Raw genomic sequence first — 55,272 nt, forward strand, 5'->3', positions numbered from 1 at the left:
GTCGGCGAATTCGGGTTGCGCCAGCTTGAGCGCGTTGCTCACGCCAAGGTACTGGTTGTGGCTGCGCTCGACCAGGTCGAGGTCGCGTTCGTAGCGCGCCAGGTCCGGCTCGCGCGGGGCCTGCAGCGAGAAACCGTATTCGGCGTTCAGCTGCCGGAAGGTGCCGGTCAGCATGGTCTGGATCTCGCCGCTGACCTTCTCGGCGCGGCGCAGGCCTTCGCGCAGGCGGTCGAAGGTCTGGCCGTAGGCCTTGCGCACGCCCAGCTTCAGGCCCGGCGTGCGCAGCGCGCCGGTGAGCTCCGCCATCTCGGTCTTGAGCGTGGAGGTGCCCAGCAGGTTGAACACGTCGCGCAGCAGCTTCAGGTGCACCGAGCGCACCGCGTGGATCTTGGCGCCGCTGGCGTCGAACTCCGCCTGCTCCTGCTCGATGCGCGCGCGCATGTGCTTGATGACGGAGGTGTTCTTGCCGCGCAGGCCCTTGAGCTCCACCATCTGCTCGGCCAGGTCGCGCCGGCGGATGCCCAGCGAACGCGTCGCTTCCGAGCGCAGTTCGGTGATGTTGGTGGTGACCGAGGCGCGCAGGATCTTCTGCCGCTGCCCCATCACGCCTTCGGCCAGCGCATGTTCCAGCGCGGGCAGGTTGCTCACCTTGAGCAGGTCGGCATTGTTGTTGACCTTGGCGACCAGGCCCTTCTGCCCGGACACGGGAATGACCTGCTGTTCCTCGATGCCCAGCACTTCGGCCGTGGTCTTGCGCTGGCGGTCGATCTGCGCCTGCACCTGGTAGGGCGTGCTGAGCGCGTCCCACATGGTGTCGATCTTGTTCAGGACGACCAGGCGCGAAGCGGAGTCGGTGTCTTCGGCGATCAGGTGTTCGCGCCAGATGGCGAGGTCCGACTTGGTCACGCCGGTGTCGGCGGCCAGGATGAAGACCACTGCGTGCGCCTGCGGGATCAGGTTGACGGTCAGCTCGGGCTCGGCGCCGATGGCGTTCAGGCCCGGGGTGTCCAGGATCACCAGGCCCTGCTTGAGCAGCGGGTGCGCGATGTTGATCAGGGCATGGCGCCAGCGCGGCACTTCGACCAGGCCGTCGGCGTGCACCATCGGGTTGTCTTCCGGCGCATCCTCGTGCCAGAAGCCCAGGGCCTTGGCCTCTTCGACCGTCACGCGGCGGATCTCGGAGACCTTCTCGAAGGCCTGCGCGAGCTGCGCGGGATCGTTCACGTCCAGGTCGAGGCGGGTCCACTTCTCGGGGACCATGCGCCATTCCATCAGCGGCTGCGTCTGCAGGCGCGTTTCGATCGGCAGCAGGCGCAGGCAGGGCGGGACCTCGGGGTCGTAGCCCAGCTCGGTCGGGCACATCGTGGTGCGGCCCGCGCTGGCCGGCATGATGCGGCGCTTGTAGCCGGCGAAGAAGATCGCGTTGATCAGTTCCGACTTGCCGCGCGAGAACTCGGCGACGAAGGCGACCATCACCTTGTCGGAGCGCATCTGCGACTCCAGGCGGCGCAGGCGTTCCTCGACGGCGCTATCCAGCAGGTCGTGGTCCTTCAGCCATTCGGACAGCAGCTTCAGGCGCAAGGCGAACTCGCGCCGCCATGCGCCGTGCTGGTCGAACTGCTCGTTGAAGGATGTAGCCACTGGGTCCCCGTACTCTCGATTGAATATAGCAGCGAAGCCCTTTTTCGCTCAGGACTTCTGGCACACCGTGCAGAAATACGTTGCGCGCGCGCCCTGCCGGATCATCCGGATGGGAGAGCCGCACACCCGGCAAGGCTCGCCCTGCCGGTCGTACACCATCGCCTCCAGCTGGAAGTAGCCCGACTCCCCCTGCGCATTGGAGAAATCCCGCAGGGTGCTGCCTCCTTTTTCCACCGCCTTCGCCAACACTTCACGGATCGCCGCCTGCAGGCGCCGCGCGCGCCGGCCGGCTGATGCGGCTGGCCGCCAGCGTGGGGCGGATGCCCGCGAGGAACAGCGCCTCCGATGCATAGATGTTGCCGACGCCTACGACGATGTCGCCGGAAAGCAGCACCTGCTTGATCGCCGCCTTGCGCTTCTTCAGCGCCGCGTGGAAGGCATCGGGCGCGAAGCCCTCGCCCAGCGGCTCCACGCCCAGCCCACCGAGCAGCTTCGCCGCCTGCGGCGCGGCCTCGCTCTCGCTGTACACCACCGCGCCGAAGCGGCGCGGATCGTTCAGGCGCAGCACGCCCTGGCTGGTGACGAGGTCGAAGTGGTCGTGCAGCGCGGCCTCCGGCATGCTGGCGTCGAAGCGCAGGCTTCCCGACATGCCAAGGTGCATCAAGAGCAGCCCGCGGTCCAGATCCAGCAGCAGGTATTTGCCGCGCCGCCGGACAGACGTCACCTTCCGGCCGACGAGCGATGCAGGGTCTATGCCCAGCGGCCAACGCAAGGCCTTGCCCACGCGCACCTTTTCGATGCGCGCGCCGGCGATCCGGCCGGCGAAGCTCTGGCGGGTGACCTCGACTTCGGGGAGTTCAGGCATGGGGGAAAAAGGCTTCGGATTATGATGGTTCGATGATGCGATTTCCCCTGGTGGCAGTGGCCGCCCTCCTCGCGGCGTGCGCCGCGGGCATCCCTGTGAAGGCGCAGGGACCGCGGCCCACCGTGGTCGCCGCCGCGCCGCCGAACAGCGGCCTCGATGCGGAACTTTTCTACCAGCTGCTGCTCGGCGAACTCAACGTGCGCAGCGAGGAGCCGGCCGCCGGCTTCGCCCTGATCCTGGACGCCGCCCGCAAGACCGGCGACGCCACCCTGTACCAGCGCGCGGTCGAACTCGCCTTCCAGGCGCGCAACGGCGAAGCCGCGCTGCAGGCCGCGCGCGCCTGGAAGCAGGCCTTCCCGCAGTCACGCGAAGCCAACCGCTACGTGCTGCAGATCCTGGTGGCGCTCAATCGCGTTCCCGAGAGCCTCGACCCGCTGAAGACGGAGATCGCGCTGACCGATCCCAAGGACCGCGCCGCCGTGATCGCCTCGCTGTCGCGCAACTACGCGCGCGCGACCGACAAGAAGCAGGCCGCCGCCACCGTCGAACAGGCGCTGGCCGACTACCTGAACAAGCCGGACACCGGCGCCTCGGCCTGGAGCGCGGTGGGCCGCCTGCGCCTGGCCGCCGGCGACACGGCGGGCGCGCTGGATGCGGCGCGCCGCGGCCAGGCGATCAGCCCCAAGGCCGAAGGCCCGGTGCTGCTGGCGCTGGAACTGATGGACCCCAAGCAGCCCCAGGCCGAAGCCCTGGTGCGCGGCTACATGCAGTCGCAGCCGCTGCCGGAACTGCGCATGGCCTACGCGCGGGCGCTGCTGGATGCGCAACGCCATTCCGAGGCGCTGGCGCAGCTCAAGGCGGTGACCACCGAACGGCCCGAACTGGCGGAAGCCTGGCTGGCGCAGGGCACGCTGCTGGTGGCGGACAACCACCTGCCCGACGCGGAGGTGGCGCTGCGCAAGTACCTGGAACTGATGCAGGCGCAGCCGGCCGGCGAGGACAAGAGCCGCGGCACCGCGCAGGCCTTCCTGTCGATGGCGCAGATCGCCGAGCGCCGCCGCGACTTTCCCGCCGCCAACGCCTGGCTGGACCGCATCGAGAACTCGCAGGACCTGGTGCAGGCGCAGAACCGGCGCGCCTCCATCCTGGCGCGCCAGGGCAAGATGGAAGAGGCCCGCAAGCTGCTGCGCGCGCTGCCGGAGCGCACCCCGCCGACGCGCGCATGAAGACCATGGCGGAAGTGCAGCTGCTGCGGGACAACAAGCTTTACAAGCCGGCCTACGACCTGCTCGCGCAGGCCACCGCCAAGGACCCGGCCGATCCCGACCTGCTCTACGACCAGGCCATGATGGCCGAGAAGATGGGCAACTTCGACACCATGGAAAAGCTGCTGCGCCAGCTCATGGCGAAGAAGCCCGACTACCACCACGCGTACAACGCGCTGGGCTTCTCGCTGGCCGAGCGCAACGTGCGCCTGCCCGAGGCCAAGCAGCTGATCCAGAAGGCGCTGGAATTCGCGCCCGGCGACCCCTTCATCAGCGACAGCCTGGCCTGGGTGGAATACCGCATGGGCAACAAGGCCGAGGCGCTGCGCATCCTGCAGGCCGCCTACAAGGACCGGCCCGACCCCGAGATCGCCGCCCACCTCGGCGAAGTGCTGTGGAGCCTGGGCCAGCGCGACCAGGCGCAGGCGATCTGGCGCGAGGGCATCCTGCTCAACGCCGAGAACGAGACGCTGGTGGAAACCTTGAAGCGGCTGAAGGTGAAGCCGTGAGCCTGCGCCTGCCGCGCGCCTGGCTCGGCGCCGCGCTGTGCGCCCTGCTGCTGGCCGGCTGCGCGGTGCCGCCGCGCACGCCCACGGCACCCGGCGTCCAGGTGTGGACCGGGCGGCTGGCGCTGACGGTGGAAGGCCAGGCCAACCAGTCCTTTTCCGCCGGCTTCGAGCTCAAGGGGGCACCGGAAGCCGGCGAGCTGCGGCTGTCGAATCCCCTGGGCGGCACGGTCGCCGAACTGGCGTGGTCGCCCGGCACGGCCACCCTGCGCAGCAACGGCAGCACGAAGGCCTTCCCCTCGCTGGAAAGCCTGGTGCAGGAAGCCACCGGCGCGCCGCTGCCGGTGGCTGCCCTGTTCGACTGGCTGGCCGGCCGGGCCACCCCGGTGGCGGGCTGGGAAGCCGACGTGAGCCAGGTGAACGAAGGGCGCCTGCGCGCCCGCCGCAGCGACCCGCCGCCGCCGGCCGACCTGCGGGTGCTGTTCGAGCGCTAAAGGCGATGCGTTCGCTGCACGAGGTCGCGGCCCCCGCGAAGCTGAACCTGTTCCTGCACGTCACGGGACGGCGCGCCGACGGCTACCACCTGCTGCAGTCGGTCTTCATGCTGCTGGACTGGCATGACACCCTGCACTTCGAACGGCGCCCCGGCGGCAAGCTCAGCCGCGAGGACCTGGGGGCGCCGCTTCCTGGCGAGGACCTGACGCTGCGGGCCGCCCGCGCCCTGCAGCAGGCCAGCGGCTGCACCGAGGGCGCGCACATCGCGATCGACAAGCGCCTGCCGGCCGAAGCCGGAATGGGCGGCGGCTCCTCGGACGCGGCCAGCTGCCTGCTGGCGCTCAACCGCCTGTGGCAGCTGGACCTGCCGCTGGCGGCACTGGAGAAGATCGGCCTGGCGCTCGGCGCCGACGTCCCCTTCTTCCTGCGCGGACGCAATGCCTGGGTGGAGGGGTGGGCGAGCGCATCACCCCGGTCACGCTGCCGCCGGCCGGCTTCGTGGTGGTGAAGCCGGCGCGCGGCCTGGCCACCAAGGACATCTTCGGCCACCCCGCGCTGAAACGGGACAGCGACGGTGCTACAATCTCGGGCTTTGCTGCAGATCCCTGGGGTTTCGGTCACAACGACCTGGAGCCCGTGGCCCGGCAGCTTTGTCCCGAGGTGGGCGAAGCGATCGAATGGCTGGGTTTGCAGGGCTTGCGGGCCCGCATGACGGGTTCGGGCAGCGCGGTCTTCGCGCTGTTGCCGCCGGGTGCGAACCTGGCGCAGGCCCCGAAGCACTGGGCCCGGGCTGGGTGGGTGGTGCGGGAATGCGGCAATATGGAGGTTCATCCCCTGGTGGGATGGGCACCCAGCGACGATTCGGTCGGCGGCTGATTTTCAGCGGTCGACCCGTGTAGGGGAGTCGCCAAGTTGGTTAAGGCACCGGATTTTGATTCCGGCATGCGAGGGTTCGAGTCCTTCCTCCCCTGCCAAACCGTTCGTTGAGTTGGGTTAAATCACTTTCATGCAGGTTGCTCCTCCCACCCCCGATTTCATGGTGTTCACCGGCAATGCGAATCCCGCATTGGCCGAGGAAATCGCCGGCCACCTGGGCATCTCGCTCGGCGCGGCCACGGTCGGACGCTTCTCCGACGGCGAAGTCACCGTGGAAGTCAACACCAACGTGCGGGCACGGGACGTGTTCGTGGTGCAGTCCACCTGCGCCCCGACCAACGAGAACCTGATGGAACTGCTGATCATGGTCGACGCGCTCAAGCGCGCCTCGGCCGAGCGGATCAGCGCGGTGATCCCCTACTTCGGCTACGCCCGCCAGGACCGCCGCCCGCGCTCCAGCCGGGTGCCGATCTCGGCCAAGGTGGTGGCCAACCTGCTGGAAACCGTGGGCGTGGCGCGCGTGCTGACCATGGACCTGCACGCCGACCAGATCCAGGGCTTCTTCGACATCCCCGTCGACAATATCTACGCCTCGCCGGTGCTGCTGCGCGACCTGCGCCAGAAGAACTACGAGGACCTGATCGTGGTGTCGCCCGACGTCGGCGGCGTGGTCCGCGCCCGCGCGCTGGCCAAGCAGCTGGGCACCGACCTGGCGATCATCGACAAGCGCCGCCCGAAGGCGAACGTGTCGGAAGTGATGCACGTCATCGGCGACATCGAGGGCCGCAACTGCGTGATCATGGACGACATGATCGACACCGCCGGCACCCTGGTGAAGGCGGCCGAAGTCCTGAAGGAACGCGGCGCCAAGCACGTGTACGCGTACTGCACGCACCCGATCTTCTCGGGTCCGGCCATCGAGCGGCTCGCCAAGGGCGCGGCGCTCGACGAGGTGGTGGTGACCAACACCATCCCGCTGTCGGAAGCCGCCCGCGGCTGCACCAAGATCCGCCAGCTCACGGTGGCGCCGCTGATCGCCGAAACGGTCCAGCGCATCGCCACCGGCGAGTCGGTGATGAGCCTGTTCTCGGACCAGGTCAACCTGTTCTGAGGCATCTGAGGTCCCCTTGACGGGGGCCATTTTTGAAACCGGCAGCACACTGGTCGCGGTGGCTGTCCGAATTGGAGAGAGTCATGAAATTCGTCGCTTTCGAGCGCGCCAAGCAGGGTACGGGTGCGAGCCGCCGTCTCCGCAATACCGGCAAGACCCCGGGCATCGTGTACGGTGGCGAAGGCCAGCCGCAGCTGATCGAGCTCGATCACAACGCGCTGTTCCACGCCCTGAAGAAGGAAGCCTTCCACTCCTCGATCCTCGAGATGGAACTGGCCGGCAAGGCCGCCAAGGTGCTGCTGCGCGACGTGCAGTACCACCCCTACCGCCAGCAGGTCCAGCACGTGGACTTCCAGCGCGTGGACGCCAACACCCGCCTGCACATGAAGGTGCCGGTGCACTACAAGGGCGCCGAGGAATCGCAGGCCGTCAAGCTGGAGCACTGCATGGTGAACCCGGTCATCAACGACCTGGACATCTCCTGCCTGCCCGCCGACCTGCCCGAGTTCATCGAGGTGGACCTGTCCGGCCTGAAGAAGGGCATGACCCTGCACCTGAACGACATCACGCTGCCCAAGGGCGTGAAGGCCGTCACGCACGGCAAGCCGAACCCGGTGCTGGTGTCGGTGGTGACCTCCGCGGCCGAAGAGTCCGCCGAAACCGCCGCCGAAGGCGCCGCGCCCGCGGCTGCCGCTCCGGCTGCCGACGCGAAGGCCGCTCCCGCGGCCAAGGGTGGCAAGGAAGCCGCGGCCAAGCCGGCTGCCAAGGCTCCCGCCGCCAAGGCGCCCGCGAAGAAGTAAGCCTTTCCCGGCCGAACCGAAAAGCCCGCGCAAGCGGGCTTTTTCTTTCCATGTGGCGACAATAGTTGCCTTGGCGCCGAGCGCGCCGCGCACTACCTTCCGACAAGATCATGATCAAGCTGTTCGTGGGCCTGGGCAATCCCGGGCCGGAATACGAGGCCACCCGCCACAACGCCGGGTTCTGGTGGGTGGACGCGCTCGCGCGCGAACTCAAGGCCAACCTGGTGGCCGACCGCGGCTACCACGGCCTGGTCGCCCGCACCAACGTGCACGGCCAGGTGGTCTGGCTGCTGGAGCCGCAGACCTTCATGAACCTTTCGGGCAAGTCGGTGGCGGCGCTGGCGCGCTTCTACAAGATCGCGCCGGAGGAAATCCTGGTGGCGCACGACGAACTCGACGTCGTCCCCGGCCAGGCCAAGCTGAAGTTCGGCGGCAGCCACGCCGGCCACAACGGCCTGCGCGACATCCACGCGCAGCTGGGCACCGACGACTACTGGCGCCTGCGCATCGGCATCGGCCACCCCGGCGTCAAGTCGGAAGTGACCAACTGGGTGCTGAAGAGGCCTGCGCCCGAGCAGCGCACCGCGATCGAGGAGTGCGTGGCGCGCACCCTCAAGGCCGTACCGGCCCTGCTGGCCGGCGAGATGGACAAGGCCACGCTGATCGTGCACACGCACAAGCCGCCGCGGCCCAAGCCCCCGCGCCCCGAAGAACCCTGACCCGCTCCGAGGAGGAGACCGTGCGCCTGCATCCCACCCTGGTCCTCGCCACCGTCGCCCTGGCCGCCTCGGCACAGGCGCAGACGGTCTACCGCTGCGGCAGCAGCTACAGCCAGCAGCCCTGCCCCGGCGGCCAGCCGGTGGCCGCGTCGGATGCGCGCGCGCCCGCCGACGCCGCGCGGGCCACCGGCCATGCGGCCGCGGACATGAAGCGGGCCGAGGCGATGGAGAAGGCACGGCTGGCGCAGGAGAAGAACGCGCCCAGGGCCATCATCATCGGGCCGCAGACGCCGGCGGTGGCGGATGCCAAGCCGGCGAAGGACGGCAAGAAGGCGAAGGCGGGCAAGCTGGAGCAGTTCACGGCGGTGGCGCCGGGGGCGAAGAAGCCCGCCAGGAAGAAATCGAAGAAGACGACGTAGGCTGGGGTGACCCACGGGAACCCCAGCGATGCGCGCAAGCGCTGGGGTTCGCTGCGCTCACCACCAGCCTACGAGGGAGCGCCGGGGATCCCGGGAGCCGCATCCTTCTTCGCCTGCGCGATCAGCCTCTGGTACTTCTGCCAGAGCGTCTCCCGGCTCTCCACCCTCTGCGGGTCCAGGGGGATGCAGGCCACGGGGCAGACCTGCACGCACTGCGGCTCGTCGAAGTGGCCCACGCACTCGGTGCACTTGTCCGGGTCGATCTGGTAGATCTCGGGGCCCAGGAAGATCGCCTCGTTCGGGCACTCGGGCTCGCAGACATCGCAGTTGATGCACTCGTCGGTAATCATCAATGCCATGGCGGCGCGGGCTCCGGAAACGACTTCTCTGGCATTATCGCCCGCTGCATGAGCCTGTTCCTGTTCAAGCGGCTGATCACCCTCATCGCGACGCTGGTAGGCACCTCCCTGGTGGTGTTCCTGGTGCTCGAGATCCTGCCCGGAAACGCGGCGCAGATCATCATGGGCCCGGACGCCTCGCCCGAGGCCGTGACCGCGCTGTCCCAGAAGCTGGGGCTGGACCGTCCCGCCCCCACGCGCTACTGGGAGTGGGTCACGGGCATGCTGCGCGGCGACCTGGGGCTCAGCTACGCCTACAGCACGCCGGTGGGCGAGCTGGTGCTGGAGCGGCTGACGCTGACGGTGCCGCTGGCCCTGATGGCGATGGCGCTGACCACCGTGCTGGCGCTGGCCGCCGGCATCTACGCCGCCTCGCGCCACAACAAGCTGGGCGACGTCGGCATCATGGGCCTGACGCAGGTGGGCATCGCCATCCCCAACTTCTGGTTCGCCATCCTGCTGATCCTGCTGTTCTCGGTGCAGCTCAAGTGGTTCGCCGCCGGCGGCTTCCCGGGCTGGGAGGAAGGCCTGCTGCCCGGGCTGCGCGCGCTGATGCTGCCGGCGCTGTCGCTGGCGGTGGTGCAGTCGGCGATCCTGGCGCGCATCACACGCTCCTCGGTGCTGGAAGTGCTGCGCGAGGACTTCGTGCGCACCGCGCGTGCCAAGGGGGTGTCGCAACGGGCGACGCTCTGGGGCCACGTGCTGCGCAACGCGCTGATCCCCGTCATCACCATCATGGGCCTGCAGTTCGCCGAGCTGCTGGCCGGCACCATCGTGGTGGAGAGCGTGTTCTACCTGCCGGGCCTGGGCCGCCTGATCTTCCAGTCGATCGCCAACCGCGACCTGATCGTGGTGCGCAACTGCGTGATGCTGCTGGCGGCCATGGTGGTGATCGTGAACTTCGTGGTCGACGTGCTCTATGCCGTGATCGACCCGCGCGTGAAGGCGAGCGACATATGAGCGCCGTCCTCGAAACGGCGCCGGTGCCGGTGCCCGCGGGCCCGGGCTTCTGGCGGCGCGCGCGCAGGCACCCCAGCTTCATGATCGGCCTGGTGCTGACGGTGCTGCTGGTGCTGGCAGCCGGCCTGTCCTTCGTGTGGACGCCGCACAACCCCTACGAGATCGACATGGGGCTGCGGCTGCGCTCGCCGGGCGGCCCCTACTTCCTGGGCACCGACCCCTTCGGGCGCGACATCGCCTCGCTGCTGCTGGTGGGGGCGCGCGCCTCCATCATCGTCGGCGTGGTGGCGGTGGGCATCGGCCTGGTGATCGGCACCGCGCTGGGGCTGCTGGCCTCGGCGAAACGCGGCTGGGTCGAGGAGGGGATCATGCGGCTGGCCGACTTCGGCTTCGCCTTCCCCGCGATCCTGTCGGCGATCATGCTCACCGCGGTGTTCGGCCCCGGCATGGTGATCGCCATCATCGCCATCGGCATCTACAACATCCCCACCTTCGCGCGCATCATCGCGCGCGTCGGCCAACGCGGTGTGGGGCCGCGAGTTCGTGCTGGCCGCGCGCGCCTGCGGCAAGGGCAACTTCGCGATCACCATGGAGCACGTGCTGCCGAACATCCTGTCGGTGCTGATCGTGCAGGCCACCATCCGCTTCGCGATTGCGATCCTGGCCGAAGCGGCGCTGTCCTATCTGGGCCTGGGCACGCAGCCGCCGCAGCCTTCCTGGGGACGCATGCTGAGCGAAGCGCAGACCCTGCTGTTCCAGGCCCCGCGGCTGGCGGTGTTCCCGGGCATCGCGATCGCGTTCGCGGTACTCGGCTTGAACCTGCTGGGCGACGGGCTGCGCGACCTGTTCGACCCGCGGCTGGCGAGGAAACGCTGATGCCGCTGCTCGAAGTCCGCGACCTCTCGGTCGAACTGCAGACGCACCGCGGCCCGGCCTATGCCGTGCGCGACGCCAGCTTCTCGCTGGAGCCCGGCGAGACGCTGGGCCTGATCGGTGAATCCGGCAGCGGCAAGTCGATCACCGCCATGGCGCTGCTGGGCCTGCTGCCGGAAAACGCGCGGGTCACCGGCAGCATCGTGTTCGAGGGCCGCGAGCTGGTGGGGCTGCGCGAGCGCGATCTGTGCGAGCTGCGCGGCGACCGCATCGGCATGATCTTCCAGGAGCCGATGACGGCACTGAACCCGGTGCACACCGTCGGCGACCAGGTGGCGGAACCGCTGCGGCTGCACCGCGGCCTGTCGGCGTCGGCGGCGCGCAAGGAAGCGGTGGCATTGCTCGATCGCGTCGGCATCCCCGATGCCGCGCGCCGGATCGACGCCTATCCGCACCAGTTCTCCGGCGGCCAGCGCCAGCGCGTGACGATCGCGATGGCCCTGGCCTGCGGGCCCGACCTGCTGATCGCCGACGAGCCGACGACGGCGCTCGACGTGACCATCCAGCGGCAGATCCTGGACCTGATCCGCGAGCTGGTGGCCGAACGCAGGATGGCGCTGATCCTGATCTCGCACGACCTGGGCGTGATCGCGCAGAATGTACAGCGCATGCTGGTGATGTACGGCGGCAGCGTGGTGGAAAGCGGGCCCACCACCGAGGTGTTCGCCCACCGCATGCATCCCTACTCGCTGGGGCTGTTCGGTGCGCGGCCGGGCCTGCGCCGGGTGAAGGGGCAGCGGCTGGCCACCATTCCGGGGACGGTGCCGGAGCTGGTGGACATGCCGAAAGGGTGTCCGTTTGCGGGGCGCTGTCGGTTGACGGTTCCGGAGTGCAACGTGGCGCTGCCGGCGCCGGTCGAGGTGGGTCCGGAGCATAGTGCGCGGTGCATTCGGCTGGAGGTGGTGAGGGCGGAGAAGGCGGCGCTGGGGAGCGCCCCCACCCCACCCCCCCCCCCGGGGGGGAGGGAGGAACAGCCATGACGGCGCTGCTTGAAGTGCGCGACCTGCGCAAGGACTACGCGCTGCCGCGCGAGAAGCTGTTCGAGGCGCCCGGCAAGGTGCACGCGCTGCAGGGCGTGAGCTTCACCATCGAGGCCGGCCGCAGCCTGGGCATCGTCGGCGAGTCGGGCTCGGGCAAGTCCACGCTGGCGCGCCTGGTGATGGCGCTGGACCAGCCGACCGCGGGCAGCGTGCGCCTGCTCGGGCGCGACCTGCACGCGCTGCCGCGCGAGGAACTGCGCGTGGCCCGGCGCGACTTCCAGATGGTGTTCCAGGACCCCTATGGCTCGCTCGATCCGCGCCAGACCGTGGAACGCATCGTCACCGAGCCGCTGGACGCGCAAGGCGGCGTGACGCGCGAGGAGCAGCACGGGCGGGCCAGCGAGGTGCTGCAGGCCGTAGGGCTGCGCGCCAACGACCTGCGCAAGTACCCGCACGAGTTCTCCGGCGGCCAGCGCCAGCGCATCGCGATCGCCCGCGCGCTCATCACGCGCCCGCGCCTGATCGTCGCCGACGAACCGGTGAGCGCGCTGGACGTCTCGGTGCAGGCGCAGGTGCTCAACCTGATGCAGGACCTGCAGGCCGAATTCGGCATCACCTACATGCTGATCAGTCACGACCTGGCGGTGGTGCACCACCTGTGCGAGGACGTCGCCGTGCTCTGGCAGGGCCGCATCGTCGAACAGGGCCCGCCCGAGCGCCTGTTCGCCGCCCCGGAGCACCCCTACACCCGCACGCTGCTGGCCGCCGTGCCCGAACCCGAGCCCCTGGCCTCTCCTCTTGCCTTGCCCGCCGAATCTCGGGGATGATGCCCGGCAAGGCCCGAGCGCGGCCGCAACTTCCGTTTGTCCAAGCTCCCTGGAGTTCCTCACCATGATCCAACGCCGCAGCGTCCTCACGCACACCGCTTCCCTGGCCGCCCTGGCCACCCTGCCGGCCGGCGTGCTGGCGCAGAACCGCAAGAATTCGATCGTCATGGCGATGACGCTGGAGCCGACGCCGGGGCTGGACCCCACCGGCGGCGCCGCTTCCTCCATCGCCGAGGTCACGCTGTACAACATCTACGAGACGCTCACCAAGATCAACGCTGACGGCTCGGTCACGCCGCTGCTGGCCGAGAGCTGGGAAGTCTCGCCGGACCTCACCACCTACACCTTCAAGCTGCGCAAGGGCGTCAAGTTCCACAACGGCGAGCCCTTCAACGCGCAGGCCGTGAAGTTCTCCTTCGACCGCGCCGGCGCGGAGAAGAGCGTCAACAAGGACAAGCGCACCTTCGCCAACCTCTCGACGCAGGCGATCGACGAACACACGGTGGTGGTCCTGACCAAGGAGATCGACCCCGACTTCCCCTTCCTCATGGGGCAGGCCACGGCGGTGATCGTGGAGCCCAAGAGCGCCGACTCCAACATGACCAAGCCGGTGGGCACCGGCCCCTACGTTCTGGACAACTGGGTGAAGGGCTCGTCGATCTCGCTGAAGAAGTGGGATGGCTACCGCAACGCGGCGGCCATCAAGATCCCGCGCGCCACCTTCCGCTTCATCCAGGACCCGGCGGCGCAGGTGGCCGCCATGCTGGCCGGCGACGTGGACCTGTTCCCGCGCATCACGCCGCGCAGCGTGGAACAGTTCAAGGGCAACCCGCGCTTCCAGGTGCTGGTCTCCGGCTCGCGCGCCAAGACCATCCTGGCGATCAACAACAAGAAGAAGCCCTTCGACGACGTGCGCGTGCGCCGCGCGGTGGCGATGGCGGTGGACCGCAAGGCCGTGATCCAGGGTGCCGGCGACGGCTACGGCGCGCCGATCGGCAGCCACTACCCGCCCAGCGCGCCCGGCTACGTGGACACCACCGGCGTGAACCCCTACAACCCCGAGCGCGCCAAGGCGCTGCTGAAGGAAGCGGGCGTCACCGGGCCGCTGGAAGTCACCATCACGCTGCCGCCGCCGCCCTACGCGCGCCAGGGCGGCGAGGTGATCGCCTCGCAGCTGGCCAAGGTGGGCATCACCGCCAAGCTGCAGAACGTGGAATGGGCGCAGTGGCTGTCCAACGTCTACGGCAACAAGAACTACGACATGACGATCATCTCCCACGTCGAGCCCTTCGACCTGGGCAACTTCGCCAAGCCGGACTACTACTGGAACTACCAGTCGGCCAAGTTCAACGACCTGTACGCCAAGTACAAGACCACGGCCAGCGCCAAGGACCGCATGAAGCTGCAGGCCGACCTGCAGAAACTGCTGGCCGAGGATTCGGTGCACGCCTTCCTGTACCAGCCGCAATGGGTGACGGTGGCCAACAAGAACATCCGCGGCCTCTGGAAGGACATGCCGATCTTCGTCAACGACCTGTCCGCCCTGTCCTGGGCCTGAGGCGATGCCGGAGGCATTGCACGAACTGACGGCCCCGGCTCTCGTCGATCTCTACCGCCGGCGCGAGGTGTCGCCGGTGGAGGTCGCACGCAGCGTGCTGGGCCACGTCGAGCGCTGGGAGTACTACATCCAGGCGCTCTACCTGCTGCGGCCCGACCAGGTGATGGAGCAGGCGCGCGCCAGCGAGGCGCGCTGGCTCAAGGGCCAGCCGCTCGGGCTGATCGACGGCGTGCCGGTCACCATCAAGGACAACATCGCGACCCGCGGCGACCCGATGCCGCTGGGCACGGCCGCCACGGAGCTGGTGCCCGCGAGCGCCGATGCGCCGCCGGCGGCGCGCGTGCGCGAACAGGGCGGCGTGATCCTCGCCAAGACCACCATGCCCGACTACGGCATGCTGTCCTCGGGGCTCTCCAGCTTCCACAAGCTCGCGCGCAATCCCTGGGACATGACGAAGACGCCGGGCGGCTCGAGCGCCGGCGCGGCCGCCGCGGCGGCGGCCGGCTATGGCCCGCTGCACATCGGCACCGACATCGGCGGCTCCGTGCGCCTGCCGGCGGGCTGGTGCGGCATCTTCACGCTCAAGCCCAGCCTGGGCCGCATTCCCATCGACCCGCCCTACATCGGCCGCGCGGCCGGGCCGATGACGCGCAGCGTCGCCGACGCGGCGGTGCTGATGGACGTGCTGTCGCGCCCCGACGACCGCGACAGCATGAGCCTGCCGCACCAGGACATCGCCTGGTCGCGCTTCGACACCGGCACCGACCGCCTGCGCGGCCTGCGCATCGGCCTGCTGCTGGAAGCGGGCTGCGGCCTGGCGGTGGAGCCCGAGGTACGCGCGGCGGTGGAACGCGCGGCGCAAGCGTTCGAGCGCGCCGGCGCCGTGGTGGCGCCGATGCGGCCCTTCATGACGCAGGGCATGCTGGACGGCATGGACTGGTTCTGGCGCATGCGCTCGCACGTGGACATGCGCTCGCTGCCCGCGGACGTGAAGGCGCGCGTGCTGCCCTACATCCAGCACTGGGCCGACAGCGCCGCCGGCCTCACCGGCGAAGCGGTGTTCCGCGCCTTCCACCAGTTCCACCTGACCCGCGTGGCCGCGGTGAATGCCTGCCGGCCCTTCGACTACGTGCTGTCGCCGGTGTCGCCGGTGCCGGCCTTCGCGGCGGAACTGCCCTCGCCCACCAACGACCCGATGCGGCCGCTGGAGCACATCGGCTTCACCGTGCCCTTCAACATGTCGGAGCAGCCGGCCGCGTCGATCAACTGCGGCTACACCAGCACCGGCCTGCCGATCGGCCTGCAGATCGCGGGCAAGCGCTTCGACGACCTGGGTGTGCTGCAGGTGGCGCGCGCCTGGGAGATGATCCGGGAGGCGCAGCGGCCGTGGCCGCAGCCGCCCTCGGAAGCCATCCACCATGTGGACTGATGCCCTCGGCAATCCGCTGACCCTGCGCAGCGAGGCCAGCCTCGCCGCCGTCGACGATTTCGTCGAGGGCTTCATCGCCAGCGAAGCGCGCGCGGTGAACATCCTGCAGGCGCAGGAGGACGGCAGCGGCATCGTGCAGGCGTACTGCGCGGCGCTGCACATGTTCGCGGAGAGCGCGCAGGCGCCCGCCAACGCGCGGCCCTTCAGCGCGCGGGCACAGGCCGCGGCCAGGGACGCGACGCCGCGCGAGCAGCGCTTCATCGCCGCGGTCGCAGCCTGGGTGGCGGGAGACGTGCCGCGCGCGATCGCGCTGCACGAGGAGCAGGCGCGCGCCTTCCCGCGCGACCTCGCCTCGCTGAAGCTGGGCCAGTACCACCTGTTCAACCGCGGCGACGCGCCCGGCATGCTGCGGCTGGCGCTGCATGCGCTGCCCGCGGCAGCCGACGTGCCCTATCTGCACGGGATGCTCGCCTTCGCCTGGGAACAGTGCCATTTCCTCGAGCAGGCCGAGGCCAGCGCGCGGCAGGCAATCGCGATGCGCCGCAAGGAGCCCTGGGCGCACCATGCGCTGGCACACGTGATGCTCACGCAAGGCCGCCTGGCCGAAGGCCATGCCTTCCTGCAGGACGTCAGCAGCACCTGGACCGGGCTGAACTCCTTCATGGTCACGCACAACTGGTGGCACCAGGCACTGTTCGCGCTCGACCTGGACCGCGAGGAAGAAGTGCTGGCGCTCTACGACCGCCATGTCTGGGGCGAGGTCAAGGAGTACAGCCAGGACCAGGTCAATGCCGTCTCGCTGCTGGCGCGCATGGAGCTCGCCGGCCTGGACGTCGGCGGCCGCTGGCAGGACGTGGCGCACTACCTGCAGCAGCGGGCGCACGACCACGTGCTGCCCTTCCTCGACCTGCAATACCTGTACGGGCTCGCGCGCGCGGGCGACATCGAAGCGGCGCGCGGCTGGCTCGCGAGCATCGAGCGGCACGCGCTGCAGCGTGCCGGCGCCGAGGCCGTGCTGTGGCAGCGCGTCTGCGTGCCGGCCGCGCGCGGCCTGCTGGCCCACGCCACCGGCGACTGGAAGACGACGGTGGAGGCGCTGGGCCACGCCCTGCCCCGCATGCTGGAAATCGGCGGCAGCCATGCGCAACGCGACCTGTTCGCGCAGGTTCACCTGGATGCATTGGTGAAGAGCGGCCACCTGGCCGGTGCGCAGAACTTGCTGCAGCAGCAGGTGCGCGCGCAACCCGAATCGAAGCGCCTGCAGCGCCAGGCCGGGAAGCTCTATGCGGCCTTGGGCTTGCCGACCTTGAGGGATGAGGCCCCCAAGGGCTTCGCCCGGCCCCCGAGGGGGCGCGGCCGGCTTGAGGCGGCTCGGCGGCGGCCAACTTCTGCTGATCGTAGACGGGCTGCGGCGGCAGGTCCGTCAGGTGGCGCGTGTCGGCCCAGGTCAGGATGTCGAAGGCGCCGTCGCGCACGCGGATGCGGTTCAGCCCCGCGTTCGGAATGTCGCTCTGGCGCGGGCCGCTCAGGCCCAGCGAACGCGCGGTGCGGTAGATCATGTCGAGCACGCCGCCGTGCGTGACGACCACCACCGTCTCGTCCGGATGCGCCGCCACCAGGCGCTGCACCGCTTCCATCACCCGCGCATGGAAGGCGCGGGTCGATTCGCCTTCGGGCATCGCGAAGTCCTCGTCGAAGCGCAGCCAGCCGGCCCAGGCTTCCGGGTGTTCGCGCTGGATGTCGTCGACCTTCATGCCGTCGACGCGCCCGAAGTGCTGTTCGCGCAAGCCGCTTTCCGGCACCGGCGGCAGCGCCAGTTCACCGGCGATGGGATGCGCGGTCTGCTGCGCGCGCAGCAGGTCGCTCGCGTACACGGCGTCGGCCTTCTCGCCGGCCATGCGCGCGGCCAGGCGCCGGGCCTGTTCGAGCCCGATCGCGTTCAGGCCGACGTTCACATGGCCCTGGAAGCGCAGTTCCCGGTTCATGTCCGTCTCGCCGTGGCGGATCAACACCAGTTCCGTCATGCGTGCAGTGTCCTCATCCACGGATTATCCCGGCCGCCCGGCGATGCAGAATGGGCGAAAACCCAGCAGGGACTTCTTTTTCGGGCCATGGGCACACTAATCCTCATCCCCGGCCTGGCCGGCGACGCCGCGATGTGGCGCGAACAGCTACAGGCGCTGGCGCCCTGGCAGCCGCAGGTCAGCGATGTGCACACCCGCGAGGACGGCATCCCCGCCATGGCGGCCGCCCTGCTGCGGCAGCACGCGGGGCCGCTGGTGCTGTGCGGCGCGTCCATGGGCGGCATGGTCGCCATGGAGGCCGCGCGGCAGGCGCCGGAGCGCATCGCCGGCCTGGCGCTGCTGGGAACCGATGCGCGGCCCGATGCGCCCGAGATGACGGCGCTGCGGGAGGCGGCGATCGTGCTGTTCGCGCAAGGACGCACGCGGGAGGTCATCGCACCGAACATCGCGATGGCCTTCCATCCGGACCACGCCGCGGCGCTCGGTGCGGCCTATCTCGAATTCGTCCTGGATGCTGGCGCCGAACAGTTGATCCGGCAGAACCGCGCCGTGATCGCGCGGCCCGACGCCCGGCCGCACCTGCCGCGGCTGCAGTGTCCGGTGCTGGTGATGTGCGGCGAAGCCGACCTGCTGACGCCGCCGGAGCGCTCGCGGGAGATCGCGGCGCTGGTTCCGCAGGCGCAGCTGGTGCTGGTGCCCCGGTGCGGGCACATGCTGACGATGGAGCAGCCGGAAGTGGTGAACGCGCAATTGCGCGCCTGGCTCCCTTCCGTCCTCCCCGCGTGAGCGGGCCTACTCCCGCCCGAGGCTGCGCACCTTGTCGATCAGCCGCTGCTGCACCGTCGCCGAGACGAACTGGTGCACTTCCCCGCCCAGCACCGCGATCTCGCGCACGAAGGTGCTGCTGATGAACTGGTACTTGTCGCTGGGCGTGAGGAACACGGTCTCCACGTCCGGCATCAGGTGGCGGTTCATGCCGGCCAGCTGGAATTCGTAGTCGAAGTCGGTCACGGCGCGCACGCCGCGCACCATGGCCTTGCCGCCGCGGGCCACGACGAAGTCGCGCACCAGGCCGCTGAAGCCTTCCACCGTCACCTTGGGATTGCCGTGCAGCGCCTCGCGCGCCATGTCGATGCGCTCCTGCATGGTGAACAGGGACTTCTTGTGGTGCCCCGCCGCCACCGCCACGATCAGGCGGCCGAACAGCTGGGAGGCGCGCCGGACGACGTCCTCGTGCCCCAGGGTCATGGGGTCGAAGGTGCCGGGATAGACGGCGATGACGTCAGTGGCCATGGTGGTCTCCTCATCGCCAGGCAGGCGGGCCGGTTGCTGCGCCGCATTATGCAGCCGGGCGCAACAGGTGCCCGTGGACGGCGCCGGCGCGCATGTGGCGCACCCGCTCCAGCCGGTGGCGCGCCAGGGCCTCGTCCTGCCATTCGGTCGGCGCCTCCAGGTACAGGAAACCCTGCTCGCGCAGCGCGGGCCGCGCGGCGGCCAGGGCCTTGTCGAACAGGCCGGCGTCGAAGGGCGGGTCCAGGAACACAAGGTCCAGGCTGGCGGCCGGCTGGGCGGCCAGCACGCTGAGCGCATTGCCACGCTGCACCCGCACGTTGCCGGCAGCCAGCTTCTTCACGATCCCCCGCAGCTGGTCGACCAGGGCGCCTTCGGTCTCCACCAGCAGCACGTCGCCGGCGCCGCGCGACGCGGCTTCCAGCCCGAGGGCGCCGGTGCCGGCGAAGGCATCGACGCAGTGCCAGCCGCTCAGGTCCTGCCCCAGCCAGTTGAACAGGGTCTCGCGGACGCGGTCGGGGGTGGGCCGCAGTCCGGGGCGATCGGCCACCGGCAGCGGGGTGCGCTTCCACAGGCCGCCGATGATGCGGACCTGGTTGGGGAGGCCGCGGCGGGCGGGCGGGGCGGTGCGGGGCATGCGGCGAGCTTACCTGCGCAGGCCGCAAAAAAGAGGCACGGCCCTCAGGCCGTGCCTCACTCTCTCCCTGTGAAACTCTCCCTTGCGTGTTACCAGAAGCGTGACAGCGCAAGGCCATTGTTCAGCCAGGGCCGCCGGCTTGCACGCCGACCCCTGTCAGGATTGACAGGGGTGGGGCATCGGGGAAAGGCTTACTGTCGGGGGCGGCCGCCACGTCGGCGCCCACCACCACCGTGACCATGCGGTCCGGTTGCAGCTTGCGGGCGAAGGCGGCCCGGATGTCGGCGGCCGTGACCTTCTCCACCTGCCGGGTCCAGGTGTCCAGGTAATCGAGCGGCAAGTCGTACCAGGCGATGTTGGCCAGGTTGTCCAGCAGCTTGCGGTTGCTGTCGATGCGCAGGGCGAAGCCGCCGATCATGAAGTCCTTGGCCGCCTTGAGCTCCGCCTCCGTCGGCCCTTCGGCCACGAAGCGCCGCACCACGTCGCGCGACACCTGCACCGCCTGCGCCGCCTGGTCCGGGCGCGTCTGCAGCCCCAGGATGAAGGCACCGGCGTGCATCGCCGGGGCGAAGTAGCTGTACACGCTGTAGCTCAGGCCGCGCTTGTGCCGCACTTCCTCCACCAGGCGCGACACGAAGCCGCCGCCACCCAGGATGTAGTTGCCCACCAGCAGCGGGAAGTAGTCCGGGTCGCTGCGCTTGTAGCCCGGCTGGCCGATCAGCACGTGCGCCTGCGCCGAAGCGAAGGGCACGTTGCGTTCGGCCGAGGCCGACAGGGGCGCGACCTCCGGCACCGGCGGCAGCGGCTGGCAGGCCGCAGCGGGCAGGCGCGAGAGCAGCGAGGTCACGATCTGGTCGGCCTGCGCCCGGTTCACGGCACCGACCACGCTCACCTTGGCGCGGCAGGGCTGGACGGTCCGGTAGAAGTTGCGCATGTCCTGCACGGAGATGCGCCCCAGCGACTCCTCGGTGGTGTCGTAGCCGTAGGGATGCGTGCCGTACACCGCCTGGTTGAAGGTGCGCGCGGCGATGGTGCCGGGCTTGGTGTTGGCTTCGCGGATGGAGGCGATCATGCGCTGGCGATCGCGCTGCCACACGTTGTCCGGGAAGGCCGGCTCACCGAGCTGGCGCGCACCCAGCGCCACCGCCTTCTGCAGCAGCTCGGGGTAGGTCAGCGAGCGCAGCGTGAAGCTCATGCGGTCCTGGCCGGCACTGGCGCCGAAGCCGGCACCGAGGTCGGCCCAGGCCTCGCCCAGCTGGTTCTCGTCCAGAGGGGGCTGGCCGTTGCGGGCTTCCAGGCCCTTGGCGGTCATGCTGGCGGTGACGTCCGCCAGGCCCGACTTGTCGGAAGGATCGCGCCGCTCGCCGGCGTCGAAATCGATCTGCACGTCCACGATCGGCAGGCCGGGGACTTCCACGAACCAGACCTGCGCGCCACTGGGCTGCTGCCACTTCTGGATCGGCAGGGCTGCCCACGCGGGCAGGGTGAAGGTGGCGGCCACCAGGGCGGCCGCGGCGCAACGCGCGAAGACTTGCTGCAACGACATGCGGTGTCCTTGGTTCAATGGCGCGCGCCGGCGGCGGGCTGGCGGGGCTTGCGATTGGGGTCGACGGGGAGCGGGCGCAGGATGCCCACCGAGAGCTGGTCGTCGCCGAAGTAGCGCGCGGCCACCGACTTGACCTGGTCGGCGGTGACTTCGCGCAGGCGCGCCATCAGGCGCGTGTCGGAGTCCAGCGGCATGCCCATCACCCACGCGCTTCCGAGTTCGCGCGCCTGGCCCATCACCGAGTCGAGCTTGTAGATCTCGCCGGCGATCCAGCGCGTCTTCACGCGCTGCAGCTCCGCTTCGGTCACGCCTTCGCGGGCGACGCGCGCCACCTGCTCGCGCAGCGCCGCTTCCACCTGCTCCGGCGTCTTGCCGGCGGCGGGCACGCCGCTGAGCGTGAACAGTTGCGGGCCGCGGCCCCAGAGCCCGTAGCCGGCATCGACCGAGTCGGCGACGCGGTCGGGACCGCGCGTCAGCGCCCGGTCCAGCCGCGCGCCGTCGTAGCCATCGAGCACCGCGGACAGCACGGTCAGCGCCAGCGCGTCGTCGTTCTCCGGCGTCTTGTCGAAGGTGCGCAGCTGCGGCACCTTGAAGGCCAGCGCGACGTAGGACTGGTCGGCCGGCGCCTTGAACTCCAGGCGGCGCACGCCGTTCTGCTGCGGCTCCTCGCGCGGCTTGCGCGGGGGCACGGCCCGCGCGGGGATGCTGCCGTAGTGCTTTTCCACCAGCCGGCGCACCTGCGCGGGATCCACGTCGCCGGCGACGACCACGGCGGCATTGCCCGGCACGTACCAGCGGCGGTAGAACTCGCGCGCGTCCTGCGGCGTCATGGCCTCGAGGTCGTTCATCCAGCCGACCACCGGGCGGCGGTAGGGCGAGGCCTGGTACACCACGGCACTGAGCTGCTCGAACAGCAGCGAGCGCGGGTTGTCCTCGGTGCGGCTGCGGCGCTCCTCCTTCACCACTTCCAGTTCGCGCTTGAACTCGTCGTCGGGCCACTGGTTGTTGGCGAAGCGGTCGGCCTCCAGCCGGATCACGTCCTCCAGCTTGTTCGCCGGGATCTGCTGGAAGTAGCCGGTGACGTCGCGCGTGGTGAAGGCGTTCTCGCGGCCGCCGAGCGCGGCGACCAGGCGCGAGAACTCGCCCGGCTTGGTCGTCTTCGTGCCCTTGAACAGCATGTGTTCCAGCACGTGGGCGACGCCGGTGGTGCCGTCCACTTCGTCCATCGCGCCCACGCGCACGTAGAGCATGTGCACCGCGGTGGGCGCGCGCCGGTCCGGCTTCACGATCAGCGTGAGGCCGTTGGGCAGCGTGAATTGCTGGGGCTTTTCCTGGGCGGGTGCCGGCGCCGTGATCTGCGCGCCGGCGGGCGGCAGCAGGGACAGCGACAAGGAGGAGAAGAAAAGGAGGAGGAAGGTGCGCAGGTGGCGTTTCATAGAATCCTCTGATTCTAGAAACCTCCCTGATGTTCAGCTTCTTCCGGAAAAAGCCGCCGGCCACCCCCGCTCCCGCCCCCGTCGCCACGCCGGCGCCCGCCAGCCCCACGGTGGTCGTGCCGCCGGCCCTGGCCCCGGTGCCGCCCCCGCCCCCTGCCGCGGCCCCCGCGCCCCCGCCGGCCGTGGGTGGCGGGCTGATCGGCAGCGCGCTGGTCGCGCCCCTGGAGATCCCGGTGGCGCCGCCGGTGGCACCCGAGCGGCAGAGCTGGATGGACCGGCTGTCGGTCGGCCTGCGCAAGACCGGCTCGAACATTTCGCAGGTCTTTACCGGCGCGCAGATCGACGACGCGCTCTACGAAGAGCTGGAAACGGCGCTGCTGCTGGCCGACACCGGCGTGCCGGCGACCGAATTCCTGCTCAATGCCGTCAAGCAGAAGGTGGCCGCCACCGGCGCGACGCGGCCGGTGCAGGCCAAGAACATCCTGGTGGACGCGCTCACGCAGCTGCTGCGGCCGCTGGAGCGGCCGCTGACCATCGGCGAACACCAGCCCACCGTGATCATGGTGGCGGGCGTGAACGGCGCCGGCAAGACCACCTCCATCGGCAAGCTGACCAAGCACCTCGCGGATGCCGGCGAGACGGTGCTGCTGGCGGCGGCCGACACCTTCCGCGCCGCCGCCAAGGAGCAGCTGGCCGTCTGGGCCGACCGCAACAAGGTGGAGATCGTCAGCCAGGAAGGCGGCGACCCGGCGGCCGTGAGCTTCGACGCGGTGAGCGCCGGCAAGGCGCGCAAGAAGGACGTGGTGATCGTGGACACCGCCGGCCGCCTGCCGACCCAGCAGCACCTGATGGAGGAGCTGCGCAAGATCCGGCGCGTGGTGACCAAGGCGGACGCCAGCGCGCCGCACGAGGTGTTGCTGGTGATCGACGGCAACACGGGGCAGAACGCGCTGCAGCAGGTGAAGGCCTTCGACGCGGTGCTGGGGCTCACCGGGCTGATCGTCACCAAGCTCGATGGCACGGCCAAGGGCGGCATGCTGGCGGCGATCGCGCAGGAGAAGCCCGTGCCGGTGTATTTCATCGGCGTGGGGGAGCGGCTGGAGGACCTGGAGACCTTCAGTGCGCGGGAGTTTGCGCTGGCTTTGCTGGCCTAGGGAGCGGGGACGGTCACCTCGCCGGCCGCCCAGGCGGCGTACGCCGCGCTCCCCGCATCCCCACCACCAGGAACTGGGGCACTTCGTACGGGTGCTCTTCCCGGAACAAGTCCTGCAGCGCCGCCTCGCACCCCGGCAGCGTCTTGATCGTCAGCCGCACCTCCGGGTCAGCACATTCCTTCCCCTGCCAGCGGTACAGCGAGGTCAGCCCCTCCTCGATCTGCACGCAGGCCGCCAGCCGGCGCGCCAGGATCGCACGACCGAGCTGGTCGGCGTCGGCGCGGGAGCCGACGGTGGTCGTCACCGACAGAATGTCCAGATCTTTACAGTCTTGCATGGGGAGGCCTCCCAGAATGCGCGCATTGTCCGATGCCAGGAGCGCCCCATGTCCACCCTGACCGACTCCGCCGCCGCCGCGGCCCCGCGCAAGATCGACCAGCTGCTGGCCCACTACGGGGAAAGCCACCGCGATCCCCGCAACGAGAAGATCCACTTCGTGGCCATCCCGCTGATCATGGTCAGCCTGCTCGGGCTGCTCTTTGCCATCCACCCCTGGGTCGCCTACGGCTTCGTGATGGCCAGCCTGGTCTACTACGCGCGCCTGTCGCTGGTCTGGCTGCTGACCATGGCCGTCCTGTCCGCCCTGGGGCTGGCCCTGGTCCACGCGATGGGTGAGCGCGTACTTCTTATGTCGGCCGTGATCTTCGTGGGGGCCTGGATCGCCCAGTTCGTCGGCCACAAGCTGGAGGGCCGCAAGCCCTCCTTCTTCGAGGACTTGCAATACCTCTGGATCGGTCCCATCTTCGTCCTGAGCAAGCTGTTCCTGAAGCTCGGCCTCCGCTGGTAGGCGGCGCCTTCCCGGGGCAGCCCCGCACCCCTGGCAAGTACGCGCCGACTGCCGCTCGGCACCCCTGCCTACGGAACCCTTTGCTTAGCAGTCTGTCCAACAGAGTGCTAACATTTTCACAAGCAAAGGAGATTCCGGTATGTCCTCAACCTCTGGAACCATGGGTACCACGGCATTGGCGGTCGCCAATCCCTGGGCCGTCGTTCCGTCGCTGGGCAACCTGGACGCGTACATCTCGGCGGTCAACCGGCTGCCGATGCTGACGGCGGAGGAAGAACAAGAGTTCGCGCGGAAGTTCAAGGACCAGAACGACCTGGAAGCCGCCGGGAAGCTGGTGCTGTCGCACCTGCGCCTGGTGGTGTCCGTCTCGCGCAAATACCTGGGTTACGGCCTGCCCCACGGCGACCTGATCCAGGAAGGCAACATCGGCCTGATGAAGGCGGTCAAGCGCTTCGACCCGAACCAGGGCGTGCGCCTGGTCAGCTACGCCCTGCACTGGATCCGCGCCGAGATCCACGAGTACATCCTGAAGAACTGGCGCATGGTCAAGGTCGCCACGACCAAGGCGCAGCGCAAGCTGTTCTTCAACCTGCGCTCGATGAAGCAGGGCTTCAAGGACGAGGCGGACGCCGAGACCCACCGCGACACGCTGACCGACGCCCAGATCGACGTGATGGCGCGCGAGCTGAACGTCAAGCGCGAGGAAGTCATCGAGATGGAAACGCGCATGTCCGGCGGCGACGTGATGCTGGACCCCGGCCCGTCCGACGACGGCGAGGATTCCTTCGGCCCGATCGCCTACCTGGCCGACGCGACCCACGAGCCGACCGCGGAACTGGAAAGCCGCGAGCGCGACGTGCTGGCCAGCGACGGCATCTCCAAGGCGCTGGAGGCGCTCGACCCGCGCAGCCGCCGCATCGTCGAGGAGCGCTGGCTGAAGGTCAACGACGACGGCTCGGGCGGCATGACGCTGCACGAACTGGCGTCCGAATACGGCGTCTCCGCCGAGCGCATCCGCCAGATCGAAGTGGCGGCCATGAAGAAGATGAAGAAGGCGCTGTCCGAATACGCCTGAACGGCGCAGCACGCCTTTCGACGAAGCCCGGCACCCGCCGGGCTTTTTGTGTTGTATCCGCACCCTCCGGGAATGCTTTTTGGCCGCCGGAAGCACTTGCTCATCCATGCTCCTGCAACAATGCCAGCATGTGGAGGAGTGTCCTGCGCGCCCTTGGCGCCGCCCTGCTCTGGTTCGCCTCCGCTGCGGGGGCGAATGCGACCTCGGAAACCGATCCGGTGGCCGGGGTACAGCCGCCCGCCATCCGCCTCGGTGCCGCCGCCCCCTCCGTCAACCTGAACCGCCAGGCCGTGTACTGGCTGGACGCGCAGGGCAGCCGGACGATCGAACAGGTCGAGGCCGCCGCCGATTCCCTGCCCTGGCTGCTGCGCCGGCGCGACTCGCAAGGCCCGGTGCACGGCGGCGCCCTCTGGATCCTGTTCGAAGCCACGGTGCCGGCCGGCGAACACTGGTACCTCGAAGTCTCCGCCCCCTTCCACGAGAAGGTGCAGCTGTTCCACCGCGACGCCACCGGCCGCCTGGTGGCGCAGGAGGCGGGAACAGTGCACTCGGTGGCGGAATGGGCGGTGCCGGGACGGCTGCCCACCTTCCGCCTGGCCGGCAACGACCCGCGCCCGGTGCGCTACTGGCTGCGGGTGGAGGACGACCGCTCCGACTTCGTGGCGCCGCTGATGCTGATGCGCGAAGACGCGCTGCAGCAGGCACGCGAGCGCGAGCAGTTCGTCTTCGGCGCCTACTTCGGGCTGGCGGGGCTGGTCGCGATCGCGGCGCTCGCCAACGGCCTGGCCTTCCGCGACAAGGCCTTCCTCGCGTTCGCGCTCTACATCGTCCTGCTGGGCGCGGGACAGCTCGGTCGCGCCGGCATCGGCGCGCAGCACGTCTGGCCGGAGTGGCAGGTGTGGAACGACACGGTGCTGGCGCTGTGGCCCGGCGCCGCGACCGCGGCGGCCCTGTGGTTCGTGAAGGTGGTGACCGAGCCGGCGCGCCTGTCGCGCGCGCTCGACGCGTCCGCGTGGGGCCTGATCGCGGCGCTGCTGGGCGCGACGGCCGTGCACGTGGTGATCGGCAGCTGGACCAGCATGGCGCTGGTGCTGGCGCTCACCGGCCTCTCCCTGATCGCCGTCCTGAGCATGGTGACCTGGGGCTGGCTGGGCGGGCGCGACCGGCACCTCGGGCTGTTCGCGCTCGGCTTCGCGCCGGTGCTGGTGCTGGCGGCGTTCCCGCTGGCGCGCAGCTTCGGCCTGCTGCCGACCAACCTGGTCACGCGCTTCGGGCTGTTCTTCGGCGCTGCGCTGGAGCTGCCGATCCTGTACTACGCGCTCAACCTGCGCCTGATGGCGCGGCGCGAGGCCGACCTGCGCGCCAGCGCGCTCTCCCGCACCGACGCCCTCACCGGCCTGCCGCACCGCCAGGCGATCATCGAGCGGCTGGACACCAGCCTCGCGCATGCGCGCGGCCAGAAGCAGAACTGCGCGCTGCTGGGCGTGCGCATCTCCAACCTGGATGCGATCGCCGAGGAGTTCGGCCGCGAAGCCGCCGAGAAGGCGCTGGTGGTGGCGGCCTCGCACCTGCGCCGCACCATCGTCAACTTCGACATGGCCGCGCGCGTGGACCAGCGCGAGTTCGCGGTGCTGCTGGAAGCGCCGATGACGCCGCAGACCGTCACGTCCCGCGCGCAGCAGCTGGTGGCCAGCGGCCTGCGCCAGATCGAAGCGCTGCCGGCGGCGCTGACGCTCAAGTTCCACGTGACGGCGGCGATGCTGCCGGTGCCGGAACTCGATGGCGAGGCCAGCCTCGCCTGGGTGATCGACGGCCTGGACCAGATGAACCAGGAAGTGCGGAAACTGATCCGCCCGCTGAACTTCTAGTCCTCGTTCGCGATGCTGCGCTGCGCGCGCCGCACGATGTAGGCGGTGGCGGGCGGAACGCGCCCCCGGCTCCAGCGGCCGCACACCTCGCGCACCCAGGCAGGTTGCGTCTTGGCCGCATCGTTCAGCCAGTTGGCCACCGAGTTCTGCACGTAGCGGCTGTCGTCGGCGCGCAGCGGCTCCAGCAGCGGCAGGCCGCGCCAGGGCTCCTGCTTCAGCGGTTCGATCTGCGCGCACCACACGCCGCGCGGGCGCGTCGCCTCGCTGGCGAAGCGGCGGATGTTGGGATCGGGATGGGTCGCCCACCCTTGCAGCAGGCGCACCGCCTGCTCCACGTCGCCGGCGATCTCGTCGCGCACCGCCATCCAGGCCATTTCGCGCACACCGAAGTGCGGGTCGGCGGCGAAGCGCCACACGGAACACAGCTTGTCCGGCAGGGCCATGCTGCTGAACGCGATCCACTGCGCGGCCCAGGACCGGGCGACGTCGCTCGGGTGCGTCGCCAGCGCATGCGCGATGCGGTCGCGCTCAGCCCGCGGTGCCGCCAGGTCGTACAGCGCACGCGCGACGTGCAGGTGGCGCCGCACGGGCGGGAACGCCGACAGCATCGCCAGCGTGTCCTGCAGCCGCTCCGCTTCGGGATCGAGACCGATGCCGCGCGCCACCTTGCGCGCAAGCTGCGCGAGGTCCAGCGCCAGGAACTCGTTGAGGTTGACGGTGGGGATCTGCCCCGCGTTCAGCGCGTCGAGCACCTCCTGCGGGATCAGCGCGATGCGCGCGGCACCCTTGCGTCCCAGCAGGTGCTGCACCATCGCGTCAGCCCTTGAGCACCAGCTTCAGGTCGTCGGCCAGGGCCTGCGCGCCGCTGCCGTAGCGCGAATACAGCCGCAGCCGCCCTTGCGGGTCGTACACGAAACTGGCGGCCGAGTGCTCCATGAAGTAGGTGCCCGGCGCCTTGCCTTCGACGCGGCGGAAGAACACCTTGAAATCCTTGGCCACCTGCGCGGTCTGCTCGGGCGTGCCGCGCAGCGCGATGAAGTCGGGGCCGAAGTTGGCGACGTAGGCCTTCAGCAGTTCCGGCTTGTCGCGCTCGGGATCCACGGTGATCAGCACGCCCTGCACCTTGGCGCCGTCCGCGCCCAGCGCTTCTTGGCCTCGGCGATCTCGGTCAGCGTGACCGGGCAGACGTCGGGGCACTGCGTGTAGCCGAAGAACACCACGACCGCCTTGCCCTGGAAGTCCTTGATGCTGCGCATGCGGCCGTCCGCGTCGGGGGCAGCGGGAAGTCCTTGGCGTAGTCGGCGCCGGTGATGTCCACCGCCTTGAACTGCGGCTTGCTCTCGGGCGCGCAGGCGGCGAGCGCGGAGGCGGCGAGGGTCAGGAGTGCGGTGCGTCGCTGCATGGTGTTCACACGAGGTAATGGTCCACCAGCAGCGCCGCGAACAGCGCGCTCAGGTGGATCAGGGAGAAACGGAAGGTCTTGCGCGCGAGCGCATCGGAGTACTCGCGCCAGAGGCGGAAGCCGTACCAGCAGAAGCCGGCGCTGAGCACCAGCGCCGCGGCCAGGTAGAGCCAGGAACTCATGCCGTAGGCGAAGGGCATCAGCGTCGCCGCGAACAGCACGAAGGTGTACAGCAGGATCTGCAGCCGCGTGAACTCGTTGCCGTGCGTCACGGGCAGCATCGGCAGGCCGGACTTGCGGTAGTCCTCCACGCGGTAGAGCGCGAGCGCCCAGAAGTGCGGCGGCGTCCACAGGAAGATGATCAGGAACAGGATCAGCGCCTCGGGGCCGACGTCGCCGCGCAGCGCCGCCCAGCCCAGCACCGGCGGCATCGCGCCGGAAGCGCCGCCGATCACGATGTTCTGCGGCGTCAGCGGCTTGAGGATCACGGTGTAGATCACCGCATAGCCGATGAAGGTGCCCAGCGTGAGCCACATCGTCAGCGGATTCACCCACGCGTACAGCACCCACGAGCCGAGCGCGCACAGCACCGCGGAGAACAGCAGGGTCTGCCAGTCGCTCAGCTCGCCCTTGGCGGTGGGACGCCAGGCGGTACGCCGCATCTTGGCGTCGATGCCTTTCTCCACCAGGCAGTTGAAGGCCGCGGCCGCGCCGGCCACCAGCCAGATGCCGAGGCAGGCGATCGCGGCGAGGCGCACGTCCTGCAGCGAAGGCAGGCCCGGCACCGCGAGCACCATGCCGATCAGCGCGCAGAACACGATCAGCTGGATCACGCGCGGCTTCATCAGCGCGTAGAACTGGCGCACGACGCTGGCGTTCATGCCGAGACCTCGCGCGCCACGCCGGCGACGACACCGTAGCGGCTCGCCGCGCGGCTTTCGCGCAGCGCCCAGGTCAGCGCCACCACCAGCGCGGCGGCGCCGCCGGTGTGTGCCACGGCGGCCACGATCGGCCAGCCGAGGACGACATTGGACAGGCCGGTGGCGAACTGCCAGAGCGCCAGCGCCGCGATCCAGCGGCTGGCTGCGTGCAGCGGCCCCGCGCGCAAGCGCCACGCGACGATGCCCAGCACGATGAACAGCGCGTAGGCCGCGAGGCGGTGCGTGTAGTGGATGGCGGTGAGCGCCTCGAAGGCGATGTGTTCGCCCGCGCCGGTCTTGCCCAGCTCGCGCCACAGCTCGAAGCCCTGCGCGAAATCCATCGCCGGCCACCAGCTGCCCTGGCAGGCCGGGAACTCGGCGCACGCGAGCACCGCGTAGTTCGTGCTGACCCAGCCGCCCAGCGCCACCTGCAGCCACAGCAGCGCGTACGCCGCCAGCAGCCACAGGCGCACCGGCTGCGGCAGCGGCAGCGGCCCGGTGCCGCGCTGCGCCTGCCGGTAGGCCACGGCCTGCATCGCCAGCAGCGCCAGCAGCACCATGCCCCCGAGCAGGTGCAGGGTGACGATCGCCGGGAACAGCTTCATGGTGACGGTCAGCGCGCCGAAGGCGCCCTGCAGGCAGACCCACACCAGCGTCAAGGCCGGCCACAGGGGGCTGACCGGCAGTCCGCGCTTGCGCTGCAGCCAGGTCGCGAGCGCCAGCGTCGTGATCAGCACGCCCACGCCGGTGGCCAAGTAGCGGTGGATCATCTCGATCCAGGCCTTGCCGTGCGTCACCGGGCCGGTGGGCATGCGCACTTCCTCCGCGCGGATCTGCGCGAGCGCGCCGGTCGGACTGGCATTGCCGTAGCAGCCGGGCCAGTCGGGGCAGCCGAGGCCGGAATCCGTCAGGCGCGTGAAGGCGCCGAACATCACGAGGTCGAAGGTGAGAACAGCGTGAGCAGCGTCAGCGCGGCCAGCCGCTGCGCGGGGGCCGCCTGCTTGTTGCGCAGCCACACCCAGGCCAGCGGCCCGGCGGCCACGGCGATGCCCAGCAGCGCGAGGCGCAGCGCCGGGCCCAGGTCGTACAGCGGCGTGTCCGTCATGGGCGGCCCGCCTTGTCCCAGCCGGCGGAGGCGCGCATCAGCCGTTCGAGGTCCTTGCGGACCTTGGCGGCCGCGGCGGCGTCCGGCGTGGGCGGAAGCGCATCATCCAGTGGCCCATGGGGTCCACCAGGTACAGGTGGTCGGCGAGCTGCCGCCCCGGCGCGGGGGCGAGCCACTGCGCGAGCTGGGCGCCGTCCACGCGCAGCACCGTGGCGCCCTTCAGTGCCGGCTGCAGCGCGTCGGGCACCGGCGCCGCGTCGGCGACCAGCCAGACCCAGTCGAGCCGGTCCCTGTCCTTGCCCAGGCCCGTGCGCAGCTGCCGCTGCAGGAACAGGTGGCGTTCGCACTGCGCGTCGCAGGCGCCGCCGGCCACGCTCACCAGCAGCCACTGGCCCTGCAGGGAGGGCAGGCTCACGGTCCGGCCGTCCAGCGTCCGGCCCGTGATCGAGGGCAGCGGGCGCTGCGGCTCGACCAGCTCGCCGTGGTTGCGGCGGCCTTCGGGGCGCACCACGTAATAGGTGAAGTAGGAAGCGATGACGGGCGCCGCGCACACCAGGGCGACCAGCAGCATCTTGCGGCGGCCCTGGCGCGTGCGCTGTTCATCGGCCAGGGCCGCTTCCTGCGGTGCCGGCAGCGCGTGCACGGTCAGCCCGAGCGGCTGCTCAAGGAGCCCGGGCTTGGCGGCGGGGGAGGACGAATTGGAACCAGGCATAGAGGATGGCGATCAGCGCGGCAAGGGCCCACCACTGGAAGGCGTAGCCGTAGTTCTTCTCCGCGCCGCTCGCGGCCTGCGGCCACTGCCGCAGCAAGCCTTCGGAGGCGGGACCGGCCTGCTGCACCGACAGCGGCAGCAGGGGCAGGCCGGTTTCCGCGCGGAAACGGGCCAGGTCGAGATTCTGCCGGATCGCGCCCTTCTCTTCCGTGTCGAAGGCATATAGCTTGGCGGGCGGCGGGGCCAAGCGGCCGCGCACCTCCACCGGCCCGGCCGGCGTGGCCACCGCCGGCAGCTGCTCGCGCTTCGTGAAGTTGCGCGGCGCCCAGCCCCGCTGCACCAGCACGACGGCCTGGCTGCCGGCCAGGCGCAGCGGCGTGACCACGTAGAAGCCGGGCACGGCATTCATCTGGCGGTTGTCGAGGAACACCGTGTGGGCCGCGACCCATTCGCCGCGCAGCACCACGGGGCGGTGCACCAGGGCCGCGTCGCCTTCGCGGGCGGCCAGCAGTTCGGCCGGCGTCACGGCCGCGGTCCGCCCGCGGGCTTCCATGGCCGCGTGCAGCGCCGTGCGCTGCTGCCCGCGGTCCCATTGCCAGAACCCCAGGCTGGCCGTCGCGGCGATGCCAATGACGGCGGCGATGGCGACCAGCAGGCGTTTCAGCATGTCACAGCACCCGCGCGGATAATGCCCGCATGAAGTACCTCGTGATCCTGGCCTTCCTGGCGATCGTCGGCAGCCTCGGCTCGGCGCTGTTCTTCATGATGCGCGACGGGCACGACGGCCGGCCGAAGACGAACAACATGGCGCGCGCGCTGGCGTGGCGCGTGGGTTTTTCCATCCTGCTGTTCGTGTGCATCCTGCTTGCCTGGAAGTTCGGCTACATCCGGCCGACCGGAGTTCCGCTGACCTAGGTCCGGCTGCGCCGCGAACGAAAAAGGCCGCTCGCGCGGCCTTTCTTCATTGCGGCGTGCCGGTCACATCCAGTACACCAGGGTGTACAGGAACAGCCACACGACGTCCACGAAGTGCCAGTACCAGGCCGCGCCCTCGAAGCCGAAGTGCCGCTCGGCGCTGAAGTGGCCGCTCATGAGGCGCAGCGTGATGAACAGCAGCATCAGCATGCCGACGATCACGTGGAAGCCGTGGAAGCCCGTGAGCATGAAGAAGGTGGAGCCGTAGGCGCCCGAGCTGAGCTTCAGGTTCAGGTCGGTGTAGGCGTGGAAGTATTCGTAGCCCTGCACGCCGACGAAGGTCGCGCCGAGGATGACGGTGATCCACATCCACAGGATGGTCTGCGCGCGCTTGCCTTCGCGCAGCAGGTGGTGGGCGATGGTCAGCGTGACGCCGGAGGTCAGCAGCAGCGCCGTGTTGATCGTGGGCAGCCAGAACGGGCCCATGGTCTGGAAGGGCTCGATGATGCCGCCGGGCGAGGCGGTCACGCCCGGGCCGGAGGTGGGCCACGCCGCCTTGAAGTCGGGCCACAGCAGCGCGTTGTCGACGCCGCCCAGCGCCGGCACCGAGTGCGCGCGCATCCACCACAGCGCGGTGAAGAAGGCGCCGAAGAACATCACCTCCGAGAAGATGAACCAGCTCATGCTCCAGCGGAAGGACAGGTCGATCTTGCGGCCGTACACGCCGCCCTCGCTCTCGCGCGCGGCGTCGCGGAACCACTGGAACAGCACCCAGAACAGCCACAGCATCCCGAACAGGACGGAGTACTTGCCCCAGTCCACGCCGTTGATCCAGTTGGCCGCGCCGAAGATGACGAAGAACAGGCCGAAGGCCGCGAACGCCGGGTGGCGCGACGGCTGCGGCACGTAGTAGTGGGGCGTGGTCCCGTGTGCGCTAGAGCTCATGTCGATTCCTGATCCTCAAATACTCTCAATCGAAATTCTTTTCAGACGACCCAGTTCACCAGGGCGATCAGCCCGGCCACGAACAGCAGCACCAGCACGAGCGCCACCGCGATGATCGCGAACGGGCTCAGCCGGCCCAGGTCCTCCTCGTAGCCGGCGCGCTTGCGCACGCCGAGGAAGGCCCACAGGACCGCGCGCAGGGTGTGCAGCAGCTTCAACCACCGTTCTCCTGCCCGGTCGCGCGCGCCGACGGGGCGGCCGGCACCTTGCCGCCCACCTCGAAGAAGGTATAGGACAGCGTGATGGTGGTCACGTCCTTGGGCAGCCGCGGGTCGATGACGAAGGCCACCGGCCACTGCTTCTTCTCGCCCGGCTCCAGCACGTACTGGTTGAAGCAGAAGCACTCCAGCTTGTTGAAGTGCGCCGACGCCTGGCGCGGCGCATAGCTGGGGATGGCCTGGGCGGCCATCTTGCGGTCCTGCACGTTCTGGAACTCGTACATCACGGTGGCCAGTTCGCCGGGATGCACCCGGATCGAGGCCTGCGCCGGCTTGAACATCCAGGGGCCGCGCGCGTTGGCGTCGAACTCCACGGTGATCGTGCGGCTGCGGTCCACCTGCGTGTTGGCGCGCGCCGTCGAGCCGCCCGGCACCTGCTTCTCGCCCAGCGCCAGGATGTTGATGCCCAGCGCCTCGCAGATGTGCTCGTACAGCGGGACCAGCGCGTAGCCGAAGGCGAACATGCCGGCCGCGACCACGACCAGCTTGCCCACCATCTTCCGGTTCTCCGCGCGCAGGCCCACTTATTTCCCCAGCAGGATCATCTTGGCCATGAAGCCGAGGAAGAACACCAGCGCGATCGACGCCAGCACCAGCGCCAGCCGCAGGTTGCCCTTCTTGCGATCCTCGTCGGCCATCTTCGTGTCCATTGCGCTCAATGCACCGGCTTCGGGTTCTCGGGCTGCACGCGCGCATCCAGCACGCGGGTGGCCGTCGGGTCCAGGCGCGGGGGCGTCTCGAAGGTGTGGAAGGGCGCCGGCGACGGCACTTCCCATTCCAGGCCCTCGGCACCCTTGCCGTCGGGGTCGTTCCACGGACGCTGGCCCGCGGGCGCACCCTGGCCGCGCATGCAGGGCAGCACCACGAAGAAGAAGAAATACACCTGCGCGATGCCGAAGAAGAAGGCGCCGACCGAGGCCCACATGTTGAAGTCGGCGAACTGCATCGGGTAGTCGGCGTAGCGGCGCGGCATGCCGGCCAGGCCCAGGAAGTGCATCGGGAAGAAGGTGACGTTGAACGCGATCATCGTCCACCAGAAGTGGATCTTGCCGCGCGTCTCGTTGTACATCACGCCCGTCCACTTGGGCATCCAGTAGTAGACGCCGGCGAACATGGCGAACAGCGAGCCGGCCACCAGCACGTAGTGGAAGTGCGCCACCACGTAGTAGGTGTCCTGCAGCAGCAGGTCGATCGGCGCCATGGCCAGGATCAGGCCGGTGAAGCCGCCGATGGTGAACACGAAGATGAAGCCGACCGCGAACAGCATCGGCGTCTCGAAGGTCATCGAGCCCTGCCACATGGTGGCGATCCAGTTGAAGATCTTCACGGCCGTGGGCACCGCGATCAGCATGGTCGCGTACATGAAGAACAGCTGGCCGGTCACCGGCATGCCGGTGGTGAACATGTGGTGCGCCCACACGATGAAGGACAGGATCGCGATCGAGCTGGTGGCGTACACCATGGAGGCGTAGCCGAACAGGCGCTTGCGCGAGAAGGCGGGCACGACCTGGCTGACGATGCCGAAGGCCGGCAGGATCATGATGTAGACCTCGGGGTGGCCGAAGAACCAGAAGATGTGCTGGTACATCACCGGGTCGCCGCCGCCGGCGGGGTTGAAGAAGGTCGTGCCGAAGTGGCGGTCGGTCAGCGTCATGGTGATCGCGCCGGCCAGCACGGGCATCACGGCGATCAGCAGGTAGGCGGTGATCAGCCAGGTCCAGCTGAACATCGGCATCTTCATCAGCGTCATGCCCGGGGCGCGCATGTTGAGGATGGTCACGATGATGTTGATCGAGCCCATGATCGAGGAGGCGCCCAGGATGTGCATCGCGAAGATGCCGGCGTCCATGGAGGGGCCCATCTGCAGGGTCAGGGGCGCGTACAGCGTCCAGCCGGCGGCGGGGGCGCCGCCGGGCATGAAGAAGGACAGCACCAGCATGATGCCCGCCGGAACCATCAGCCAGAAGCTGAAGTTGTTCATCCGCGCGAAGGCCATGTCGGGAGCGCCGATCTGCAGGGGGATCATCCAGTTCGCGAAGCCCACGAAGGCCGGCATGATCGCGCCGAACACCATGATCAGGCCGTGCATGGTGGTGAGCTGGTTGAACAGCTCCGGGTTCACCAGCTGCAGGCCGGGCTGGAACAGCTCGGCACGGATCAGCAGCGCGAGCACGCCGCCGAACATCAGCATGAAGAACGCGAACAGCAGGTACAGCGTGCCGATGTCCTTGTGGTTGGTCGCGTAGACCCAGCGCCGCCAGCCGGCCGGCGCGTGGTCGTGGTGTGCATCGTGTCCGGCAGGACCGTGATGGTCGCCTGCGGCTCCGTGGCCGTGGGGGTCGAGAACTGCGCTCATGGTTTTCCTTTGGGTTCCTCTGCCCTCGAATTACTTGCCGCGCTGCGCCGACACTTCGGCCGGCTGCACGACCTGGCCGGTCTTGTTGGACCAGGCGTTCTTCGTGTAGCTGATCACCGCCGCGAGGTCGGTGTCGGACAGCTGCTTCCACGGCGGCATCGCGCCCTTGCCGTTCAGCACGATCTGCATTTCCTTGGTCTTGTCGGCATCCAGCACGATGGGCGACTGGTTCAGCGCCTTGATCGGGCCGGCGCCCATGCCGTTGGCCTGGTGGCAGGCCGCGCAGTTGGCGGCATAGACCTTCTCGCCGCGGGCGACGATGTCGGTCAGCGGCCATACCTTGGCCGGATCGTCCTGCTTGGCGGCCATCAGCTTCTTCTGGTCGCCCGACCACTTGACGAATTCGTCCTGGCTCACCACCTTGACGTGGATCGGCATGTAGGCGTGTTCCTTGCCGCACAGCTCGTAGCACTGGCCGTAGAAGTCGCCGGTCTTCTCGCTGCGGAACCAGGTGTCGCGCACGAAGCCGGGGATGGCGTCCTGCTTGACGCCGAAGGCCGGGATGCCCCAGGCGTGGATCACGTCGTTGGCCGTCGTGATGATGCGCACCTTCTTGTTGACCGGCACCACCAGGGGGTTGTCGACCTTGAGCAGGTAGTCGGTGGGCACGTCGGCGCCCTGGGCGCCGGCGTTGGAGATCTCGCGGTGCGTGCTGTCCAGCGTGGACAGGAAGCTCACGCCCTGGGCGTCGCCGCTGAGGTAGTCGTAGCCCCACTTCCACTGGTAGCCGGTGGCCTTGATGGTCACGTCGGCGTTGCCGGTGTCCTTGGACGCGACCAGCACCTTGGTGGCCGGCAGCGCCATCACGATCACGATGATGAAGGGGATGATGGTCCAGATCACTTCCACCGTCACCGACTCGTGGAAGTTGGCCGGCTTGTGGCCCACGGACTTGCGGTGCTTCCAGATGGAATAGAACATCACCGAGAACACCAGGATGAAGATCACGAGGCAGGTGATCAGCATGAACCAGTGCAGCCAGGAGATCTCGACCGCGATGCGGGTCGCGGCGGCGTGCAGGTTGAGCTGGCGCACCGCCGGCCCTCCCGGGAGGTCCTGCACCTGCGCCGCTGCGCCGGACAGCCCGCCCGCCAACGAGAGCAGTGCCGCGATCTTCGAAAGACTCTTCATCGTTTTCAGCCTCAAGCCCAAAAAAACCAACCCGTCCCGCGCATCGCCTCAGGCCTCGCGCAAGGCCCTGCGGAGTTCCCGCGCCAGCTCCGGCCGCAGCTCCGGGCGCAGGTAGCGTCCCACGCTCATCCTGCGGCCCTGCCCCGACACCTCGATCAGGGAGTGGCCGTCCACCACCGGCTCCACGCGGACCCGTTCGCGGTCGAACTCCGCCCGTTCCAGGCGCCCGGCATTCTCCGTTTCCACCACGAGCCGCCGCCCCTGCAGCTGGATGTGCTCGCGGTCGGCCGCGTGCCGCGCGTAGGCCACGAAGGCGGCCCCCACGGCCACCAGTTCGAGCCACGCGAACGGGAGGATCATCACCGCACCCTGGAACCAGAAAAAGGTCCCGATTCCGAGCGTCACGACGCACAGCGAGGCGTAGAGCCAGCCCAGCTGGACCGGCGTCACCGAGCAGTTGCGCCCCAGGAACCAGTGGATGGCCGGTCCCCGGACGATGGCGAAGCGATATGCGAGGTCCGACACGTGCGACGCGCCAAAATCAACCGGGGATTGTAGCGACCTTGGATGTGCCACTTTTCGCTCAATCCCGCATTGACATCGCGCAAGTCCGGCGGGGCTCGCGGCTTGACCCGCGACAAGGGCCCGTTCTATTCCCGACCGCGGCGTTCCGACTGCAGCATCGCCCGCATGTCGGCCACCGACAGCGAGGTCTCCTCGCCCATGCGCGCGCGCGGCACCGGCTTGAGCGCGTGGCCATAGATGATCTCGAACGTGAGCGTGAGCTTCCCGTCCGCGCCGCGCAGATTGGCGTCCATCACCTGGTGCAGGCGCTCGCGCCAGCCGCGTGCGCGCAGCGCGGGGAAGCGCTGCGGATGCAGGTTCGCGCCCAGCTCGCGCAGTTCCGCGAGCGCGCGCTCCGGCGTATCGAAACTGAGAGTGATTCGCTCCATGTCCATCACGGGCTCGGCGAAACCGCCGTGCACCAGCATGTCGCCCCAGTCGTGCATGTCGGTGAATTCGTGCGCGGGGGCGGCCAGCCCGCGGCGTTGTAGGCTGCGCGCAACTCCCTGAGCGTGTCGGGGCCCAGGCAGGAGAACATCAGGAAGCCGTCCACGGCCAGCGCCTCGTGCCACTGCTTCATCAGCGACTGCGGATCGGCGCTCATGTGCAGCTGCATGTTGGACCACAGCATCTGCACGCCGCCGGCCGGCACGGGGCCGATCTCCAGCTTGCTGCCCGCCAGCCGCTTCCACCAGGGCGTGCCCAGGCGCTCGCCGGCGACGGCCGCGTGCGCGGGCAACGGCTCCACCACGTGCACCCGCGCCTGCGGATAGCGCCGGGTGACCAGGCCATGCGCATCCAAGCCGCCGCGCACCGGCGCCCAGTCGGCCCAGGCCGCGGGCGCGCGCTTGATCCACTGCAGCCGCTCCTCCATGCGCCGCCCCACCTCCTCGTGCAGCCAGGGGCTGTGCGCGGGCGCGGCGCGCTCCCAGCGGGCGGCCGCGGCGGGGGCGATGGTGGGGGGACGTTCGGATGCCATGGGCGGGGCAGCGAAGTATATTGAGGCGATGCGCACCGCCTGGCTCCAGCGCTGGGCGAAAGCCCCTCCCGGCCGCTGCGCCGTGTGCGGCGCATGGCCCGCGCGCCCGCTGTGCGACGCCTGCGTCGTGCAGTTCGCGCAAGCCGCGGCCCGCTGCTCGACCTGCGCCCTGCCCCTGCCCGCCGCCGCGCCTGCCTGCGGCGCCTGCCTGCGCGATCCGCCGCCGCTCGACGCCTGCTTCGCCGCCGTCCCCTATGCCTACCCCTGGTCCGGCCTGGTCGCCCGCTTCAAGTTCAGCGGCGAACCCGGCTGGGCCGAAACGCTGGCCGGGCGCATGGCCCGCATCCCGGGACTGGACGCCGAACTGCAACGCGCCGACCTGCTGCTGCCGATGCCGCTGGCGCCACGGCGCCTGTCCGAGCGCGGCTTCAACCAGGCCCTGCTGCTGGCGCGTCAGCTCGATCGCGACAAGGTGGAGAGCCAGCTGCTGCTGCGCCTGCGCGAGACCGGTTCGCAGACCACGCTGGACCGGCGCGCGCCAGGCGAACGTGGGCGGGGCCTTCGGCGTCGAGCCGCTGCGCGCGCAGGAAGTGCGCGGCAAGGCCGTGCTGCTGGTGGACGACGTGATGACCAGCGGCGCGTCGCTGCATGCGGCGGCCAGGGCGCTGCGGCAGGCGGGAGCTGCGCGGGTCAGTGCGGTCGTCCTCGCGCGCACGGAAGAAACCTCCTGAACCGCATGTTCCACATCGTCCTGGTCACCCCGAAATCCCGCCCAACACCGGCAACGTGATCCGCCTGGCCGCCAACACCGGCTGCACGCTGCACCTGGTGGAGCCGCTCGGCTTCTCGATGGAGGACCGCCACATGCGGCGCGCGGGCCTGGACTACCACGAGTACGCCGAAGTGCGCCGCCACGCGGACTGGGGCGCGCTGGTGGCGGCAGAGCAGCCCGATCCGGCGCGCCTGTTCGCGCTCAGCACGCGCGGCACCCGCCACGTGCACGAGGTTTCCTATGCCGCCGGGGACTGGCTCGTCTTCGGCTCCGAAACGCGCGGGCTGGCTCCGTCCCTGCTGGAGAGCTTCGCGCCGGCCCAGCGCTTGCGCCTGCCGATGCGCGCCGGCCAGCGCAGCCTCAACCTGTCGAATGCGGTGGCCGTGACGGTGTTCGAGGCCTGGCGGCAGCTCGGATTCGCAGGCGCTGGCTGAGCGTTGTGCCGCTGGGGACACAAGCAATACTCCGTTTCATGCGGCTGTGTTTGAAAGCCCGCGAACGGTCCCGCATGTGGGAGGAACCGGCCCTTCCCAGGGCAGGCCAGGCAACCCAGACTCCTTTTTCCAGCCCGCCTCGTGCGGGCTCCTTTTGCCCGTAACGACTCGTACGGCTCAGGCGTAGCGGCGGCTGATCGACTCCGCGATGCACACCGGCTTCTCGACCCCTTCGCGCTCGATCGTCACCTGCCACGTCATCTGGTAGCCGTTGCCCTCGATGCGCTTGGACTCCAGCAGCTTCAGGCGGCCGCGCAGGCGGCTGTCCACCGGCACCGGCCCGGTGAAGCGCACGCGGTTCAGGCCGTAGTTCACCCCCATCTTGGTGTCCAGCACTTCCAGCGCGGAATCGAAGAACTTCGGGATCAGCGACAAGGTGAGGAAGCCGTGCGCGATGGTCGCGCCGAAGGGGCCCTGCCTGGCCCTTTCCTCGTCGACGTGGATCCACTGGTGGTCGCCGGTGGCTTCGGCGAACTGGTTGATCTGCTGCTGGGTCACCGGAATCCAGTCGCTGACGGCGACCTCCTGGCCGACGAGCGCCGGCAGTTCGGCGAGCGATTGGAAGGTTCTCATCCTCCGCAATGTAGCAAGCGGAGGCAGGGAAGCGGGGTCGCTTACGCGTCCAGCCAGCGGTGGATCGGCTGCCACTGCTCCAGGTCGCGCTCGACCTTGGACGGCGCGACATCGGACAGCGTGAGGCCGCGCGCCGCCAGGTGCACGTAGTTCTGCGTCGGCCGCAGCAAGCCCAGCACCGGCAGGCCCAGGCCGTCCACGAACTCCTGCAGCTTGTCGGCGGCGATGGTGCGCGAATCGACCCGCATGCCGACGATCCCGACCTGCATGCGCCCGGCCTTGCGGTGGTGTGCCAGCTCGTCCAGGAAGGCGCGGGTGGCGTAGATGTCGAAGATGCTGGGCTGCAGCGGCACGACCACCTTGTCGGCGTTGCGCAAGGTGTCTTCCATCCACTTGCCGTGCATGCCGGCCGGCGTGTCCAGCACGACGTGGGTGGTGCCCTTGGGCGGCTTGGCGATCTGCCCCTCGCCCAGCTCCCAGTGCGCGATGGGCCGGGCCTCGGGCGGGCGCAGGCGCAGCCACAGGCGGGAGGATTGCTGGCGGTCCGCGTCGCCGAGCATCACCTGGTGCCCCCGGCTTGCGAAATACCCAGCAATATTGGTGGCGACGGTGGTCTTGCCGACCCCGCCCTTCGGATTCGCAACAACGACGACCGGCATAGTCGCGCTCCTCTGATGCGCGGCCCGGGGAGCCGCATTGAGCTATGTTACAGGGCATGGATGAGTTCGCAAACCGGCGCCAGGGCATCTACGTGTTGGCCGCCCACCCGAACTGGCGGGAATCCAGGGCCAACCGCCAGCTGTTCGACGAGGCACGCGGCCTGGCCGGCGTGCAGGTCCAGGACCTCTACGGCCGCTATCCGGACTACGACATCGACGTCGCGGCCGAACAGGCCAACGTGGACGCGGCCCGGCTGCTGGTGCTGCTGCACCCGATCCAGTGGTACTCGATGCCGGCGCTCATGAAGCTCTGGCTCGACGAGGTGCTGCGCTATGGCTGGGCCTACGGCCGCTCCGGCACGGCGCTGCACGGCAAGGACCTGTGGCTGGTGGCCAGCACCGGCGGCCCGGAAGCCTCCTACCACCCCCAGGGCTACAACCGCTACTTCTTCGACGCCTTCCTGCCGCCCTACGAGCAGACGGCGCACCTGTGCGGCATGCGCTTCCTGCCGCCGCTGCTGCTGCATGCGGCCCACCGCGCGAGCGAGGCGGAGGTCCAGGCGCACGTGGAGGTGTTCCGCGAGCGCCTGCAAAGCTACCCCGACTGGCCGGAGCTGGAGGAACTGGACGCCTGCCCGATCACCGACGTGCCGGCCACCGACCGGCCCGAGCCGGACCCCGGAGAGGACTGACATGGAGCACGCGCCCGCCTGGCTGACCAACAGCCTGATCTATCTCGCGGCGGCCGTGATCGCCGTGCCGCTGTCGCGCGCCATCGGCCTCGGCTCCATCCTCGGCTACCTCGCGGCCGGCATCGCCATCGGCCCCTGGGTGCTGGGCCTGGTCACGAACGTCGAGGACATCCTGCACTTCGCCGAGTTCGGCGTGGTGCTGATGCTGTTCCTGATCGGGATGGAGCTGGAGCCGCGGCGCCTGTGGAACCTGCGGCGGCCCATCTTCGGCTGGGGCAGCGCGCAGGTGCTGGGATGCACCGCGCTGCTGTTCGCGGCGGGGCTGGCCGCGGGGGCGCCGTGGCGGACCTCGCTGGCCGCGGCACTGGGCCTGGCGCTGTCCTCCACGGCGATCGCGCTGCAGGTGATGCGCGAACGCAACCTGATGCCCACGCCCAGCGGGCAGGCGGGCTTCTCGATCCTGCTGTTCCAGGACGTCGCCGCGATCCCGATCCTGGCCTTGCTGCCCCTGCTCGGCACGCAGGGCGCACGCCCCGACGCAGCCAATCACTGGGTGGAGGCGCTGCGCATCGTGGCGGTGATCGGCGGCATCATCCTGGGCGGCCGCCTGCTGCTGCGGCCCTTGCTGCGCTGGATCGCCAAGAGCCGCACGCCGGAGATCTTCACCGCCGCCGCCTTGCTGCTGGTGGTGGCCATCGCCGCGCTCATGCAGCTGGTGGGCCTGTCGATGGCGCTGGGCGCCTTCCTCGCCGGCGTGCTGCTGGCGGAAAGCGAATACAAGCGCGAGCTGGAGACCGACCTCGAGCCCTTCAAGGGCCTGCTGCTCGGCCTCTTCTTCATCGCCGTGGGCATGAGCATCGACTTCGGCGTGCTGGCGCGTTCGCCCGGCGCGATGGCGCTGATCGTGGTGGCGCTGATGCTGCTGAAATGCCTCGTGATCTGGCTGATCGCCAGGCCGATGGGGATCCCGCTGGTGGAGCGGCCGGTGTTCACGCTGCTGCTGGCGCAGGGCGGCGAATTCGCCTTCGTGGTGTTCCAGGCGGCGGCCGGCGCGCGCGTGTTCTCCATGGAGACCGCGTCGCTGCTGATCGGGGCGGTGGCGGTGTCCATGCTGCTCACGCCGCTGCTGCTGGTGGCCGTGGACCGCCTGCTGCTGCCGCGGCTGGAAGGCGACGGCCGCAAGCTGCCGGAACTGAGCGTGCCGCAGGATGCGCCGGTGATCATCGCCGGCTTCGGCCGCTACGGCCAGATCATCGGCCGGCTGCTCACGGCGCAGGGCATCCGCTCCACCGTGCTCGATCACGACGCCGACATGGTCGAGGCCGCGCGCGCCTTCGGCTACGCGGTGCACTACGGCGACGCCACGCGGCTGGACCTGCTGCGCACCGCGGGCGCGGGCAGCGCGCGCGTGCTGGTCGTCGCGGTGGACGACACCGAGCAGTCCCTGCGCATCGTCGAGCTCGCGCAGGAGCACTTCCCCCAGCTCGAACTGGTGGCGCGCGCGCGCGACGTGCCGCACTGGAATGCCCTGCGCGAAAAAGGCGTGATGCGGGTGGAGCGCGAAGTGTTCGAGTCCAGCCTGCGCAGCGGCCGCACGGTGCTGGAGGTGCTGGGACAGTCGCCGCACGAGGCCCGCCAGCACGCGATGCGCTTTCGCCGGCACAACCTGGAACTGTTCGAGAAGATGCACCCGCACTACCGCGACCGCAAGCGGCTGATTGCGGTGGTCAAGGCGGGGCGGCAGCAGCTGGAGGAGCAGATGGCGCAGGAACGCGCCGAGGCGGCGGAGCGGCGCAAGCGCGGCGAGGAGCGGATCCCGGGGTGGGATGCGGACCGGTGAGCTTCAAACGAAGCCGTCCCACACGAGCTTGATCCCGGTGAGCAGCATCCCCGCATAGAGCAGCCGGTAGAACAGCTTCGGCTGGATGCGGTGCGCCAGCCGCACGCCGATCAAGACACCGATCGGCGCGAAGGGCATCAGCGCCAGCGAGGTCGCCATGTTGCGCAGGTCCAGCAGCCCGAGCCAGCCGTACGGGATCCACTTGCTCAGGTTGATCACGAAGAAGAACACGCTCATGGTCGCCGCGAAGGTGACCGGGGCCAGCCGCAGCGGCAGCACGTAGGCGGTGACGGGCGGGCCGCCCGCGTGCGCCACGAAGCTGGTGAAGCCCGAAGTGACGGTGAGGATGCCGCCCAGCCACTTGGGCGGCGGCGGGCTGTGCGCGCGCGGCGGGAACAGCAGGCGCTGCGCGAGGAACAGCAGCGTGAACACGCCGACGATGCCGGCGACCATGCGCGCATCGAGCAGCCGGAACAGCAGCGTGCCGATCACCGTGCCGACCAGGCCGGCGGGGATCAGGAAGCGCAGCAGCTTGGCGTCCCACTTCCCGCGGTAGGCGGTGAGGCCCATGATGTCCATGACGAACAGGATGGGCATCAGGATGGCGGCGGCCTGCGGCACCGTCACGGCCAGCGCCATCATCGGCACGGCCAGCGAACCGAAGCCGGCGCCGAAGCCGCTCTTGCTCAGGCCCAGGAGCAGGACGGCGGGGATGGAGACGGCGTAGAAGTGCCAGTCGGTGATGAGGGGGAAATTCACGCGTGCATTGTCGCGGGGAGCGCCCCCACCCCAGCCTCCCCCGCAGGGGGAGGGAGGAAGGCCGGTCAGCCGACGCGCTTCTTCAGGGCTTGCAGGGAGACCAGCAGGTCGCCGATGAACTTGGCGGTGGCCTCGTCGGTGAGTTCGCCCTGGGCATTGAACTTGTTCTGCGCGAAGGAGATGAACACCTCCGGCTTGTTGACGGTGAAGGCGTTCATGAAGACCAGCACCTTGCGCAGGTCGTACTGCATGCGCGCCGTGCCCACCGGCCCCGGGCTGGCGCCCATGATGGCCACCACCTTGCCGTCCACCGGCGGCTCCGGCGGCCGCGACAGCCAGTCCAGCGTGTTCTTCAGCACGCCCGGGATCGAGAAGTTGTACTCCGGCGTGGCGATCAGCAGCGCGTCGGCCGCGCGCACCTTCGCCTTGAGCGCGGCGACTGCGGCGGGCTCGCCGGCGGCGCGCACGTCGTCGTTGTAGAGCGGGATGCGCGAGATGTCCGCGATGTCGATCTTCATGCCCGCGGGCGCGAGCTTCTGCGCGGCGCGCAGCGCCATCGCGTTGGTGGAAGCCTGGCGCAGGCTGCCGCAGATGCCAAGGACGTTCATGTCGTTTTCTTTGTCAGGGGAAATCATTCGGCGCGGATGCCCAGCGTCTTCACCAGCTTCGACCAGTGCTCGACGTCCCTGCGCACCACCACCCGCGCATCTTCGCCGATCAGCGCCATGGGCTTGCCGCCGCCCTTGAGCAGCGACTCCTGCACGTCCGGCATGGCCGCCACCTTGGCGAAATCGGCACGCGCTTCTGCAGCACCTCGGGCGGCGTCTTGGCGGGGGCGAACAGGCCGAACCAGGACTCCAGCTGCAGGTCCGCCGCGCCGCTTTCCAGCACGGTGGGCACCTGCGGGTGCATGGTGTTGCGCGCGGCGCCCGACACCGCGAGCGGCTTGGCGTTGCCGGCATCCACCTGCACGCGCGCCGTGGGCGAGAGGTCGAAGAACAGGTCGACCCGGCCGCCCAGCAGGTCCTGGTAGGCCGGCTGCGCGCCGCGGTAGGGCACGTGCGCCACTTCCACCTTGGCCAGGTGCCACAGCGCCGCCGCCAGCACGTGCTGGCCCGAGCCGTTGCCGGCCGAGGCGTAATTGAGCTTGCCCGGATTGGCCCTGGCGTGCGCGAGCACTTCCTGCAGGTTCCGGAAGGGCAGGTCCTTGCGCCCGACCAGCGTGTAGCTGTAGCTCACGAGCAGGCCCACCGGCTCGAAGTCTTTCAGGCTGTCGTAGGGCAGGTTGGCGTACAGGCCCGGATTGAGCGCGAGGTTGGACACCGAGCCCACCAGCAGCGTGTAGCCGTCGGCCGGCGACTTCGCGGCGGCATCGGTGCCCACCAACGTGCCGGAGCCGGTGCGGTTCTCCACCACGAAGCTCTGGCCCGTCACCTTGGCCATGCGATCGGCCAGGAGCCGTCCCACGTTGTCGAAGCCGCCGCCCGGGGGCTGCGGCACGATGATGCGCACCGGCTTGCTGGGATAGGCCTGTGCGTGCGCGAAGGGCGCGGCGCAGGCCAGCGCGATGGCGGCGAGGGCCTGGCGGCGGATCATGGGCCGGCCCATTTCTAGCGCTCCAGCGGGCCGCCGGCCAGCCAGCGGGCGCCGCGCGCGTACAGCTCCTGCACCACCGGGCCCTTGAGCATCGGCATGTCCATCTTGACCTTGTAGCCGATGCGCGTCTGGATATACGCGAGGTGGCGGTAGCCTTCCGGCATGCTGGCCAGCAGCTTCTGGTCCAGCTTCAGCTGCGCGGTGGAATCGACCGGGTCGATGCGGTCCTTCTCGTAGATTGGCTGGCGGTGCAGCACCTTCCACTCGCCCTCGTGCTTCACGATGAAGTCGTGGAAGCGGCCGGTGCAGACCACGTCGCACAGCACCGGGCCGTCCGCGCCTTCGACCATGCCGCGCTGCGAGATGGTCATCTTGGTCTGCGCGATGGCGCGCTCGCCGGCCACCTCGATCGCCGAGCCGCCCAGGAAGTGCAGGATGCTCACGCCCTTGTCCCAGCCCTCCTGCGTGACGCGGATGAAGTCGCGGAAGGGCCCCTGGAACCAGGTGGCCATCATCACGCCTTCGGGGTGCCACACGGTGGCGAAGCGCTCCCAGTCGCCGGCGTCGCGCCAGACCGCCCAGCGTTCCACCAGCTCGCGGATCAGCAGCTTGTCGGTGAGGTTCTTGTCCATGTCGTCTCCTGCGAAGCGCGAACTCTAGCGGCGGAACGCGGCGGCGGGAACCGCCGGCCGGGCAAATGAGTTTTCCTCCCGCCGCAAGACTCAGTGCGTCTCGATGCCGAGGTAAGCCTTCTGGATCTCGGGCCGGCCCAGGAGGTCGCGCGCCAGGCCGTCGGCGACGATGCGGCCCTCTTCCATCACGTAGGCGCGGCGCGCGATCTCCATGGCCATCGCCACGTTCTGTTCCACCAGCAGCACCGAGGTGCCGCGCGCGTTGATCTCGCGGATCGCCTTGAACATGTCCAGCACCACGGCCGGCGCCAGTCCCAGCGAGGGCTCGTCCAGCAGCAGCAATTGCGGCCGGCTCATGAGCGCGCGGCCGATCGCCACCATCTGCTGCTGGCCGCCGGAGAGCGCGCCGGCGGGGCTCTGCAGCTTCTGCTCCAGCGCCGGGAACAAGGCAAGCACTTGTTCCATCGACGCGGCGCGGTGCTGCTTCGCCTGCGGCAGGTAGCTGCCGATCTCCAGGTTGTCCCGCACGCTCATGCCGGTGAACAGGCGCCGGCCTTCCGGCACGATCGCGATGCCGGTGGCGCAGAAGCGGTGGCTGGCCAGCTGCGTGATGTCCTGGCCGTCGAAGGACAGCCGCCCCGCGCGCGCGCGGTGCAGGCCCGCCAGCACGTTGATCAGCGTGCTCTTGCCGGCGCCGTTGGGGCCGACCACGCAGACCAGTTCGCCGCGCTGCACGTTGATCGAGATGTCCCACAACGCGGGCGCGGCGCCATAGGCCGCCTGCAGGTTGACGACCTCAAGCATAGGCGGCCTTTCCGAGATAGGCGCTCACCACTTCGGCGTCCTGCATCACCTCGTTGGCGTGGCCCTGCGCGATCAGCTTGCCGTGGTTCAGCACGATGATGCGGTCGGTCAGCGCCATCACCGCGCGCATCACGTGCTCCACGAACACGATGGTGGCGCCCTGGTCGCGGATGCGGCGGATCAGCGCGATCGCCTCGTCGATCTCGCTGGGCGTCAGGCCGGAGAGCACCTCGTCCAGCAGCACCAGCCGCGGCCGCGCGGCCAGCGCGCGCGCCAGCTCAGGAACTTGCGCTGGTGCAGGTTGATGTCGTCCGGCAGCGCGTGCGCGCGCTCCTGCAGGCCGGTGAACTCCAGCCACTTCCAGGCTTCGCGCTCGGCGTCCTGCTCGTTCAGGGCGGCGCCGCCGAACATGGCGACCATCGCCACGTTCTGCAGCACCGTCATGTGCTTGAAGGGCCGCGGGATCTGGTAGGTGCGCGCGATGCCCGCATGCGCCACGCGATGCGCGGGCAGGCCGGTGAGCAGCTTGCCGTCGAAGGAGACTTCGCCGGCGGACAGCGGGTAGTGGCCGCTGACGACGTTGATGAAGGTGGACTTGCCCGAGCCGTTGGGCCCGAGCAGCCCGAGGATCTCGCCCTGCCGCACCTGCAGGCTCACCTTGTCGAGGGCCTGCACGCCCTTGAAGGCCTTGGACAGTCCGCGGACTTCGAGGATCGGCTTGCCGATGACGACGGGCTTGCGCGCGGTCGTCGCCGTTGCGGCGACTGCCTGACTCCCCTCTCCCGCCTGCGGGAGAGGGGTGGGGGTGAGGGCTGGCTGTTCGCCCACCTTCCTCTTCTTCAGGAAGAACCCCAGGATCCCCTCCGGCATGAACAGGATCACCGCCACCAGGATCGCCCCGACCGCCGCCTTCCCCGCCACCGCATGGTCCCCTGCGGTGAACGCATACAGCAGCCCGGTGATCGCCGCCGCCCCCACCGCCGGCCCGGCCCAGTGCCGCGTGCCGCCCAGCACCGACATCAGCACCACCGTCAGCGGCACGGTGATGTTGAAGGTCTCGCCCGCCGTCACGTACTGCACGAACAGCGCGTGGATGCCGCCGGCCAGCCCCGCCAGCGCGCATGAGATCGCGAACGCCACCAGCTTGTAGCGGAAGGTCGGCACGCCCATCACCTCCGCCACGTCCTCGTCGTCGTGGATGGCGAACAGGCCGATGCCCAGCTTGGACACCTGCACCTTGTAGGCGATCAGCACGGTGGCGATCGCGGCCAGCAGGATCATCAGGTAGAGCGAGGACGCGGGCGACGGCCCGAGCTTGGGCGTCTCCACCGCGTTCAGGTACACGCCCGGCCCGCCGTCGATGGGCGAGTTGAGGATGACCGTGGCGACCACGAAGGTGACCGCCAGCGTGAGCAGGGCGAACACCTCGCCGCGCACGCCCTTGACGCGGAATACCACGAAGCCCAGGCCCACGCCCAGCAGCGCCGGCAGCAGCGCCGCGAAGGGCAGCGTGGCCAGGAAGGGCCAGCCGGCCTTGCCCGCGAGCGCCGCCGTCGTGTACATGCCGATGCCGAAGAAGGCGCCGTGGCCGAAGGAGAAGTAGCCCGAATAACCGGACAGGATGTTCCAGGACAGCGCCAGCACCGCCCAGTGGCACACCAGGTAGAGGATGGATTCGTAGAACTGCGGCAGGCCCAGCCAGGGCACGCTGGCCAGCACCGCGCCCACAGCGAAGATGGCGGCGACGGTGCGGTTCATGCGCCCGCCTTCGCCGGCCGGAACAGCAGCATCACGATCAGCAGCGAGAAGGAAACGATGGGCGCCCACGAGGGCGAGGCCACCGCCATGGTGATCGCCTCGCTGACGCCGATGATGGCGCCGGCCACCAATGGCCCGAGCGCGCTGCCCAGCCCGCCCAGCATGACGGCGGCGAACACCACGCCGACCCAGGCGAAGATCTGCGAGGGCGCCAGCGTGAACATCAGCGCCAGGCACACGCCGGCCACGCCCGCCAGTGCCGCGCAGGCACCGGCCAGGAGCAGCGACAGCATGCGCGAATTCACGCCGAAGGCGGCGGCGATCGGCCCGTCCTCCGCCATCGCGCGCAGCGCCTTGCCCAGGTCCGTGTAGCGCATCACCGCCCACACGCCCAGCGCGATCGACACCGACAGCGCCAGCGTCACCAGCTCCGGCACCGGGATGTACAGGCTGCCCACCGTCACCTTCATGGAGTTGTACTGCGACTCCAGGCGCCGGTAGTCCGCGGTCCAGATGCCCTGGATGCCGCTCTCGATCACCGCCGTGATGCCGAAGGTGACCAGCAGCGAATTGAAGGGCGTGATCGCGAATTTCGACAGCACCCACTGCATCGCCACGCCGATGCCGAAGAACAGCGGCGGCACCACCGCCAGCGCGAACAGCGGGTCGATCTTCCACACCGTCGCCATCTGGTAGCTCAGGTAGCCGGCCAGGAAGACCAGCCCGAAGTGCGACAGGTTGATCTGGCGCAGCAGGCCCCAGGTGAGGCCCAGGCCGAGCCCGATCAGCCCGTACAGGCTGCCGATGAAGATGCCCGAGAGGATGGACTGCGCGAGCAGGTTGAAGCTGGGGAGCGTCATCGCCCTCAGCGCACCTGGAACTTCGCGCCCGGCGCGGCGAAGGACTCCGGCCACACCACCTTCCAGGCGCCGTTCTGCACCTGCTTGATCTTCATGAGGTCGTCACCGTAGTTGCCGGGGCCGTCGAAGCGCAGGCGCCCCTGGATGGTCTCGATTCGCGTTTTCTTCAGGTAGTCGGCGATCTTGCGGTCGTCCAGGCTGTTGGCGCCGCGCACGCCCGCCTCCAGTATCTGCCAGGCGGTGAAGGACGCCGCGGCCTGCACTTCCACCGAGGTGTCAGGCAGGTTGGCGGCCTTGGCGCGCTCGTTGAACAGCGCGACGAATTCGGCGGCCGTGCCCTGGTTGGTGAAGGGCGGATGCTCCTCGAAGATCGTCAGCGCCAGCGCATTCGCGCCTTCGGGCGACTTGGTCAGCGGCCCCGGCGCGGGGTAGAGGTGGAAGTGGATCGGCGGCACGTAGTCGATCTTCTTCATCGCGTCGAGGAGCATGTTGCCTTCCAGGCCGATGTCGCCGATCCACACCATGTCGGGCTTCACGTCCTTCACGCGCGCGGCGATCGGGCCGAAGTTCTGGTTGCCGAAGTCCCATTCGAGGAACAGCACCTCCTGCAGGCCGCGCTTCTTGGCGACCTCGCGCCCGCCCAGCGACATGTAGTGGATGGAGGGGAACTTGCTGGTGACGATGGCGATGGTCTTGGGCGGCTTGCGCGAGGCGGCCAGCATGTCGAACAGCATGTTCGACACGGTCTCCTGCGGCCGGTGGCCGAGCGACCAGGCCGGGAACTGCATGTCGTACTTGGCCATCGAGGGGATGCCGAAGGTGTGGTGCACCAGCACCTTGTTGTAGCGCTGGGCGACACCCATCGCCGACAGGATGGCGCCGGTGGCGTAGGGGCCCATCAGCAGGTCCACCTTGTCGCTGGTCACCAGCTGCTCGTACAGCGTGCGCGCGAGGTCGGGCTTGGACTGGTCGTCCTTCACGATCCACTGCACCTGCCGGCCCAGCAGGCCGCCGCGCTTGTTCAACTGCTCCACGTAGATCTCGCCCACCAGCTTGTGCGTGAGCGCGGTGGCCGACAGCGGGCCCGTGAGGGCCAGCGTGCTGCCGATGCGGATCGGCTGGCCGGCGGTCTGCGCGAAGGCCGGCAGGGCGAGGCCGCGCCGGCGGCGGACAGGATGCGGCGGCGAGAGAGAGTCATGCTTTGTCTCCTGGTATGGCGTGGCTGTGGACTCAATCGACTTGCGCGCCCGAGCGCTTGACCAGCTCGGACCATTTCGTGATTTCGGTGCGGTTGAAGGCGGCGAGCTCGTCGGCCTTCAGCACGGGGACTTCCAGCCCCTGCGCGGCCAGCCTGGCCCTCACCTCGGGCTGGGCGACGGCCTGCGCCACCGCGTCGCGCAGTTTCGCGAGCACCGGCGCAGGGGTCGCGGCGGGCGCATAGAGCATGAACCAGGGCACCAGGTCGAACTCGCCGAAGCCCTGGTCCGCGATCGGCACGACCTCGGGCGCGGCAGCGGTGCGCTTCGCGCTGGACACGCCCAGCGCGCGCAGCTTGCCCGACTTGATGTGCGGCATCACCGCGGCCGGGTGGTAGAACATGAACTGCGTCTGGCCCGCCATCACGTCGGACAGGGCGAGGCCGCCTTCCTTGTAGGGCACGTGCACCATCTTGCCGCCCAGGCGCGCCTTGAGCAGCTCGCCCGCGAGGTGGCCGGAGGTGCCGTTGCCGGCCGAACCGAAGCTGATGCCGTTGCCCTTGTCGCCGGCCGCCTTCAGGTCCTTCAGGTCCTTGATCGGCGAGTCGGCCGCCACCACCAGCAGGGTGGGCGTGTAGCCGGCGAAGCCCAGCGGCGCGAAGTCCTTTTGCGCGTCGTAGGGCATCTTGCGGTACAGGCCGGGATTGATGGCGTGCGTGCCCACGGTTCCCATGAGGATGGTGTAGCCGTCCGCCGGCGCCTTGGCCACGAGGTCGGAACCGATGTTGCCGCCGGCGCCGGACTTGTTCTCCACGACGATGGCCTGCCCCAGCGCCTTGCCCATGGCCTCCGCATAGACGCGCGCGATGATGTCGGTGGTGGTGCCGGGACCGAAGGGCACCACCAGCCTCACCGGCCGGCTCGGGTAGTCCTGCGCGAAGGCCCCCAGCGGCGCGGCGAGCGCCAGCGCGGCGGCTGCGATCAGGACGGTACGGCGTTGGCTCACTTGCGGTTCTCCTTGTGCGACGCCCCGCGGGGCTTCCAGCCCTGGGACAGTTCCTCGTTGTGTTCGCCCAGCACCGGCGGTGCCGTCACTTCCAGCGGCCGCTGCCCGTCGAAGGAGACGGGCGAGCGCACCGTGCGGAAGGTTCCCACCACCGGGTGCTCGGCCTCCACGAACAGCTGCAGGTGCCTGGCCTGCGGATCGTCTGGCACTTCGGCGGTCGTGTACATGGGGGAATACGGCACGTCCTGGGCCTCCAGCCGGCGGCACCATTCGGCCCGCTCGTGCTGCAGGAAGACCGGGCGCATCACCTCGATCAGCGCTTCCTGGTGGTCGATGCGGCCCTGCCGGCTGGCGAAGCGCTCGTCCTGGAAGATGTCGGCCCGTTCCATGGCGGTGGCCAGGCCCTGCCAGAATTTCTCGGGCGAGGACATGTGCAGCGCGATCCACTTGCCGTCGCTGCACTCCAGCACATAGGACTGCGAGACGCTGGGCCGGCTGAAGGGCCCCATCACCTCGTTGGCCGAAAACAGGTGCTGGAAGGCGTCGAGGTTGAAGTGCGTCATGGCCTCGAACATCGAGAGCTCCACCTTGCGCGCCTTGCCGCGCTTCTCGCGCTCGTAGAGCGCGCCCAGGATGCCGTAGGCCGCGTAGAAACCGGTGACCAGGTCGGCGATCGCCGGGCCCACCACGCGCGGGTTGGCCGGGTTCACCAGCAGCCGCAGGTAGCCGCTGGCGGCCTGCGCCACGCTGTCGTAGGTCGGGCGGTGCGCGGCCGGTCCGGTGGCGCCGAAGCCGCTGATCGCGCAATAGATCAGCTGGTCGTTCAGGCCGTGCAGCCGCTCGAAGCCGGCGCCGATCTGCTCGGCGAAGCCCGGGCGGAAGTTCTGGATGTAGACGTCGGCGTCCTTCACCAGCGCGTCGAACTTCTCCAGGTCCGCGGCCTGCTTGGTGTTGAGCGTGATGCTGCGCTTGTTGCGGTTGACCGTCTGGTAGTGCGGCGAATAGAGGCCGCCCTTGAAGGCGCGGAAGGGGTCGCCGGTGCCGGGCAGCTCCACCTTGACCACGTCGGCGCCCAGGTCGGCCAGCAGCATGGACGCCGCCGGCCCGGTGATGAAGGTGCCGTGCTCCAGCACGCGCACGCCCTCGAGGACCTTGATCACTTGCCGCCCTCCGGGGGCAGCACGCCCGTGTATTCGTATTCGCGCATCGCCTGGTAGGACAGCGCGAAGCCGATCGGGTCCTGCATCTCCTCGTTCAGGTGCGCGATCAGGCTGGCGGTGCGCGCGAGGATGGGCACGCCCTTGAGCGCGCCCACCGGAAAGCCCACGCCCAGCAGCACGGCGGGAATCGCCGCCGAGACATTCAGGCGCAGGTCCTTGCCGGTGATGGCGGGGATGACTTCCTCCACCGCCTGCGCGATGTCGACGAAGTGCTGGCCGCCGCCGGCCTGGCGCGAAACCGCGAACAGCGCATCGACGCGGCGGTCGCGCTCCTTGTGCTCCGGGTGGCCGTAGCCGGGGATGGCCTGCTTGCGCTCGCGCCGTGCCGCGACGACGGCGCGCGCCGCCTCGCGCAGGTCGCCACCGCGCTTCTTCGCCTCCTCGTCGATCTCGACGAACATGCGCCCCGCCGTTTCGGAGGCGCCCAGGATCACCGAGCCGCAACCGAGGATGCCGGCCGCCACCGCGCCCTGCAGTGCCTCGGGCGCCGCGGCGAAGGTCATGCGCGCGGCCTGCACGCTGGGCACCAGGCCGTGGTCGGCGATCGCGACCAGCGTGGCGTTGAGCACCGCGCTGGCAGCGGCGTCCGGCTTGCGGCCGGTCAGCAGGAAGTGGAAGTAGTCGGCGAAATTCACCTGCCCGATCAGGTCCCGCGACAGGTCCTGCCCGCGCACGACGATGGTGTCGGCGTTGGAGGTGGTGATGGCCGAGCGCGGCACGGTGGCCTTGCCGATTTTCAATTGGATCTCCCTGTGTTCGCGTGTCGGGTGTTCGCTGGGGTTCGCTCCGCTCACCACCAGCCTACGAAGGTCCCCTGGGTAGGCTGGCGGTGAGGCGAAGCCGAACCCCAGCTCGGGCGCTATCGCGCCGAAGGCACCAGCCTGAAGTCGTACTTCGCCGTGTAATACGGCTTCTTCATCTCCCGCCCGTCCGGCGCCTTGCCTGGCGGATGCTTGGGGAATTCGACGATGAGGCTGTTGCGCACCCCGAACACCGCATCGGAATCCAGGTACGGGCTGTCCTTCACGAAGATGTGCGTCACCAGCCGCTCGTGGCCGGGGGCGTTGAGCATCATGTGCATGTGGCCGGGGCGGTTCAGGTGGCGGCCCATCTTGTCCAGCATGCGGCCCACCGGCCCGTCGCCCGGCACCGGATAGAACGTGGGCTTGATCGACCAGAAGCGGTAGTTGCCGTCCTGGTCCGTGCGGAACTGGGCGCGCAGCTTGCATCTCGTCGCCCTTCTGCATGTCGTACAGGCCGCCCTCGTCGCCGGACCACACGTCCACTTCGCAGTTGGCAATGGGACGGCCGTTGGTGTCGGTCACGCGCCCGTGGTACAGCGTCGGCTCGCCGAAGCCCTCGCCGATGTCCGCGCCCAGTTCCTT

51 protein-coding genes, 1 tRNA gene and 13 pseudogenes (2 of these 65 running past the window's edge) are annotated in these 55,272 nt (G+C 69.4%); 25 read left to right on the forward strand and 40 right to left on the reverse strand.

The window, feature by feature from the left end; translation table 11 throughout:
* A protein-coding gene (locus tag HK415_RS16180) for a dynamin family protein (RefSeq protein WP_171561112.1) crosses the window boundary here: on the reverse strand, positions 1-1,641 show its 5' portion. It extends 327 nt beyond the left edge of the window; only the first 1,641 of its 1,968 coding nucleotides appear in the window; its start codon is at positions 1,639-1,641; its stop codon lies beyond the left edge, outside the window.
* Positions 1,642-1,689: 48 nt separating this feature from the next.
* Positions 1,690-2,506 (reverse strand): annotated as a pseudogene (gene mutM / locus HK415_RS16185) (bifunctional DNA-formamidopyrimidine glycosylase/DNA-(apurinic or apyrimidinic site) lyase).
* Positions 2,507-2,538: 32 nt separating this feature from the next.
* On the opposite strand from mutM, the pseudogene HK415_RS16190 reads away from it, so the two are divergent.
* The 8 genes and pseudogenes from HK415_RS16190 to HK415_RS16225 all read left to right on the forward strand — a co-directional run bounded on the left by HK415_RS16190 (position 2,539) and on the right by HK415_RS16225 (position 8,697).
* Positions 2,539-4,280: pseudogene (locus tag HK415_RS16190) on the forward strand (tetratricopeptide repeat protein).
* The gene (locus HK415_RS16195; RefSeq protein WP_171561113.1) at positions 4,277-4,771 is read left to right on the forward strand and encodes an outer membrane lipoprotein LolB; all 495 of its coding nucleotides are present in this window, start codon (positions 4,277-4,279) and stop codon (positions 4,769-4,771) included. Before HK415_RS16190 ends, HK415_RS16195 begins: the two are co-directional and overlap by 4 nt.
* A 5-nt stretch (positions 4,772-4,776) precedes the next feature.
* Positions 4,777-5,648 (forward strand): annotated as a pseudogene (gene ispE / locus HK415_RS16200) (4-(cytidine 5'-diphospho)-2-C-methyl-D-erythritol kinase).
* 21 nt (positions 5,649-5,669) lie between these two features.
* A tRNA-Gln gene (locus HK415_RS16205) sits at positions 5,670-5,746 on the forward strand.
* A 32-nt stretch (positions 5,747-5,778) separates the two neighbouring features.
* A complete protein-coding gene (locus HK415_RS16210; RefSeq protein ID WP_171561114.1) occupies positions 5,779-6,759 on the forward strand; it encodes a ribose-phosphate pyrophosphokinase in 981 nt (326 codons plus the stop codon).
* An 83-nt stretch (positions 6,760-6,842) separates the two neighbouring features.
* Positions 6,843-7,559 (forward strand): 50S ribosomal protein L25/general stress protein Ctc, encoded by a 717-nt coding sequence (locus tag HK415_RS16215; RefSeq protein WP_171561115.1) that lies wholly within the window; start codon positions 6,843-6,845, stop codon positions 7,557-7,559.
* Positions 7,560-7,669: 110 nt separating this feature from the next.
* Complete coding sequence (pth, locus tag HK415_RS16220) at positions 7,670-8,278, forward strand: aminoacyl-tRNA hydrolase (RefSeq protein ID WP_171561116.1); 609 nt, start codon at positions 7,670-7,672, stop codon at positions 8,276-8,278.
* A 20-nt stretch (positions 8,279-8,298) separates the two neighbouring features.
* The gene (locus tag HK415_RS16225) at positions 8,299-8,697 is read left to right on the forward strand and encodes a hypothetical protein (RefSeq protein WP_171561117.1); all 399 of its coding nucleotides are present in this window, start codon (positions 8,299-8,301) and stop codon (positions 8,695-8,697) included.
* 68 nt (positions 8,698-8,765) lie between these two features.
* Here HK415_RS16225 and HK415_RS16230 read toward each other — a convergent pair whose 3' ends face one another.
* Complete coding sequence (locus HK415_RS16230) at positions 8,766-9,056, reverse strand: YfhL family 4Fe-4S dicluster ferredoxin (protein WP_171561118.1); 291 nt, start codon at positions 9,054-9,056, stop codon at positions 8,766-8,768.
* A gap of 48 nt (positions 9,057-9,104) precedes the next feature.
* Here HK415_RS16230 and HK415_RS16235 point away from each other — a divergent pair, with 48 nt between their 5' ends.
* From HK415_RS16235 to HK415_RS16265, 7 genes and pseudogenes are all read left to right on the forward strand, one after another.
* Positions 9,105-10,055 carry an ABC transporter permease gene (locus tag HK415_RS16235; RefSeq protein ID WP_171561119.1) on the forward strand — a complete coding sequence of 317 codons (951 nt, stop codon included), beginning with the start codon at positions 9,105-9,107 and terminating at the stop codon, positions 10,053-10,055.
* Positions 10,052-10,931 (forward strand): annotated as a pseudogene (locus HK415_RS16240) (ABC transporter permease). The gene HK415_RS16235 and the pseudogene HK415_RS16240 overlap by 4 nt, the downstream one beginning before the upstream one ends.
* Positions 10,931-11,968, forward strand: coding sequence for an ABC transporter ATP-binding protein (locus HK415_RS16245; RefSeq protein ID WP_171561120.1), 1,038 nt, complete (start codon positions 10,931-10,933; stop codon positions 11,966-11,968). Before HK415_RS16240 ends, HK415_RS16245 begins: the two are co-directional and overlap by 1 nt.
* Complete coding sequence (locus HK415_RS16250) at positions 11,965-12,795, forward strand: ATP-binding cassette domain-containing protein (RefSeq protein WP_171561121.1); 831 nt, start codon at positions 11,965-11,967, stop codon at positions 12,793-12,795. Before HK415_RS16245 ends, HK415_RS16250 begins: the two co-directional genes overlap by 4 nt.
* A 64-nt stretch (positions 12,796-12,859) precedes the next feature.
* Positions 12,860-14,353 (forward strand): ABC transporter substrate-binding protein, encoded by a 1,494-nt coding sequence (locus tag HK415_RS16255; RefSeq protein WP_171561122.1) that lies wholly within the window; start codon positions 12,860-12,862, stop codon positions 14,351-14,353.
* Between the two features lie 4 nt (positions 14,354-14,357).
* Positions 14,358-15,782 carry an amidase gene (locus tag HK415_RS16260; RefSeq protein ID WP_171561124.1) on the forward strand — a complete coding sequence of 475 codons (1,425 nt, stop codon included), beginning with the start codon at positions 14,358-14,360 and terminating at the stop codon, positions 15,780-15,782.
* Positions 15,772-17,091: pseudogene (locus tag HK415_RS16265) on the forward strand (tetratricopeptide repeat protein); the annotation flags it as partial. The gene HK415_RS16260 and the pseudogene HK415_RS16265, both read left to right, overlap by 11 nt.
* Positions 17,092-17,275: 184 nt before the next feature.
* On the opposite strand, the pseudogene HK415_RS16270 reads toward HK415_RS16265, so the two are convergent.
* A pseudogene (locus HK415_RS16270) lies at positions 17,276-17,806 on the reverse strand (histidine phosphatase family protein); the annotation flags it as partial.
* Here HK415_RS16270 and HK415_RS16275 point away from each other — a divergent pair.
* Complete coding sequence (locus tag HK415_RS16275) at positions 17,738-18,592, forward strand: alpha/beta fold hydrolase (RefSeq protein WP_373684657.1); 855 nt, start codon at positions 17,738-17,740, stop codon at positions 18,590-18,592. The pseudogene HK415_RS16270 and the gene HK415_RS16275 sit on opposite strands and share 69 nt — an antisense overlap.
* A gap of 6 nt (positions 18,593-18,598) precedes the next feature.
* Here HK415_RS16275 and coaD read toward each other — a convergent pair whose 3' ends face one another.
* From coaD to HK415_RS16295, 4 genes are all read right to left on the reverse strand, one after another.
* Complete coding sequence (gene coaD, locus HK415_RS16280) at positions 18,599-19,099, reverse strand: pantetheine-phosphate adenylyltransferase (RefSeq protein WP_171561126.1); 501 nt, start codon at positions 19,097-19,099, stop codon at positions 18,599-18,601.
* 46 nt (positions 19,100-19,145) lie between these two features.
* The gene (gene rsmD / locus HK415_RS16285) at positions 19,146-19,733 is read right to left on the reverse strand and encodes a 16S rRNA (guanine(966)-N(2))-methyltransferase RsmD (protein WP_171561127.1); all 588 of its coding nucleotides are present in this window, start codon (positions 19,731-19,733) and stop codon (positions 19,146-19,148) included.
* Between the two features lie 121 nt (positions 19,734-19,854).
* The gene (locus HK415_RS16290; protein WP_171561128.1) at positions 19,855-21,279 is read right to left on the reverse strand and encodes a M16 family metallopeptidase; all 1,425 of its coding nucleotides are present in this window, start codon (positions 21,277-21,279) and stop codon (positions 19,855-19,857) included.
* Positions 21,280-21,293: 14 nt separating this feature from the next.
* The gene (locus HK415_RS16295; RefSeq protein WP_171561129.1) at positions 21,294-22,715 is read right to left on the reverse strand and encodes a M16 family metallopeptidase; all 1,422 of its coding nucleotides are present in this window, start codon (positions 22,713-22,715) and stop codon (positions 21,294-21,296) included.
* Between the two features lie 29 nt (positions 22,716-22,744).
* On the opposite strand from HK415_RS16295, the gene ftsY reads away from it, so the two are divergent.
* Positions 22,745-23,869: a signal recognition particle-docking protein FtsY gene (ftsY, locus tag HK415_RS16300; protein ID WP_171561130.1), complete on the forward strand. Its 1,125-nt coding sequence runs from the start codon at positions 22,745-22,747 to the stop codon at positions 23,867-23,869.
* Positions 23,870-23,882: 13 nt separating this feature from the next.
* On the opposite strand, the gene cutA is transcribed toward ftsY, so the two are convergent.
* A complete protein-coding gene (cutA, locus tag HK415_RS16305) occupies positions 23,883-24,173 on the reverse strand; it encodes a divalent-cation tolerance protein CutA (protein WP_171561131.1) in 291 nt (96 codons plus the stop codon).
* Positions 24,174-24,254: 81 nt separating this feature from the next.
* Between cutA and HK415_RS16310 the strand changes: the two genes are divergently transcribed.
* The 3 genes from HK415_RS16310 (at position 24,255) to HK415_RS16320 (ending at position 27,659) form a co-directional block, all read left to right on the forward strand.
* Positions 24,255-24,716, forward strand: coding sequence for an Mpo1 family 2-hydroxy fatty acid dioxygenase (locus HK415_RS16310; protein WP_171561133.1), 462 nt, complete (start codon positions 24,255-24,257; stop codon positions 24,714-24,716).
* A gap of 139 nt (positions 24,717-24,855) precedes the next feature.
* Positions 24,856-25,791, forward strand: coding sequence for an RNA polymerase sigma factor RpoH (gene rpoH, locus HK415_RS16315; RefSeq protein WP_171561134.1), 936 nt, complete (start codon positions 24,856-24,858; stop codon positions 25,789-25,791).
* A 128-nt stretch (positions 25,792-25,919) separates the two neighbouring features.
* Positions 25,920-27,659 carry a sensor domain-containing diguanylate cyclase gene (locus HK415_RS16320; protein WP_171561135.1) on the forward strand — a complete coding sequence of 580 codons (1,740 nt, stop codon included), beginning with the start codon at positions 25,920-25,922 and terminating at the stop codon, positions 27,657-27,659.
* On the opposite strand, the gene HK415_RS16325 is transcribed toward HK415_RS16320, so the two are convergent.
* From HK415_RS16325 to HK415_RS16350, 6 genes and pseudogenes are all read right to left on the reverse strand, one after another.
* Positions 27,656-28,471, reverse strand: coding sequence for a DNA alkylation repair protein (locus tag HK415_RS16325; protein WP_171561136.1), 816 nt, complete (start codon positions 28,469-28,471; stop codon positions 27,656-27,658). The genes HK415_RS16320 and HK415_RS16325 overlap by 4 nt on opposite strands.
* Before the next feature lie 4 nt (positions 28,472-28,475).
* A pseudogene (locus HK415_RS16330) lies at positions 28,476-29,061 on the reverse strand (SCO family protein).
* Positions 29,062-29,066: 5 nt separating this feature from the next.
* A complete protein-coding gene (gene cyoE, locus HK415_RS16335; protein ID WP_171561137.1) occupies positions 29,067-29,942 on the reverse strand; it encodes a heme o synthase in 876 nt (291 codons plus the stop codon).
* Positions 29,939-31,086: pseudogene (locus HK415_RS16340) on the reverse strand (COX15/CtaA family protein). The gene cyoE and the pseudogene HK415_RS16340 overlap by 4 nt, the downstream one beginning before the upstream one ends.
* Positions 31,083-31,798, reverse strand: a pseudogene (locus HK415_RS16345) (redox-active disulfide-containing membrane protein). Before HK415_RS16345 ends, HK415_RS16340 begins: the two co-directional pseudogenes overlap by 4 nt.
* Complete coding sequence (locus tag HK415_RS16350; protein WP_171561138.1) at positions 31,749-32,465, reverse strand: SURF1 family protein; 717 nt, start codon at positions 32,463-32,465, stop codon at positions 31,749-31,751. Before HK415_RS16350 ends, HK415_RS16345 begins: the two are co-directional and overlap by 50 nt.
* Positions 32,466-32,494: 29 nt before the next feature.
* On the opposite strand from HK415_RS16350, the gene HK415_RS16355 reads away from it, so the two are divergent.
* A complete protein-coding gene (locus tag HK415_RS16355) occupies positions 32,495-32,713 on the forward strand; it encodes a twin transmembrane helix small protein (RefSeq protein ID WP_171561139.1) in 219 nt (72 codons plus the stop codon).
* A 63-nt stretch (positions 32,714-32,776) separates the two neighbouring features.
* Here the strand turns inward: HK415_RS16355 and HK415_RS16360 are convergent, their stop codons facing one another.
* The 8 genes and pseudogenes from HK415_RS16360 to HK415_RS16390 all read right to left on the reverse strand — a co-directional run bounded on the left by HK415_RS16360 (position 32,777) and on the right by HK415_RS16390 (position 39,026).
* Positions 32,777-33,658, reverse strand: a complete 882-nt coding sequence (locus HK415_RS16360; RefSeq protein WP_171561140.1) for a cytochrome c oxidase subunit 3 — start codon at positions 33,656-33,658, stop codon at positions 32,777-32,779.
* A 41-nt stretch (positions 33,659-33,699) separates the two neighbouring features.
* Positions 33,700-33,876 carry a DUF2970 domain-containing protein gene (locus tag HK415_RS16365; protein WP_171561141.1) on the reverse strand — a complete coding sequence of 59 codons (177 nt, stop codon included), beginning with the start codon at positions 33,874-33,876 and terminating at the stop codon, positions 33,700-33,702.
* On the reverse strand, positions 33,873-34,460 hold the full coding sequence (locus HK415_RS16370; RefSeq protein ID WP_171561142.1) for a cytochrome c oxidase assembly protein: 588 nt from the start codon (positions 34,458-34,460) through the stop codon (positions 33,873-33,875). The genes HK415_RS16365 and HK415_RS16370 overlap by 4 nt, the downstream gene beginning before the upstream one ends.
* The gene (locus HK415_RS24025) at positions 34,461-34,586 is read right to left on the reverse strand and encodes a cytochrome oxidase small assembly protein (protein WP_373684605.1); all 126 of its coding nucleotides are present in this window, start codon (positions 34,584-34,586) and stop codon (positions 34,461-34,463) included.
* 5 nt (positions 34,587-34,591) lie between these two features.
* Entirely contained in the window at positions 34,592-36,292 is a 1,701-nt protein-coding gene (gene ctaD / locus HK415_RS16375; RefSeq protein ID WP_171561143.1) for a cytochrome c oxidase subunit I, read from the reverse strand.
* Positions 36,293-36,322: 30 nt separating this feature from the next.
* The gene (gene coxB / locus HK415_RS16380) at positions 36,323-37,483 is read right to left on the reverse strand and encodes a cytochrome c oxidase subunit II (protein WP_171561144.1); all 1,161 of its coding nucleotides are present in this window, start codon (positions 37,481-37,483) and stop codon (positions 36,323-36,325) included.
* A gap of 48 nt (positions 37,484-37,531) precedes the next feature.
* On the reverse strand, positions 37,532-38,008 hold the full coding sequence (locus HK415_RS16385) for a DUF2244 domain-containing protein (RefSeq protein WP_171561146.1): 477 nt from the start codon (positions 38,006-38,008) through the stop codon (positions 37,532-37,534).
* A 125-nt stretch (positions 38,009-38,133) separates the two neighbouring features.
* Positions 38,134-39,026, reverse strand: a pseudogene (locus HK415_RS16390) (class I SAM-dependent methyltransferase).
* 28 nt (positions 39,027-39,054) lie between these two features.
* Here HK415_RS16390 and HK415_RS27185 point away from each other — a divergent pair.
* Together HK415_RS27185 and trmL are read left to right on the forward strand one after the other, a co-directional pair.
* Positions 39,055-39,757, forward strand: a pseudogene (locus HK415_RS27185) (ComF family protein).
* Between the two features lie 5 nt (positions 39,758-39,762).
* Positions 39,763-40,232, forward strand: a pseudogene (gene trmL / locus HK415_RS16400) (tRNA (uridine(34)/cytosine(34)/5-carboxymethylaminomethyluridine(34)-2'-O)-methyltransferase TrmL).
* Positions 40,233-40,409: 177 nt separating this feature from the next.
* On the opposite strand, the gene HK415_RS16405 reads toward trmL, so the two are convergent.
* Entirely contained in the window at positions 40,410-40,865 is a 456-nt protein-coding gene (locus HK415_RS16405) for a MaoC family dehydratase (RefSeq protein WP_171561148.1), read from the reverse strand.
* Between the two features lie 41 nt (positions 40,866-40,906).
* Positions 40,907-41,524 carry a ParA family protein gene (locus HK415_RS16410; protein WP_171561149.1) on the reverse strand — a complete coding sequence of 206 codons (618 nt, stop codon included), beginning with the start codon at positions 41,522-41,524 and terminating at the stop codon, positions 40,907-40,909.
* Positions 41,525-41,580: 56 nt separating this feature from the next.
* Here HK415_RS16410 and kefF point away from each other — a divergent pair, with 56 nt between their 5' ends.
* Positions 41,581-42,216, forward strand: a complete 636-nt coding sequence (gene kefF / locus HK415_RS16415) for a glutathione-regulated potassium-efflux system oxidoreductase KefF (protein ID WP_171561150.1) — start codon at positions 41,581-41,583, stop codon at positions 42,214-42,216.
* Position 42,217: 1 nt separating this feature from the next.
* Positions 42,218-44,056 (forward strand): glutathione-regulated potassium-efflux system protein KefC, encoded by a 1,839-nt coding sequence (gene kefC, locus HK415_RS16420; protein ID WP_171561151.1) that lies wholly within the window; start codon positions 42,218-42,220, stop codon positions 44,054-44,056.
* A gap of 3 nt (positions 44,057-44,059) precedes the next feature.
* Here kefC and HK415_RS16425 read toward each other — a convergent pair whose 3' ends face one another.
* The 15 genes and pseudogenes from HK415_RS16425 to HK415_RS27195 form a co-directional block, all read right to left on the reverse strand.
* Positions 44,060-44,815: a sulfite exporter TauE/SafE family protein gene (locus HK415_RS16425; protein ID WP_171561152.1), complete on the reverse strand. Its 756-nt coding sequence runs from the start codon at positions 44,813-44,815 to the stop codon at positions 44,060-44,062.
* Between the two features lie 65 nt (positions 44,816-44,880).
* Entirely contained in the window at positions 44,881-45,423 is a 543-nt protein-coding gene (locus HK415_RS16430) for an NADPH-dependent FMN reductase (protein ID WP_171561154.1), read from the reverse strand.
* 23 nt (positions 45,424-45,446) lie between these two features.
* A complete protein-coding gene (locus HK415_RS16435) occupies positions 45,447-45,587 on the reverse strand; it encodes a hypothetical protein (RefSeq protein ID WP_171561155.1) in 141 nt (46 codons plus the stop codon).
* Positions 45,533-46,411, reverse strand: coding sequence for a Bug family tripartite tricarboxylate transporter substrate binding protein (locus HK415_RS16440; RefSeq protein WP_171561156.1), 879 nt, complete (start codon positions 46,409-46,411; stop codon positions 45,533-45,535). Before HK415_RS16440 ends, HK415_RS16435 begins: the two co-directional genes overlap by 55 nt.
* Positions 46,412-46,425: 14 nt before the next feature.
* Positions 46,426-47,043, reverse strand: a complete 618-nt coding sequence (locus HK415_RS16445; protein WP_171561157.1) for a nuclear transport factor 2 family protein — start codon at positions 47,041-47,043, stop codon at positions 46,426-46,428.
* A gap of 90 nt (positions 47,044-47,133) precedes the next feature.
* Positions 47,134-47,847 (reverse strand): ABC transporter ATP-binding protein, encoded by a 714-nt coding sequence (locus HK415_RS16450; RefSeq protein ID WP_171561158.1) that lies wholly within the window; start codon positions 47,845-47,847, stop codon positions 47,134-47,136.
* On the reverse strand, positions 47,840-48,091 hold the full coding sequence (locus tag HK415_RS25360) for an ABC transporter ATP-binding protein C-terminal domain-containing protein (protein WP_253261917.1): 252 nt from the start codon (positions 48,089-48,091) through the stop codon (positions 47,840-47,842). Before HK415_RS25360 ends, HK415_RS16450 begins: the two co-directional genes overlap by 8 nt.
* Positions 48,061-49,605 (reverse strand): ABC transporter permease subunit, encoded by a 1,545-nt coding sequence (locus tag HK415_RS16455; RefSeq protein WP_253261918.1) that lies wholly within the window; start codon positions 49,603-49,605, stop codon positions 48,061-48,063. The genes HK415_RS25360 and HK415_RS16455 overlap by 31 nt, the downstream gene beginning before the upstream one ends.
* Complete coding sequence (locus HK415_RS16460) at positions 49,602-50,465, reverse strand: branched-chain amino acid ABC transporter permease (RefSeq protein ID WP_171561159.1); 864 nt, start codon at positions 50,463-50,465, stop codon at positions 49,602-49,604. Before HK415_RS16460 ends, HK415_RS16455 begins: the two co-directional genes overlap by 4 nt.
* A gap of 5 nt (positions 50,466-50,470) precedes the next feature.
* Positions 50,471-51,700, reverse strand: a complete 1,230-nt coding sequence (locus tag HK415_RS16465; RefSeq protein WP_171563508.1) for an amino acid ABC transporter substrate-binding protein — start codon at positions 51,698-51,700, stop codon at positions 50,471-50,473.
* On the reverse strand, positions 51,696-52,667 hold the full coding sequence (locus HK415_RS16470) for a Bug family tripartite tricarboxylate transporter substrate binding protein (protein WP_171561160.1): 972 nt from the start codon (positions 52,665-52,667) through the stop codon (positions 51,696-51,698). The genes HK415_RS16465 and HK415_RS16470 overlap by 5 nt, the downstream gene beginning before the upstream one ends.
* A complete protein-coding gene (locus tag HK415_RS16475; RefSeq protein WP_171561161.1) occupies positions 52,664-53,827 on the reverse strand; it encodes a CaiB/BaiF CoA transferase family protein in 1,164 nt (387 codons plus the stop codon). Before HK415_RS16475 ends, HK415_RS16470 begins: the two co-directional genes overlap by 4 nt.
* Complete coding sequence (locus HK415_RS16480) at positions 53,824-54,627, reverse strand: citryl-CoA lyase (protein WP_171561162.1); 804 nt, start codon at positions 54,625-54,627, stop codon at positions 53,824-53,826. Before HK415_RS16480 ends, HK415_RS16475 begins: the two co-directional genes overlap by 4 nt.
* Before the next feature lie 119 nt (positions 54,628-54,746).
* A complete protein-coding gene (locus tag HK415_RS27190; protein WP_373684658.1) occupies positions 54,747-55,187 on the reverse strand; it encodes a dioxygenase family protein in 441 nt (146 codons plus the stop codon).
* Positions 55,186-55,272: pseudogene (locus HK415_RS27195) on the reverse strand (dioxygenase); its annotated part runs 360 nt beyond the window's last position; the annotation flags it as partial. The gene HK415_RS27190 and the pseudogene HK415_RS27195, both read right to left, overlap by 2 nt.

Source organism: Ramlibacter montanisoli (assembly GCF_013087525.1).
GTDB classification, from domain to species: Bacteria; Pseudomonadota; Gammaproteobacteria; order Burkholderiales; family Burkholderiaceae_C; genus Ramlibacter; species Ramlibacter montanisoli.

Coding starts and splice junctions, on each gene's coding strand:
- HK415_RS16210 (WP_171561114.1), top strand. CDS start 5,779: ATGCAGGTTGCTCCTCCCACCCCCGATTTCATGGTGTTCACCGGCAAT.
- HK415_RS16215 (WP_171561115.1), top strand. CDS start 6,843: ATGAAATTCGTCGCTTTCGAGCGCGCCAAGCAGGGTACGGGTGCGAGC.
- pth (WP_171561116.1), top strand. CDS start 7,670: ATGATCAAGCTGTTCGTGGGCCTGGGCAATCCCGGGCCGGAATACGAG.
- HK415_RS16230 (WP_171561118.1), bottom strand. CDS start 9,056: ATGGCATTGATGATTACCGACGAGTGCATCAACTGCGATGTCTGCGAG.
- HK415_RS16235 (WP_171561119.1), top strand. CDS start 9,105: ATGAGCCTGTTCCTGTTCAAGCGGCTGATCACCCTCATCGCGACGCTG.
- HK415_RS16245 (WP_171561120.1), top strand. CDS start 10,931: ATGCCGCTGCTCGAAGTCCGCGACCTCTCGGTCGAACTGCAGACGCAC.
- HK415_RS16250 (WP_171561121.1), top strand. CDS start 11,965: ATGACGGCGCTGCTTGAAGTGCGCGACCTGCGCAAGGACTACGCGCTG.
- HK415_RS16255 (WP_171561122.1), top strand. CDS start 12,860: ATGATCCAACGCCGCAGCGTCCTCACGCACACCGCTTCCCTGGCCGCC.
- HK415_RS16260 (WP_171561124.1), top strand. CDS start 14,358: ATGCCGGAGGCATTGCACGAACTGACGGCCCCGGCTCTCGTCGATCTC.
- HK415_RS16275 (WP_373684657.1), top strand. CDS start 17,738: ATGGCCCTGGAAGCGCAGTTCCCGGTTCATGTCCGTCTCGCCGTGGCG.
- coaD (WP_171561126.1), bottom strand. CDS start 19,099: ATGGCCACTGACGTCATCGCCGTCTATCCCGGCACCTTCGACCCCATG.
- rsmD (WP_171561127.1), bottom strand. CDS start 19,733: ATGCCCCGCACCGCCCCGCCCGCCCGCCGCGGCCTCCCCAACCAGGTC.
- HK415_RS16290 (WP_171561128.1), bottom strand. CDS start 21,279: ATGTCGTTGCAGCAAGTCTTCGCGCGTTGCGCCGCGGCCGCCCTGGTG.
- HK415_RS16295 (WP_171561129.1), bottom strand. CDS start 22,715: ATGAAACGCCACCTGCGCACCTTCCTCCTCCTTTTCTTCTCCTCCTTG.
- ftsY (WP_171561130.1), top strand. CDS start 22,745: ATGTTCAGCTTCTTCCGGAAAAAGCCGCCGGCCACCCCCGCTCCCGCC.
- HK415_RS16310 (WP_171561133.1), top strand. CDS start 24,255: ATGTCCACCCTGACCGACTCCGCCGCCGCCGCGGCCCCGCGCAAGATC.
- rpoH (WP_171561134.1), top strand. CDS start 24,856: ATGTCCTCAACCTCTGGAACCATGGGTACCACGGCATTGGCGGTCGCC.
- HK415_RS16320 (WP_171561135.1), top strand. CDS start 25,920: ATGTGGAGGAGTGTCCTGCGCGCCCTTGGCGCCGCCCTGCTCTGGTTC.
- HK415_RS16325 (WP_171561136.1), bottom strand. CDS start 28,471: ATGGTGCAGCACCTGCTGGGACGCAAGGGTGCCGCGCGCATCGCGCTG.
- cyoE (WP_171561137.1), bottom strand. CDS start 29,942: ATGAACGCCAGCGTCGTGCGCCAGTTCTACGCGCTGATGAAGCCGCGC.
- HK415_RS16350 (WP_171561138.1), bottom strand. CDS start 32,465: ATGCTGAAACGCCTGCTGGTCGCCATCGCCGCCGTCATTGGCATCGCC.
- HK415_RS16355 (WP_171561139.1), top strand. CDS start 32,495: ATGAAGTACCTCGTGATCCTGGCCTTCCTGGCGATCGTCGGCAGCCTC.
- HK415_RS16360 (WP_171561140.1), bottom strand. CDS start 33,658: ATGAGCTCTAGCGCACACGGGACCACGCCCCACTACTACGTGCCGCAG.
- HK415_RS24025 (WP_373684605.1), bottom strand. CDS start 34,586: ATGGACACGAAGATGGCCGACGAGGATCGCAAGAAGGGCAACCTGCGG.
- ctaD (WP_171561143.1), bottom strand. CDS start 36,292: ATGAGCGCAGTTCTCGACCCCCACGGCCACGGAGCCGCAGGCGACCAT.
- coxB (WP_171561144.1), bottom strand. CDS start 37,483: ATGAAGAGTCTTTCGAAGATCGCGGCACTGCTCTCGTTGGCGGGCGGG.
- HK415_RS16405 (WP_171561148.1), bottom strand. CDS start 40,865: ATGAGAACCTTCCAATCGCTCGCCGAACTGCCGGCGCTCGTCGGCCAG.
- HK415_RS16410 (WP_171561149.1), bottom strand. CDS start 41,524: ATGCCGGTCGTCGTTGTTGCGAATCCGAAGGGCGGGGTCGGCAAGACC.
- kefF (WP_171561150.1), top strand. CDS start 41,581: ATGGATGAGTTCGCAAACCGGCGCCAGGGCATCTACGTGTTGGCCGCC.
- kefC (WP_171561151.1), top strand. CDS start 42,218: ATGGAGCACGCGCCCGCCTGGCTGACCAACAGCCTGATCTATCTCGCG.
- HK415_RS16430 (WP_171561154.1), bottom strand. CDS start 45,423: ATGAACGTCCTTGGCATCTGCGGCAGCCTGCGCCAGGCTTCCACCAAC.
- HK415_RS16435 (WP_171561155.1), bottom strand. CDS start 45,587: ATGCCGGACGTGCAGGAGTCGCTGCTCAAGGGCGGCGGCAAGCCCATG.
- HK415_RS16440 (WP_171561156.1), bottom strand. CDS start 46,411: ATGATCCGCCGCCAGGCCCTCGCCGCCATCGCGCTGGCCTGCGCCGCG.
- HK415_RS16445 (WP_171561157.1), bottom strand. CDS start 47,043: ATGGACAAGAACCTCACCGACAAGCTGCTGATCCGCGAGCTGGTGGAA.
- HK415_RS16450 (WP_171561158.1), bottom strand. CDS start 47,847: ATGCTTGAGGTCGTCAACCTGCAGGCGGCCTATGGCGCCGCGCCCGCG.
- HK415_RS16455 (WP_253261918.1), bottom strand. CDS start 49,605: ATGAACCGCACCGTCGCCGCCATCTTCGCTGTGGGCGCGGTGCTGGCC.
- HK415_RS16460 (WP_171561159.1), bottom strand. CDS start 50,465: ATGACGCTCCCCAGCTTCAACCTGCTCGCGCAGTCCATCCTCTCGGGC.